The 54,261-nt window shown below is 55.6% G+C and carries 67 protein-coding genes and 2 pseudogenes (1 of these 69 cut by a window edge); 17 read left to right on the top strand and 52 right to left on the bottom strand.

Features of this window, described 5'->3' with window-relative positions; genetic code table 11:
* Positions 1-191: 191 nt before the first annotated feature.
* Positions 192-359, top strand: a pseudogene (locus HO274_RS13495) (slipin family protein); the annotation flags it as partial.
* A gap of 19 nt (positions 360-378) precedes the next feature.
* Positions 379-3,159 (top strand): AMP-binding protein, encoded by a 2,781-nt coding sequence (locus HO274_RS02815; RefSeq protein ID WP_273121310.1) that lies wholly within the window; start codon positions 379-381, stop codon positions 3,157-3,159.
* 306 nt (positions 3,160-3,465) lie between these two features.
* On the opposite strand, the gene HO274_RS02810 is transcribed toward HO274_RS02815, so the two are convergent.
* On the bottom strand, positions 3,466-4,725 hold the full coding sequence (locus HO274_RS02810) for an integrase catalytic domain-containing protein (protein ID WP_273121309.1): 1,260 nt from the start codon (positions 4,723-4,725) through the stop codon (positions 3,466-3,468).
* A 202-nt stretch (positions 4,726-4,927) separates the two neighbouring features.
* On the opposite strand from HO274_RS02810, the gene HO274_RS02805 reads away from it, so the two are divergent.
* Positions 4,928-6,082: an IS630 family transposase gene (locus tag HO274_RS02805; protein WP_273121306.1), complete on the top strand. Its 1,155-nt coding sequence runs from the start codon at positions 4,928-4,930 to the stop codon at positions 6,080-6,082.
* 101 nt (positions 6,083-6,183) lie between these two features.
* Positions 6,184-7,256, top strand: a pseudogene (locus HO274_RS02800) (IS630 family transposase).
* Here the strand turns inward: HO274_RS02800 and HO274_RS02795 are convergent.
* Positions 7,240-7,593, bottom strand: coding sequence for a hypothetical protein (locus HO274_RS02795; RefSeq protein WP_273121305.1), 354 nt, complete (start codon positions 7,591-7,593; stop codon positions 7,240-7,242). The pseudogene HO274_RS02800 and the gene HO274_RS02795 overlap by 17 nt on opposite strands.
* Positions 7,594-7,595: 2 nt before the next feature.
* Positions 7,596-8,027 carry a phage tail fiber protein gene (locus HO274_RS02790; protein ID WP_273121302.1) on the bottom strand — a complete coding sequence of 144 codons (432 nt, stop codon included), beginning with the start codon at positions 8,025-8,027 and terminating at the stop codon, positions 7,596-7,598.
* Between the two features lie 170 nt (positions 8,028-8,197).
* Between HO274_RS02790 and HO274_RS02785 the strand changes: the two genes are divergently transcribed.
* Complete coding sequence (locus tag HO274_RS02785) at positions 8,198-8,416, top strand: AbrB/MazE/SpoVT family DNA-binding domain-containing protein (protein ID WP_273121301.1); 219 nt, start codon at positions 8,198-8,200, stop codon at positions 8,414-8,416.
* Positions 8,416-8,811: a PIN domain-containing protein gene (locus HO274_RS02780; protein ID WP_273121299.1), complete on the top strand. Its 396-nt coding sequence runs from the start codon at positions 8,416-8,418 to the stop codon at positions 8,809-8,811. Before HO274_RS02785 ends, HO274_RS02780 begins: the two co-directional genes overlap by 1 nt.
* Positions 8,812-8,939: 128 nt before the next feature.
* Here HO274_RS02780 and HO274_RS02775 read toward each other — a convergent pair whose 3' ends face one another.
* Positions 8,940-9,773, bottom strand: coding sequence for a DUF2460 domain-containing protein (locus HO274_RS02775; protein WP_273121297.1), 834 nt, complete (start codon positions 9,771-9,773; stop codon positions 8,940-8,942).
* A gap of 3 nt (positions 9,774-9,776) precedes the next feature.
* Positions 9,777-11,330, bottom strand: coding sequence for a hypothetical protein (locus HO274_RS02770; protein WP_273121295.1), 1,554 nt, complete (start codon positions 11,328-11,330; stop codon positions 9,777-9,779).
* A gap of 78 nt (positions 11,331-11,408) precedes the next feature.
* Between HO274_RS02770 and HO274_RS02765 the strand changes: the two genes are divergently transcribed.
* Entirely contained in the window at positions 11,409-11,873 is a 465-nt protein-coding gene (locus HO274_RS02765) for a nuclear transport factor 2 family protein (RefSeq protein WP_273121292.1), read from the top strand.
* 76 nt (positions 11,874-11,949) lie between these two features.
* On the opposite strand, the gene HO274_RS02760 is transcribed toward HO274_RS02765, so the two are convergent.
* Positions 11,950-13,017, bottom strand: coding sequence for an IS1595 family transposase (locus HO274_RS02760; RefSeq protein ID WP_273121289.1), 1,068 nt, complete (start codon positions 13,015-13,017; stop codon positions 11,950-11,952).
* Between the two features lie 58 nt (positions 13,018-13,075).
* Here HO274_RS02760 and HO274_RS02755 point away from each other — a divergent pair, with 58 nt between their 5' ends.
* On the top strand, positions 13,076-13,702 hold the full coding sequence (locus tag HO274_RS02755) for a cysteine hydrolase family protein (RefSeq protein ID WP_273121286.1): 627 nt from the start codon (positions 13,076-13,078) through the stop codon (positions 13,700-13,702).
* 64 nt (positions 13,703-13,766) lie between these two features.
* Here HO274_RS02755 and HO274_RS02750 read toward each other — a convergent pair whose 3' ends face one another.
* From HO274_RS02750 to HO274_RS02710, 9 genes are all read right to left on the bottom strand, one after another.
* Positions 13,767-14,135, bottom strand: coding sequence for a hypothetical protein (locus HO274_RS02750; protein ID WP_273121283.1), 369 nt, complete (start codon positions 14,133-14,135; stop codon positions 13,767-13,769).
* Between the two features lie 64 nt (positions 14,136-14,199).
* Positions 14,200-14,949 (bottom strand): glycoside hydrolase family 73 protein, encoded by a 750-nt coding sequence (locus tag HO274_RS02745; RefSeq protein ID WP_273121280.1) that lies wholly within the window; start codon positions 14,947-14,949, stop codon positions 14,200-14,202.
* Positions 14,946-15,233 (bottom strand): hypothetical protein, encoded by a 288-nt coding sequence (locus tag HO274_RS02740; RefSeq protein ID WP_031597412.1) that lies wholly within the window; start codon positions 15,231-15,233, stop codon positions 14,946-14,948. Before HO274_RS02740 ends, HO274_RS02745 begins: the two co-directional genes overlap by 4 nt.
* A gap of 8 nt (positions 15,234-15,241) precedes the next feature.
* Positions 15,242-17,611 carry a phage tail tape measure protein gene (locus HO274_RS02735; RefSeq protein WP_273121277.1) on the bottom strand — a complete coding sequence of 790 codons (2,370 nt, stop codon included), beginning with the start codon at positions 17,609-17,611 and terminating at the stop codon, positions 15,242-15,244.
* A gap of 2 nt (positions 17,612-17,613) precedes the next feature.
* Positions 17,614-17,841, bottom strand: a complete 228-nt coding sequence (locus tag HO274_RS02730) for a hypothetical protein (protein WP_273121274.1) — start codon at positions 17,839-17,841, stop codon at positions 17,614-17,616.
* Positions 17,842-17,909: 68 nt separating this feature from the next.
* On the bottom strand, positions 17,910-18,206 hold the full coding sequence (locus tag HO274_RS02725) for a hypothetical protein (protein WP_273121271.1): 297 nt from the start codon (positions 18,204-18,206) through the stop codon (positions 17,910-17,912).
* Positions 18,207-18,214: 8 nt separating this feature from the next.
* Positions 18,215-18,559, bottom strand: a complete 345-nt coding sequence (locus HO274_RS02720; protein WP_273121268.1) for a hypothetical protein — start codon at positions 18,557-18,559, stop codon at positions 18,215-18,217.
* 5 nt (positions 18,560-18,564) lie between these two features.
* The gene (locus HO274_RS02715) at positions 18,565-19,602 is read right to left on the bottom strand and encodes an IS1595 family transposase (RefSeq protein WP_273119521.1); all 1,038 of its coding nucleotides are present in this window, start codon (positions 19,600-19,602) and stop codon (positions 18,565-18,567) included.
* Positions 19,577-20,044, bottom strand: coding sequence for a hypothetical protein (locus tag HO274_RS02710; RefSeq protein WP_273121265.1), 468 nt, complete (start codon positions 20,042-20,044; stop codon positions 19,577-19,579). Before HO274_RS02710 ends, HO274_RS02715 begins: the two co-directional genes overlap by 26 nt.
* A 113-nt stretch (positions 20,045-20,157) precedes the next feature.
* Between HO274_RS02710 and HO274_RS02705 the strand changes: the two genes are divergently transcribed.
* Both HO274_RS02705 and HO274_RS02700 read left to right on the top strand, forming a co-directional pair.
* Positions 20,158-20,415 (top strand): hypothetical protein, encoded by a 258-nt coding sequence (locus HO274_RS02705; RefSeq protein WP_273121262.1) that lies wholly within the window; start codon positions 20,158-20,160, stop codon positions 20,413-20,415.
* Positions 20,405-20,728: a type II toxin-antitoxin system HicB family antitoxin gene (locus tag HO274_RS02700; RefSeq protein ID WP_273121259.1), complete on the top strand. Its 324-nt coding sequence runs from the start codon at positions 20,405-20,407 to the stop codon at positions 20,726-20,728. Before HO274_RS02705 ends, HO274_RS02700 begins: the two co-directional genes overlap by 11 nt.
* A 9-nt stretch (positions 20,729-20,737) precedes the next feature.
* On the opposite strand, the gene gp17 is transcribed toward HO274_RS02700, so the two are convergent.
* From gp17 to HO274_RS02615, 18 genes are all read right to left on the bottom strand, one after another.
* The gene (gene gp17, locus HO274_RS02695; protein ID WP_273121256.1) at positions 20,738-21,130 is read right to left on the bottom strand and encodes a tail completion protein gp17; all 393 of its coding nucleotides are present in this window, start codon (positions 21,128-21,130) and stop codon (positions 20,738-20,740) included.
* Complete coding sequence (locus tag HO274_RS02690; RefSeq protein WP_273121253.1) at positions 21,127-21,615, bottom strand: HK97-gp10 family putative phage morphogenesis protein; 489 nt, start codon at positions 21,613-21,615, stop codon at positions 21,127-21,129. Before HO274_RS02690 ends, gp17 begins: the two co-directional genes overlap by 4 nt.
* Positions 21,608-21,937, bottom strand: coding sequence for a phage head closure protein (locus HO274_RS02685; RefSeq protein WP_273121250.1), 330 nt, complete (start codon positions 21,935-21,937; stop codon positions 21,608-21,610). The genes HO274_RS02690 and HO274_RS02685 overlap by 8 nt, the downstream gene beginning before the upstream one ends.
* On the bottom strand, positions 21,937-22,785 hold the full coding sequence (locus tag HO274_RS02680) for a head-tail connector protein (RefSeq protein ID WP_273121247.1): 849 nt from the start codon (positions 22,783-22,785) through the stop codon (positions 21,937-21,939). Before HO274_RS02680 ends, HO274_RS02685 begins: the two co-directional genes overlap by 1 nt.
* A 6-nt stretch (positions 22,786-22,791) precedes the next feature.
* Positions 22,792-23,241: a hypothetical protein gene (locus HO274_RS02675; protein WP_273121246.1), complete on the bottom strand. Its 450-nt coding sequence runs from the start codon at positions 23,239-23,241 to the stop codon at positions 22,792-22,794.
* Positions 23,242-23,267: 26 nt separating this feature from the next.
* The gene (locus tag HO274_RS02670; protein ID WP_273121243.1) at positions 23,268-24,569 is read right to left on the bottom strand and encodes a phage major capsid protein; all 1,302 of its coding nucleotides are present in this window, start codon (positions 24,567-24,569) and stop codon (positions 23,268-23,270) included.
* A 180-nt stretch (positions 24,570-24,749) separates the two neighbouring features.
* Positions 24,750-25,175, bottom strand: a complete 426-nt coding sequence (locus HO274_RS02665; protein ID WP_273121240.1) for a GNAT family N-acetyltransferase — start codon at positions 25,173-25,175, stop codon at positions 24,750-24,752.
* A 99-nt stretch (positions 25,176-25,274) separates the two neighbouring features.
* Positions 25,275-25,484, bottom strand: coding sequence for a YciI family protein (locus HO274_RS02660; RefSeq protein ID WP_273121237.1), 210 nt, complete (start codon positions 25,482-25,484; stop codon positions 25,275-25,277).
* A 100-nt stretch (positions 25,485-25,584) separates the two neighbouring features.
* Entirely contained in the window at positions 25,585-25,971 is a 387-nt protein-coding gene (locus HO274_RS02655; protein ID WP_062188377.1) for a nuclear transport factor 2 family protein, read from the bottom strand.
* Between the two features lie 89 nt (positions 25,972-26,060).
* A complete protein-coding gene (locus HO274_RS02650) occupies positions 26,061-26,492 on the bottom strand; it encodes a VOC family protein (protein ID WP_273121234.1) in 432 nt (143 codons plus the stop codon).
* Between the two features lie 130 nt (positions 26,493-26,622).
* Positions 26,623-27,039 carry a GFA family protein gene (locus HO274_RS13490; RefSeq protein ID WP_420537373.1) on the bottom strand — a complete coding sequence of 139 codons (417 nt, stop codon included), beginning with the start codon at positions 27,037-27,039 and terminating at the stop codon, positions 26,623-26,625.
* 34 nt (positions 27,040-27,073) lie between these two features.
* Positions 27,074-27,400, bottom strand: coding sequence for an antibiotic biosynthesis monooxygenase family protein (locus HO274_RS02645; RefSeq protein ID WP_273121232.1), 327 nt, complete (start codon positions 27,398-27,400; stop codon positions 27,074-27,076).
* A gap of 21 nt (positions 27,401-27,421) precedes the next feature.
* Entirely contained in the window at positions 27,422-27,817 is a 396-nt protein-coding gene (locus HO274_RS02640; RefSeq protein WP_062188373.1) for a tautomerase family protein, read from the bottom strand.
* Positions 27,818-27,948: 131 nt separating this feature from the next.
* A complete protein-coding gene (locus HO274_RS02635) occupies positions 27,949-28,863 on the bottom strand; it encodes a S49 family peptidase (protein WP_273121229.1) in 915 nt (304 codons plus the stop codon).
* Positions 28,838-30,133: a phage portal protein gene (locus HO274_RS02630; protein ID WP_273121227.1), complete on the bottom strand. Its 1,296-nt coding sequence runs from the start codon at positions 30,131-30,133 to the stop codon at positions 28,838-28,840. Before HO274_RS02630 ends, HO274_RS02635 begins: the two co-directional genes overlap by 26 nt.
* Complete coding sequence (locus HO274_RS02625; RefSeq protein WP_273121225.1) at positions 30,134-31,843, bottom strand: terminase large subunit; 1,710 nt, start codon at positions 31,841-31,843, stop codon at positions 30,134-30,136.
* Position 31,844: 1 nt separating this feature from the next.
* Positions 31,845-32,348, bottom strand: coding sequence for a P27 family phage terminase small subunit (locus tag HO274_RS02620; RefSeq protein ID WP_031597615.1), 504 nt, complete (start codon positions 32,346-32,348; stop codon positions 31,845-31,847).
* A gap of 293 nt (positions 32,349-32,641) precedes the next feature.
* Positions 32,642-33,046 carry an HNH endonuclease gene (locus tag HO274_RS02615; protein WP_273121223.1) on the bottom strand — a complete coding sequence of 135 codons (405 nt, stop codon included), beginning with the start codon at positions 33,044-33,046 and terminating at the stop codon, positions 32,642-32,644.
* Positions 33,047-33,148: 102 nt separating this feature from the next.
* Between HO274_RS02615 and HO274_RS02610 the strand changes: the two genes are divergently transcribed.
* The 3 genes from HO274_RS02610 to HO274_RS02600 all read left to right on the top strand — a co-directional run bounded on the left by HO274_RS02610 (position 33,149) and on the right by HO274_RS02600 (position 34,805).
* A complete protein-coding gene (locus HO274_RS02610; RefSeq protein WP_031597621.1) occupies positions 33,149-33,349 on the top strand; it encodes a hypothetical protein in 201 nt (66 codons plus the stop codon).
* A 24-nt stretch (positions 33,350-33,373) separates the two neighbouring features.
* A complete protein-coding gene (locus tag HO274_RS02605) occupies positions 33,374-33,874 on the top strand; it encodes a DUF3489 domain-containing protein (protein ID WP_420537383.1) in 501 nt (166 codons plus the stop codon).
* Between the two features lie 229 nt (positions 33,875-34,103).
* A complete protein-coding gene (locus HO274_RS02600; protein WP_273121218.1) occupies positions 34,104-34,805 on the top strand; it encodes a DUF3800 domain-containing protein in 702 nt (233 codons plus the stop codon).
* Here the strand turns inward: HO274_RS02600 and HO274_RS02595 are convergent.
* The 17 genes from HO274_RS02595 to HO274_RS02515 form a co-directional block, all read right to left on the bottom strand.
* Complete coding sequence (locus HO274_RS02595) at positions 34,790-36,046, bottom strand: site-specific DNA-methyltransferase (RefSeq protein ID WP_273121215.1); 1,257 nt, start codon at positions 36,044-36,046, stop codon at positions 34,790-34,792. The two genes, HO274_RS02600 and HO274_RS02595, sit on opposite strands and share 16 nt — an antisense overlap.
* Positions 36,039-37,430, bottom strand: a complete 1,392-nt coding sequence (locus HO274_RS02590) for a site-specific DNA-methyltransferase (protein WP_273121212.1) — start codon at positions 37,428-37,430, stop codon at positions 36,039-36,041. The genes HO274_RS02595 and HO274_RS02590 overlap by 8 nt, the downstream gene beginning before the upstream one ends.
* Positions 37,431-37,626: 196 nt before the next feature.
* Positions 37,627-38,034 (bottom strand): DUF6362 family protein, encoded by a 408-nt coding sequence (locus HO274_RS02585; RefSeq protein ID WP_273121210.1) that lies wholly within the window; start codon positions 38,032-38,034, stop codon positions 37,627-37,629.
* Positions 38,027-38,230 carry a hypothetical protein gene (locus HO274_RS02580; RefSeq protein WP_273121207.1) on the bottom strand — a complete coding sequence of 68 codons (204 nt, stop codon included), beginning with the start codon at positions 38,228-38,230 and terminating at the stop codon, positions 38,027-38,029. Before HO274_RS02580 ends, HO274_RS02585 begins: the two co-directional genes overlap by 8 nt.
* Positions 38,231-38,241: 11 nt before the next feature.
* Positions 38,242-38,832, bottom strand: a complete 591-nt coding sequence (locus HO274_RS02575; RefSeq protein ID WP_273121204.1) for an antA/AntB antirepressor family protein — start codon at positions 38,830-38,832, stop codon at positions 38,242-38,244.
* The gene (locus HO274_RS02570; RefSeq protein WP_273121202.1) at positions 38,829-39,299 is read right to left on the bottom strand and encodes a crossover junction endodeoxyribonuclease RuvC; all 471 of its coding nucleotides are present in this window, start codon (positions 39,297-39,299) and stop codon (positions 38,829-38,831) included. Before HO274_RS02570 ends, HO274_RS02575 begins: the two co-directional genes overlap by 4 nt.
* Positions 39,300-39,418: 119 nt before the next feature.
* The gene (locus HO274_RS02565; RefSeq protein WP_273121199.1) at positions 39,419-41,719 is read right to left on the bottom strand and encodes a phage/plasmid primase, P4 family; all 2,301 of its coding nucleotides are present in this window, start codon (positions 41,717-41,719) and stop codon (positions 39,419-39,421) included.
* Positions 41,716-41,952, bottom strand: a complete 237-nt coding sequence (locus HO274_RS02560) for a hypothetical protein (RefSeq protein ID WP_273121197.1) — start codon at positions 41,950-41,952, stop codon at positions 41,716-41,718. The genes HO274_RS02565 and HO274_RS02560 overlap by 4 nt, the downstream gene beginning before the upstream one ends.
* Positions 41,945-42,556 (bottom strand): hypothetical protein, encoded by a 612-nt coding sequence (locus HO274_RS02555; protein ID WP_273121195.1) that lies wholly within the window; start codon positions 42,554-42,556, stop codon positions 41,945-41,947. Before HO274_RS02555 ends, HO274_RS02560 begins: the two co-directional genes overlap by 8 nt.
* The gene (locus HO274_RS02550; protein ID WP_273121192.1) at positions 42,549-43,568 is read right to left on the bottom strand and encodes a ParB/RepB/Spo0J family partition protein; all 1,020 of its coding nucleotides are present in this window, start codon (positions 43,566-43,568) and stop codon (positions 42,549-42,551) included. The genes HO274_RS02555 and HO274_RS02550 overlap by 8 nt, the downstream gene beginning before the upstream one ends.
* Positions 43,565-43,909 (bottom strand): hypothetical protein, encoded by a 345-nt coding sequence (locus tag HO274_RS02545; protein ID WP_273121189.1) that lies wholly within the window; start codon positions 43,907-43,909, stop codon positions 43,565-43,567. The genes HO274_RS02550 and HO274_RS02545 overlap by 4 nt, the downstream gene beginning before the upstream one ends.
* 11 nt (positions 43,910-43,920) lie before the next feature.
* A complete protein-coding gene (locus HO274_RS02540) occupies positions 43,921-44,187 on the bottom strand; it encodes a helix-turn-helix transcriptional regulator (protein WP_273121187.1) in 267 nt (88 codons plus the stop codon).
* An 85-nt stretch (positions 44,188-44,272) separates the two neighbouring features.
* Positions 44,273-45,205 carry a hypothetical protein gene (locus HO274_RS02535; RefSeq protein ID WP_273121185.1) on the bottom strand — a complete coding sequence of 311 codons (933 nt, stop codon included), beginning with the start codon at positions 45,203-45,205 and terminating at the stop codon, positions 44,273-44,275.
* Between the two features lie 10 nt (positions 45,206-45,215).
* Positions 45,216-46,649 carry a hypothetical protein gene (locus HO274_RS02530; protein WP_273121182.1) on the bottom strand — a complete coding sequence of 478 codons (1,434 nt, stop codon included), beginning with the start codon at positions 46,647-46,649 and terminating at the stop codon, positions 45,216-45,218.
* Positions 46,650-46,751: 102 nt separating this feature from the next.
* A complete protein-coding gene (locus HO274_RS02525; protein WP_273121179.1) occupies positions 46,752-47,588 on the bottom strand; it encodes a hypothetical protein in 837 nt (278 codons plus the stop codon).
* On the bottom strand, positions 47,589-47,867 hold the full coding sequence (locus HO274_RS02520; protein WP_273121177.1) for a helix-turn-helix domain-containing protein: 279 nt from the start codon (positions 47,865-47,867) through the stop codon (positions 47,589-47,591).
* 154 nt (positions 47,868-48,021) lie between these two features.
* The gene (locus HO274_RS02515) at positions 48,022-48,213 is read right to left on the bottom strand and encodes a hypothetical protein (RefSeq protein WP_273121174.1); all 192 of its coding nucleotides are present in this window, start codon (positions 48,211-48,213) and stop codon (positions 48,022-48,024) included.
* A gap of 29 nt (positions 48,214-48,242) precedes the next feature.
* On the opposite strand from HO274_RS02515, the gene HO274_RS02510 reads away from it, so the two are divergent.
* From HO274_RS02510 to HO274_RS02495, 4 genes are read left to right on the top strand one after another with little or no spacing between them, the layout of a single operon-like run.
* Positions 48,243-48,692, top strand: coding sequence for a DUF2924 domain-containing protein (locus HO274_RS02510; RefSeq protein WP_273121171.1), 450 nt, complete (start codon positions 48,243-48,245; stop codon positions 48,690-48,692).
* Positions 48,689-50,083: a recombinase family protein gene (locus HO274_RS02505; protein ID WP_273121169.1), complete on the top strand. Its 1,395-nt coding sequence runs from the start codon at positions 48,689-48,691 to the stop codon at positions 50,081-50,083. The genes HO274_RS02510 and HO274_RS02505 overlap by 4 nt, the downstream gene beginning before the upstream one ends.
* Positions 50,080-50,451: a site-specific recombinase resolvase gene (locus tag HO274_RS02500; protein WP_273121167.1), complete on the top strand. Its 372-nt coding sequence runs from the start codon at positions 50,080-50,082 to the stop codon at positions 50,449-50,451. Before HO274_RS02505 ends, HO274_RS02500 begins: the two co-directional genes overlap by 4 nt.
* On the top strand, positions 50,448-50,924 hold the full coding sequence (locus HO274_RS02495) for a hypothetical protein (protein WP_273121164.1): 477 nt from the start codon (positions 50,448-50,450) through the stop codon (positions 50,922-50,924). Before HO274_RS02500 ends, HO274_RS02495 begins: the two co-directional genes overlap by 4 nt.
* 161 nt (positions 50,925-51,085) lie before the next feature.
* Here the strand turns inward: HO274_RS02495 and HO274_RS02490 are convergent, their stop codons facing one another.
* Together HO274_RS02490 and HO274_RS02485 are read right to left on the bottom strand one after the other, a co-directional pair.
* Positions 51,086-52,996 carry a UvrD-helicase domain-containing protein gene (locus HO274_RS02490; protein ID WP_273121160.1) on the bottom strand — a complete coding sequence of 637 codons (1,911 nt, stop codon included), beginning with the start codon at positions 52,994-52,996 and terminating at the stop codon, positions 51,086-51,088.
* On the bottom strand, positions 52,993-54,261 hold the 3' portion of the coding sequence (locus HO274_RS02485; RefSeq protein ID WP_273121159.1) for an AAA family ATPase. 1,071 nt of this gene lie beyond the right edge of the window; 1,269 of the gene's 2,340 nt are visible here — the last part of the coding sequence; its start codon lies beyond the right edge, outside the window; the stop codon is at positions 52,993-52,995. The genes HO274_RS02490 and HO274_RS02485 overlap by 4 nt, the downstream gene beginning before the upstream one ends.

Here is a 54,261-nt window from a genome sequence, read left to right as displayed (position 1 = left end):
GTAGCGCATGCCTCTGCCCTCGAAACGCTGTGGTCTGAACGAGGTTTCCGATTTCGACAATCAGATTCTCCACAGAAATCTCTACCACCCTAACTCATCATGCTGAAACTGAACTATGCATCAGATTCGACTATATCTCGCTGGGCGGCGGGCATATCGAGTGTTGCGATCACTGCGGTGTGCTGCGCTAGATCAAGGATGTGTTGATTCCCCCAGCCTTGGAGGATACCATGTCGATGCAAGCCCAAGCGGAAAGAGAACGACAGGTAGCGGAGAAGTTTGGGGAAGCGGCCAAGACCTATATCGACAATCCTGTCGCGCTTCATTTGAGGGCGATGAGTATGCTTTATGGGGGTTTAATGTGGAATTGCTGATCAGATGAACCCGGACGATCAGGCCAAGGCGCTGCTTGATATCGTACAGACGCTCATTGGCGAATTGCGTCCCGGCATGAGGGCGGTGGTGACACTCGACAGCATGCTGGATCGCGACCTCGGCTTCGACAGTCTGGCACGAGTGGAGTTGGGGCTACGCTGCGAGCGCTTCTTCAATGTGAGTTTGCTGGAACAGGCACTGGCGACGATTGAGACTCCACGCGATTTGCTGAGCGCTGTGTTGTCTGCCGGTGCCGCAACGCGGTCGTTTACAGCGGTGGAAATCAGGGAGATCGCCGTCGAAAAGGTGGCGGATATACCTGGCCACGCCGCCACCCTACTAGAGATGCTAGACTGGCATGTGGTCATCCATGGCGAGCGCACACACATTGTCCTCTCTGAAGAGACGGGAGAGGAGGTGCTCAGTTATCAGACACTGCGCCAGGGGGCGGAAGCGCTGGCTGCGGGACTGCAAGGCCATGATGTGCAGCCTGGCCAGACCGTGGCGATCATGCTCCCGACCAGTCGCGACTATTTTTACAGTTTTTATGGCGTGCTGCTGGCTGGTGGTATCCCTGTGCCCATCTATCCGCCCGCGCGCCTGTCGCAGATCGAGGATCATCTGCGCCGCCATGCGGGCATCCTGAACAATGCTGCGGCCACCCTGCTGATCACCGTGCCGGAAGCGAGGCCGCTGGCGCAACTGCTCAAGTCCCTTGTGGCAAGCCTGCGCACTGTCACGACGGCACAGGAACTTTCAACATCAAGGACAGGACTTGTCCGCCACGTCTGCAAGTCCGAAGATATTGCCCTGTTGCAGTACACTTCCGGCAGCACCGGCAACCCCAAGGGTGTGGTGCTGACCCATGCTAACTTGCTTGCTAACATCCGGGCGATGGGACAGGTGGCGCAGGCGGGTGCTTCGGACGTGTTCGTGAGCTGGCTGCCGCTCTACCACGACATGGGACTGATCGGTGCCTGGCTAGGCAGTCTATACCACGCCATTCCTCTCGTTGTCATGTCGCCACTCACCTTTCTGGCCCGGCCCGAGCGCTGGCTGTGGGCCATCCATCGCCACCGCGGCACCTTGTCGGCGGCACCCAACTTCGCCTATGAACTATGCCTGCGCAAGATCGACGACCATGTCATTGAAGGTCTGGACCTGAGCAGTTGGCGCATGGCCTTCAATGGCGCCGAACCTGTCAGCCCAGACACCATTTACAATTTTCAGCAGCGCTTTGGCTGCTATGGCTTGTGCCCGGAGACTCTCACTCCGGTCTACGGTCTCGCTGAGTCTGCGGTCGGTCTGGCCTTCCCGCCCCCCGGCCGCGTACCGATCATCGACCGGATCCAGCGTGAACCGTTCATACGCGGCGGTCTGGCTCTACCCGCCGCCGAGATTGAGCCGGACGCGCTGCGCTTCGTAGCCTGTGGCCAGCCGCTACCCGGTCACGCCATTCGCATCATCGATCCCGTCGGCCATGAATTGGGCGAGCGCGAGGAAGGGCGGTTGGAATTCCGTGGTCCTTCCGTCACCTCCGGCTATTTCCACAATTCAGAACAGACAGCCTGTCTGTTCCACGATGGGTGGCTTGATTCCGGTGACTTGGCCTACACCGTCGCCGGAGACATTTATCTCACCAGCCGTGTCAAGGACATCATCATCCGCGCTGGACGCAACATCTACCCCTACGAATTGGAAGAGGCAGCGGGTAATATCGCAGGTATACGCAAGGGCTGTGTCGCGGTATTTGGCAGTCCCGACCGAGTTAGCGGCACAGAGCGTCTGGTGGTGATGGCGGAAACGCGCGTAACCGAAACTGTGGCGTTGAATAAACTACGCGAGCAGATTAACGCCCTGGCAATGAGCCTGCTCGGAGAACCGCCGGATGACGTGGTGCTGACCCCGCCTCATAGCGTACTCAAGACCTCCAGCGGCAAGATCCGCCGCGCAGCCAGTCGCGAACTCTATGAAAAGGGCATGAGCAATGTGCCACCGCACGCGGTGTGGCAGCAATTCGTGCGTCTAGCTTGGACGGGGATAGTATTTCAACTGCGCCGCAAACTTTACGTGATAGTTGATGCTCTCTATGCAGTATATGTCTGGATACTGTTCTGTCTATTGGCACCACTCACTTGGCTAATCGCCTCTATCCTGCCACGCCACACGTGGAGCTGGGGCATGAGCGGTGTCATGGCGCGGCTGTTTGTGCGCTTATCAGGTATGCCGTTTCTGGTGCGGGGAGTGGAAAACCTGCCGACCGGGGCATGCGTACTGGCGGTCAATCACGCCAGTTATCTGGACGGAATACTCGTGGTCGCCGCACTGTCGCGGCAGTTCAGTTTCGTCGCCAAGAGCGAACTGAAGGATCAATTCATCCCCCGCATCTACCTGCAACACATTGGCACGGAATTCGTGGAGCGCTTTGAATTCGAACGAAGCGTGGAAGATGTGACACGGCTGCTTGAGATGGTGCGTGCCGGCCAGTCGCTGATCTTCTTTCCAGAAGGCACATTTTATCGTGCGCCAGGTCTGCTGCCGTTCCGCATGGGTGCATTTATCACTGCAGCACAGGCAGGTGTTCCAATTGTGCCAATGACCATCCGCGGCTCCCGCGTTGTTTTGCGCGACGGCCAATGGTTTCCGCGACGCGGCGCGATAAGCATCACCATTGGCGTACCGATCCTCCCCGAAGGAACGGCTTGGCCCGACGCCCTCAAACTGCGCAATGCCGTCCGCGCGGAAATTCTGCGCCACTGCGGAGAGCCAGACTTGGCAGGATGATGGAAAGTTATTCGAAATACCTGGTGGCAAGCCTCGGGTTCCTTTTGGCAATTCGTTGGAGTACTGGAATGGAACTATCTGGTAGTTGGAAAGCAGGCCATCCACTAGTAGTAAATATCATTAAAAGGTAGTATTTTCCAATTCAGGTATGAGCCTGAAGCAGTGACGGACTTGGTGATTTGATAGTGCGGGTTGGTCGGGTTTAAAAGTTAAGTTTAATGGAATTATGCTAATCGGTTTTGAGTTTATTTTCTAATGATTTTAGCCTCAAGAATTGGTGCTTTTTCGGTGTCGTTTTCCGATCAGTTACGCCCGGCGTTTTTGTTTTTGAAAGCTTGCAAATAATTCACTCTTGGCGCGTTGCATTTCCTGTGCCGCCGCCAAGTCTGTTTTGGACTTCGCCTGCGCCTGCAATGCGTCCAGAGTGATGCCCTCTTTGAGCGTGACTAAATCCTTCACACTTAACAGCACCAAGCATTCCAGCGGGGTCTTCACATCCTCGTCTTTATAGCGTTTGATGATCTTGCCCTTGGGGCTGATGATCTCGGTCGCAAACATGCACGGGCGGTGAAAATTGAGCCATGGATTAAACGTTTCCTGATAGAACGCATTGATGGGTTGAGCGTACTTTTGGGGGATATGTTCGAAGCCCATGTGCTTGCGCACCACACTGGCATTCTTGCTCTCGGCCAGCGCGTTATCGTTGCTGTGGCGCGAGCGTGATTTGGTTTGCTCGATCCGCAGTTTCTCAAGGATCGCAGCCACCGGGCCATTGATGTACTCAGAGCCGTTGTCCGAGTGGAACCCTCTAATTACAAAAGGAAACTGTTCGATGACCAGTTCCAGTACGGGTAACAAAAATGCCTCGCTAATACCCTGCACGCACGCCTCGACTTGCCATTGGCTCACAGAGTCAACGCAGGTGATGTGATACACGCCCTTGATGCCGTCAAGATCGCCCTGGTGGACGGTGTCGATACGCACAAAACCGACTCTCCCGTTGGGGCGTGGCACTTTGCGTACACCGATGTGATTGCACACCGGATTAGTCTTGGCGAAAACTACCCGCAAGGCTTGATAGCCCGTGCTTTTGCGCAGGTTGTACAGGTGCGAAACCGACAGGCCGACCAGCCGCTCATAGCGCGCGTCGCCATAGACGCCGTAAGCGCGCTGCAAGAGGTGCGCAATGGCCGGGCCGCACACGTCTTCATTGGCCTTGTCCATCTCGGCGAGCAGCGCGATATCGATAGCCGTGTATTTGCGCGCAAAGGGGGAAGCAGGCGCACGGTAGCGTTTGGACAGGGGTACGGTAGCCAAACGGTTTGTGTGCCACTGGGTGACCAAGCGGGTGACTTGCGCGCGGCTGTAGCCGCTGGTGACTTGCAGGTACTTCAGCAGCACACCTTTCTCTCGCTTACCCTGCCCGGGATAGTCAAAGCGCTTGAGCACGCGGCTGATGTGTTCATAGCGTTCGCTGTCGTCACCAGACTTGGTGAATTCAACCTGGAGGCAGCCACTGAGAAATTGCTCAATCTGCTCAATCGTGCAAAGCCGTGTTTCGTTCATGTTGATCATCATCCTTGCAATGATCAACCCACTTCTTCAATCGACCTCAGATTATTCGCTTCAGGCTCATTCCTCGTTGGAAATACAGCCATCCTTCAGGCTCATACCACATTGGATAAGGCTAAGGTTTACGTAATACAATTCCCTCCCGTACAATGATCAAGAGAAATTTTGGTCAGAACCATAAAGGACGGAGGGGATAATGGGACGAAAGACGGATCGAGCACCATTGGTATTAACGCCAAAAGAAAAGGAAAGTCTCACGAGACTCTCGCAATCCCGGACGGCTTCCAAGTGGGAGATTGAACGAGCGTGCATTTTATTGAAATATGCAGAAGGGATGTCTTTCTCGGAAATCCATCGGGAGGTCCGTCTGTCTCGCCCATCTGTTTACAAATGCATCGACAAGGCATTGGCCGCCGGAGTCTCTGTAGGACTCAAGGATAAATATCATCGGCCGAAAAACCCTGAGATCACGGAAGAGGCTAAAAGTTGGGTGGTGAGTCTGGCCTGCTGCAAGCCCAAGGACTATGGATTTGCGGCAGAATTGTGGACCTTATCGGCTTTGACGGCTTTTGTTCACGAGAGAGCGGAATCGGCGGGATTTCCAAGATTGGCCCGTGTTCCGAAGATGACGATATGGCGGATTCTGGATATAGCCAACATCAAGCCGCATCGAATCCGGTATTATCTGGAAAAGAAGGATCCAGATTTTGACCGGAAGATGAGGGAAGTCCTGATGGTCTATCAGGAGGTTAATCTTCAGAATGACCGGAAAAAATTACAGGACAAGCCAGTTCCTGAGGAGATCCGCCCGGTCATTACTGTCAGCGTGGACGAGAAACCGGGAGTCCAGGCAATCCAGAACACGGCCCCCGATTTGCCTCCCGTCCCCGGACGCCACGCCGAAGTCGGGCGCGACTACGAATATATCCGTCATGGGACGCTTTCGATTCTTGCGGCCCTGGATCTTCATACGGGTGAAGTGATCGCCAATGTCGAAGAGCGTCACCGGAGCCAGGAGTTTGTCGCTCTGTTGAAGCGACTGGACGAGCGTTACCCGAAAGAGGCGACCATTCGGGTTGTTTTGGACAACCACTCGGCCCACATTTCCAAGGAGACCTTCGCCTATCTGGCCGCGCATCCTAACCGGTTTGAGTATGTCCACACCCCCAAGCATGGATCCTGGCTCAATCTGGTGGAAACGGCGTTCTCGAAGATGGCCCGTACATTCTTGCGCCACATCCGGGTCTCCTCAAAAGAGGAACTGAAGGGCCGCATCGAAAAAGGGATTGCCGAATGGAACGAACACCCGGTTGTCTTCCGGTGGAGCAACTTCGATCTGGGTTTGGAATGATATGTAAGTTGTTTAGTGTTATGTTGTACTAGTGTTTAATTGCATTAATAAAAGATATTAATTAGAATATCACCTCCAGAGTGCATTGACGGAGGTACCCCATGTCTCGCGTTGCAGTAAAACTATCATGCACAAATGAGCAAGAGATGGCGTTGAATAAACTCGCACGCAGCCGCACAGAGCAGGCCAGATTGGTTGAGCGGGCGCAGATCGTTCTGGCTTGCTTGTCGGGCAAGCGCAACGATGAAATTGCTACCGAGATGAAGTTGCGCCCAAATACCGTAGGCATTTGGCGTAATCGCTTTGCAACGCATGGCTTGGCTGGCCTGTATGATCACGCGCGTTCCGGCAAACCCGCCACCTATGACCATCCGGCTTTACGCCAACGGATTCTGACGCAACTGGAAATGCCACCACCAGATGGCATGAGCACTTGGGATGGTGGCTTGCTTGCGGTGAGCTTGGGTGTTTCGCCTGATATTGTTTGGCGCATTTTGCGCAAAGAAGGTATTCAACTGCAACGCCATCGGTCTTGTGGTGCGTTAGTACTGACCCGGAGTTTGCCGCAAAGTCTGCCGACGTAATCGGGCTATATCTCGATCCACCCCACAATGCCTTGGTGCTCAGTATTGACGAGAAGCCATCAATTCAAGCCATTGAACGGACTTGTGGCTATGTTCACACCAGCAGCGGTAAGATCGTGCGTGCCATGAAGAGCACCTATAAACGTCACGGCACGTTGAATTTATTTGCCGCGCTGCAAGTTGCTACTGGACAGATACAGGGCAAAATCACTGCAACAAAAAAGCGCATAGACTTTCAAGCCTTTCTTGATGATGTGATCGCAGAGCAACCAGAGGAGCGAGAAATTCACATTGTGCTGGATAACCTATCGACCCACAAAGGAAACGCCGACTGGCTTGCTGCGCACCCAAACGTGACGCTCCACTTTACGCCCACCTCGGCGAGTTGGCTTAATCAGATTGAAATATGGTTTGGAATTTTGCAGCGCAAAGCCCTGCGGGGAGCGAGTTTTGAAAGTATCGAAAAACTTACGCAAGCCATTGAGGATTTTACGGCTGCGTACAATAAAAGCGCATCGCCGTTCGTTTGGCGAAAACGTGAAGTCAAAGGGGCTCAACTTAGAAATACTATTGTCAACTTGTGCAATTAAACACTAGGGCGCACTGGGCGCTCGTGGGGAACTGACCGGTACCCGTCCCTAACCCCGTAGGCGCTTCAAACCCGGTGAGATAGGCTTCCTCTGGAGTGGAACCTGACACCGTGGCTGAATCATCCACGAAGAGCGAATTGCCGGTGCCTGATGTGGTGGACATCTTGTAGACGCGCTGATTCGTTCCGGTATAGACAATGGTCCAACCGGCTCCGGCCTTGGTTCCGTAACCATTCATGAGGCAGGCATCGAGCAAGGCCACGAGCGAGCCCACAGCACCGGTGAGCACCGGGGCTGAAGCATCGGTGCTCTGATACAGGGTGACAGTGGTGGTCATGATCAGGATTCCGTGGCGGTGGAGGATGTGGTGAGTTCCGGCGTCACCCCGTTGGACACTACGATGCCGGGCGTAATGGCACCGGAATAGAGCAAAGTGCCTGCCCCGGTGGCAGCCACTCCAATGCCCCAGAAAGTTTCAGTCTCGGACCCCGCGGTGGCGGCGGGAAACACGAGGGTGGAGGCAGGACTGACACTGTTGCCGGTCACGGTCCAGCCCACGGCGGAACGTGCCACCGCCACCCGCGCATAACCGGTATAGGCGGCTTCGTTGGTATTCTGGGCACCAGCTACCCCCGGATCCGCCGTGTGCAGGCTGATGTAGAGGTTGGTGAGGGGTGCTGTGGCTGCATTGTCTGCAATATTGGCAACGGGCACGGCCTGAAACAAGAGTTTCAACAGGTCGTTGGCCCAAGTGGTGGTTTTACCAGCCATGGGGTTCTCCTTGGAGGGCTACGGGTTTGTTGATCTGGAATTGACGGCAGAATGACTGCAGTCAAGGAAAATTTTTTCTAAAAAATGTGCAAAATTAGTGATCGGTGCGATTGCCTTTTTTCCGATCCATTACTAAAATACAAAATGTAAGGAAATAAGGGGGAATCATCATGGCAACCGATGCCACACTGACCAGCAAAGGTCAAACGACCATTCCGAAGGAAATCCGGGACAGTCTCGGCATGAAGCCGGGCGATCGCATGACTTTTACCTTGATGCCTGATGGCACCGTGGTTCTGCGTGTCAAAGCCAGAAGCATCACCCAATTGGCCGGAAAGTTGCATAAAAAAGGTCGAAAAGTTGTTCCCATCGAGCACCTGTCGCGCTGATGCTGGGTCTGGACACCAATGTCCTCGTTCGATTTCTGGTACGGGATGATGAGGCGCAGTTCGAGAAGGCACATAAATTGATCCGTTGTGAACTCGCGTCGGGTCGTCGCGTGTTCGTCAACCAGTTGGTATTGTTGGAAACAGAGTGGGTTTTGCGAAGCCGATATGGCGTGCCAAAAGTTCAGTTCATTGAGATCGTTTCAGGCTTGTTGGATGCAATGGATATTCAGTTTGAGGAGGAATCTGTCATCGAAGAAACCCTTTTCACCTGGAGGGAATCCCAAGCCGATTTTGCGGATTGTTTCATTGTTGCAAAAAACAGACGCTCAGGATGTAGGGCCACAGCCACCTTTGATGCGAAAGCTTCTCGTTTGCCGGGATTTATAACCGTCTGATCATTCGGGTCGTTCCAATATTTTCAGGTTCACGATTTCACCATCTCCAAGGTGAGTTTTTTCAACTCCCAGAGTTGATACATAAAATTGTTGTAGTCCTGGACATCCTCGCCAAAGCGCACCCGGTATTACCAAGTGTAACCAGCGCTCACCACAGATCCTTTGGCCGGAGGCACTGGAAAACTCAGCGTATTGGGCGTGATCAGATTCCAGACGGCAGGCGAGTAGACCTGAACCCCACCCACGAACACCTGCAAGGTGGTGACGTCCACATAGCCCACCGGTTCGATGAATCCCCCGTAGGATTTGGTCAGGGGATATTCGGTGGTGAAGCCATCGCCCACGCCCAGTTCATAGTTCGTGGCCATGTTGGATTCCGCCGGGTCCGCGAACAGGAAGGTATCGAAACTGCCTGTCCGCGCCAGAAAAAATCCGCACAAGACCTGCAGCTCCGCAAATCCCTGGGTCTCGCGCAGCAATTCATAGGACATTTCCCATTTCCACAGGGGATACGCGGTGTTGGACACCCGGGTTTCCCGCCCGGAGGTGTGCTTGACGATGGTGGTGTGGAACTGAGGCGACTTCACAATGTTCCACTGCAGGCCAGGAAGCGTCGGAAACAGCAGGTTGCTCATGGTGAACTCCGCAAAAGGCGACAGGGGGTAGTCATAGAGGATTTCAAAGACGAGTTGTGAGGCGTGGGCGGGCGGGTCGTCATCCACCAGGATTTCGGTGCCCATCTGGGACACCCGAGCGTGTACAAACTCGTAGAGAATCTCCACCGAGAATTGGGAGGTCCGAACCTGGGGATCATCATCAGCCAGGATTTCTGCCAGTAATTGACTGAGGGTGGCAGCGGGATTATCGTCTGCAAGAACTTCAGCCGCGAGAGTACTGATGCGAGCGGCCGGGATCCCTGCCTCCAGTACCTCGGTGGTCAGTTGGGTGATGCGATTGGCCATGGCTCAACTGATGATTTCGTAGCCGATCTCGAGGGCATTCACATCGGTGGTCACCCAACTGGCCCCGGTCGCCGGATTCACTGCAAACACATCCGAGAGGTACTGGTAACTGGTCCCCACATTCTGGATTGCACCCGCCGACTGGACCGTGCCGGTTTTGACCAGATTGGCGATCTGGCGGGTACCGGCATCGTCCTTGCGATAGGCTCCCACCACGCGCACTCCATATACCGTGGCACCGGGGGGCAAGCCGGCTACTGTGCTGAAAAGATCAGCAGCACCAATGGTCGCGCTGCTGTTGTAGGTCTGATCCCCATCCAGTCCGTCCTCGGACACAGCAGCATAGTTGGTCAGGGTGTAGGTGTAGCCGATGTTGAGTTTGCCGTTGGTGATGGCAGGGCCTGAGGGCAAAGGTCCGGGAATGGCGGGAGGGGAGGCATAGGTCAGTGGATAGATCGCGGCCAGGGGATTGCCATAGGCGTAGACGCTGAAGGTATCAAAAGCAAAACTGGTGTCGGTGATAAACCCCAGAGCATAGGGGGTGTCCTTGGTGACGGCTGCCGTGACCGCCGAGAAGGTGAGGGTGTTCTGTCCGGTGACGAGCCCGATTTTCTCATCACCTACATAGAGAATCCCAATCGGCATGCCATTGAGCGGATTGATTTGGGCGATGACCGGGCGGATTTTGAGGGCAGGGTAATTGGTCTGGGCATACAGGGTCAACGCTGTAATGGTGCAATCATGCGCCATGCGCGGGGCCACTCCCGTGAGGGGATCATCCATGCTTCCAGGGTTGACCCCCGGCAGATTGGTGCTCGGGTTGTCAGGAAGTGTCAGAATCAGGTTGTTGGCAGAGAGCGTCTGCCAGTTACCTCCGTTACCCATGGCCAACTGCCCCGCTGTGACGGGGTTCGAGGGTGTAAAGGCCGTGCTCACATTGGCAGAGGGATAGACCGTGCGGGTGCGCTTGTCGCCCAGGAAGGTGTTGCAAGGGTGAGCGCCCGGACCCGTGGTGTTATCACAGAAGTAGAGGTCATCGACCAGCATGGCCCCATTGAACTGGATGTTATTGATGCTGGCATTGGCACTGTTCTGGATGTTGATCCCCGAAACATTGAGTACCACATTGCCGTTGATGCGTACGGTCAACTGACCTGCGGTGCCTACCGTTCCCCCGATTTCCAGGAAATACCAGCCAGCGCTGGGCATGACGCCCGCAAGGGACTGTGCCAGCAGATTGTTGGTGGGGGCGCTACGGCCCACCTGTACCACCGAATTGACTGCATACACCCAGAACTGGTTGGTGTTCACATCGTTGAATACGATCTGGAATGCGCCGTTGACGGCGATCCCCATATAGAAGGTGGAGAAATTCCCCGGAAGATTCCGGATCAATGGAGAACCCCACGCACCCAGAAAGTAGGCCTTGCCGGGCAGCCCGAAACGACCCGGAACCAGCGCTGTATTGTTGCCACTACCCCCTCCCGACCAACCGTCATAGTTGACATCGGAGGCCTGGCCGTATTTGTCGAATCCGTCCCAGAGAATGAGTGCCATGATTGTGTGTGAACTGTAAAAAAAGTTATAGTGGTCAGATGCTGGCTCTGTGCCAGTATTGGAGGGCGTGGATTGGTTATGAAAAACATATGCTCAGCAAGTGCAGCACCAACCATCGAAGAAATTTACAACCAATGGCACGACTTTGCGCGCACTGGCAATGTCGATGCGTTACTTTCTCTTTATGCTACCGATGCCGTCTTTGAAAGTCCGTTGGTTCCGGCCATACTCGATTGCAATTCGGGCCTTCTTCAAGGTCATTCTGAAATTCGCCGCTTCTTTGAAGAAGGAACCAAGCGTCGTCCCAATGATTTGGTTCGATGGTACAGAAACGGAAAGTACTTTACAGATGGCCACTCTCTGGTGTGGGAATACCCTCGTCAAACGCCAGATGGCGAGCAAGTGGATATTTTTGAGGTCATGGAAATAAACGCCGGAAAAATCCAGAAACACAGAATCTATTGGGGTTGGTTCGGCTACAAACTTCTCCTTGGTACTGCTGTCGCAAAAGCGACAAGTACCGTGGGGCAGAGTTCGGGATAACCTGCATTCGAGGGGACTGTGCAAAACGCGCACCCCCCTACTTTTACATTGTGGGGTATTCAGCTTAGTGCTGTGCCTAGCTTCTCCATGGGTGCGAAGGCACAGAAATATCCAGCGAAGCTGGCGCTTTATGGCGAAGCTTGGCTGACACCGCGAACTCATGCGCCACAACTTTTGGCTTGGGATTAGCTACAAGCTCACGGAAGGACATAGGATGCATGGAAATGCACTGTTCGATCAACCTGTAGAAGAGCATGCCCCGATGCGTGGACTTGCGGCGGTTGAACCGAAACGCGAATTCGTCGAGATAGGCCTGCAGGTGTTCCTCCTCGAAGGATCCTTGGTGCGTGCCCATCAGCCAGCGCTTAACCAGCGCGGCGATGCGGTGTACACCCGGCAAGACCTCGTTGGCATCTTTGCCGGAGCCTTTGACGGACGTTCCATGGTGGAGGTATTCGTCTTTGGTTGCGCCTGGGTAGGATGTCAGCCCGTCGGTGTAGATGGTCGAGCCCGGTTTGATATGCTTCTGAATAAACGTCTTGAGCGCTTCGGTTTCGGCGTTGGGGATGATTTGCAACCGGCAACGCCCGAAACCCTTGGGGGAAAGAAACTCCACGGCGATGGCGACCAGCACCTTGCCTCCGGCACCGCGCCCGCGCTTGCCGTGCCTGACGCCACCAAAGACAGTCTCATCCACTTCGACATGTCCGGACAGCATGTCGTGCCCCGCATGGCTGATTGCGCACCGGAAACGGTGCAGCATCGCCCAAGCGGTAGGGTAGGAGCCGAAACCAAGGATCCGATGCAGTGTCATGGCGGAAACGCCATTCTTGGCGAAGGTAAAATGCCAGGCAGCGGCAAACCAGACGGTAAGCGGCGTTCTGGTGCGGTGAAAGATTGTCCCCGCCGTGCCGGATATACGGGTAGAGCATCCCTTGCACCACCACCGACCGCATTTCATGCGCCACGCCGTGGAGCCTCCACAATCCGGGCAAACAAAGCCGTGTGGCCAGCGAATCCAATCGAGATAGTCGAGGCAGGCGGCATCATCTGGGAACCACGCCTTAAATTCTGCGTAGTTGCGTGGGTAGTCGACCCCGGCGCGGGGCGCGACGGATCGAACTTGCGGAGTTTTTGATTCCATTGCATAATTCTAACATCACAGCACTAAGCTGAATACCCCACTTTACATTAGGCGAAAAGTGAAACCTGCTCTCCTCATAATTGATATGCAGAATGATTTCGTTCTACCGAGTGCCCCAGCGGTGGTCCATGGTGCGCTTGCGACAGTCCCTCGAATCAAAGCGGTGCTAGAGTGGTTCCGAGCAAAGTGTTATCCGGTTTTTCATATTGTGCGCGAGTATCGAGTCGACGGAAGTGATATTGAGATTTCACGAAGGGAAGCGTTTCTCGCTGGACCGCCTTATGCTGTTCCAGGAACAAAAGGGGTGGAAATTATTGATGTGCTCTCTCCAATAACCGGGGAATATCGCGTGGTGAAGCCCCGTTTTTCCGCGTTTTTTGGCACGGAGTTGGAGTTGATCTTAAGAAGATTAGGGGTCGATAGCGTTGTAGTCTGCGGTACGCAATACCCAAACTGCATTAGGGCGACTGCGTTTGATGCGCTCTCATATGGCTACCCTACTACTGTAATCACAGACGCGACCTCGGCATCGGCCTTGGCTGTGGCTAAATCCAATATCCGTGATATGGAGGGCATCGGTATTCGGTGTGTTTCTTTCGATGAATTTGAGAAATCGCCTTATTTTGCATTCGAGAGGGACTGCGCAAAGGCGAACCCCTCAAATGCTTGTATGCTAACGCCGTAGAAAAAATGGATTGCAGAGAGTTTCTGAAAGGAAACCCCCTGCAAAGAGCGCATTCCGCCAGGAATTAGGCGGTTTTGATAGTGTTCACGCCATTGACCACGGTGGTGGCCAGGGTGGCGATGGTTTTTTCCGAGATGGCTCGGCCCAGGGTGGTGAAGGCCGCACGGGCCGCATCGATGCCCGCCGTGATGGCGGCTCCCGAACCACTGCCCGCCGCCGTGCTCTTCAAGACCGCAATCCCGACCTGTTTTACGGCATTCTCGAGATCCGTCACCGCCACCGTATTCAGTTCGGCTGCCGCCGCTTTGAACTCGGCCACGATCTGGGCTCCGATGGGGTTTTGCGACAACCAGCTCTCGAACACTGCAAAATCGGTTTTCAAGGAATCCAGGGCGGATTTGGCATCACTTTCCAAGGTATCGATCAGACTCATTATGTTTCTCCTGAAATTTCATTTCGCGCTGAGGAGTAAAGGGCAGCGCGTTCCCTTGTACGACTTACTTCAGTCCCATGTCCTTGTTGGCAACCAGGTGCACCACGATGTTGGTGGCCGCCACAATGCCCCCGGCCAGCATCCCGGCCTGCTGGTCAGAAATTGAAATGGCCCACCCCAAGGCATGGAACAGATCCTCGAGTTTCAGGATCAGGGGCGAGAGCAGGGTCACCGTGATGGCACCGGTTTTCCAGAGCGCGGGGTCGGCGACCGATTCGCCAACCTTGAATACGCTCCACAGAGCGAGAAGTTTTTGCATGGAATTCTCCTGGGGTGGTGAAAGAACATTGACAGGTTCAGACATTGCATCGAGGCTCTCCAGCCCATGGGTATGGATCACCCGGGCAATCTTGGTGCCGTAGTTGGAATCCGTGGCATAGCCCGCGCTTGCGATGGCGTAACCAAAGGTGATGCCACTGCCGGTCTTGAAGGCCCCCGCATAACGCGCGCCTTTCAGAAACCGGGCGTGATCCAGGATCGACTCCTGCCAGTTGGCGTATTGGCGAAACCAGGCATTTATGGTTTCTTTTTGCCCTGCCACATACTCGGCGGTGGCAATCCGGTAGCGCTCGCCCGTCCAACTGGCATCGGCCTTGATGCCGAAAAGGTTGTTGGCGGCTCTGGTCAACTGGGACTCCCCCCAGGCGGATTCGAGGGCCGCCTGCGCAATAGTAAAACTCGCAGGAATCCCTTCCTCCTTCTGACAGGCCAGGGCCGCTCCCTTGATCGTGCTGATAAAATCTTCCGGACTCATTTCCAGTGCTCCTTGAGGGTGGTGAAGAGTTGATAGGCAACTGTGCCGATGCCGCCCAAAACGGTGATCACGAGCCAGCCCAGCACGCTCGTCTTGACGCGCTCGTTGCGCTGCTGGCGCAGGGCAGTGTTTTCTAATTCCTTCTTGATAAATTCGTGATGGTCACGGTGCACCTCCAGCGGTACCCCGAAACTCTCCAGTTCGGCACGCACCGCCTCGGTAATGCTGGCCACCAATAGCTCACGCATTTCCTCGGTCAGGGGAACTTGTCGACGCTCGATCATTTAGGGACCTACCCGAAGTTTCTGAGGTGATTCTTGAGGGCCGAGGCAATTGCCGCGCCATTGTTTTTGAACAAACGCTCCACGCTCTGGGCGTCGGTGGCGTGAATGTGCACATGGGTGGTTGAACTGCTCCCTCCCTTTTCCACCATGGAGCGCAGTCCTCCGGCAATCCCTGCCGGCAGAATGGTCTCGTTCCGGTGCACGAACTGCAGCCGGTCCACGGGGATGTTCCACTCTCCACCGGTGCTCGAGGCCACTGATCCCGCCACCGCCGCCACGGCCCCCATTCCAACTGCTGCCGGAGCCGCCGCATAAGGCCCCATGGTGGGGGCCAGAAACCCGAAGATCCCGGCAAAGGTTTCTGACGCACTGTTCATGATGGATTTGATGATGGTGAGTGCACTGGTGGAAAGACTGGCGGTGCTGGCCATCTGACTGGAGGCCATGCGTACCTCGTCCTGCGTGGTGGTGGCCAGGGTCATCGCCAACTGCTGCGAGGCCCAGGTGCTCACCATCTTGATGCCGGTGTCGATGAACGAGGAGAGGATGGAGGTGAGGCTGCGCTGCCACGCCTGCTGCCAGGTCTGGGTACCCATGATGACTCCCTTGATGGAAGTATCAAAGGCCGAGGTCAGGGGAGCGAACATCTGCTGGTAAGATTTCTGGTTATCGAGCACCGCCGTCTGAGTGGCCCGGGTCAGTTGAGCCTCCCGATTTGCATTGAGTTTGACGATCTGATCATCGATCTTGGCCCGTTCTTTCGCATCGGTTTTATAAAGTTCCAGCTTCTTGGCCAGCAGATCCAGAGAAATCGCATATTCCTGAGCCGCTACCTCCTGATCCCGCGCCAACTTCTGGTCCTGGGTGATTTTGCCGATTTGCAGCAGGAACTGATTGCCCTGGGTCACCGTTTTGAGGTGATTGCGTTCGAGATTGGCCTCTGAGTTCAACTGCTGTAACTTGAGCGACAGCTCTTCCTGGCTGGCCTTCTGGGCCGACGAGACCTGCGCCCGATAGATCTGGCGTTGCAGGGTCACCACCTGATGCAGCACCGCGTTGTAATCTGCCGAACCTTTTCTGGCCAGGGCAAGTTTCTGTTGCCAGAACGCGAGTTCATCCTGTTTGGAGAGTTCGTGATAAGCCCCCTCCAGATCCTGCTTCTGGGTGAGTTCAGCACGCCACTCACTCATTTGCCCGTGGGAGCCGTGACCAGAATGAGCGACTCCCGGCAGGGCTATTTGACCCAGGGGTGATGATTTATTGCCGGAAGATTCACCAGTCGAGGCGAGTTCTCCCTTGAAGGCAAGGATCGTGTGCATCATGGAGCCCACCTGCTGGTCCACCGCGAGTTTGGTTTCAGTGAGCCCCCGATTCCAGGCGGCCTTGATGCCGTTCCAGTCGAGATGCAGGGCCGAATTGATCACTCCGGCCACCGTTACGATGGCGCCTGCCATGGCGGCAGTGACCACCTCCAGTGATTGCCAGGCCAACTGCAACCCCATCACCAGATACTTGACGGCATCCGCCAGTGCCTTCAAGGTGTCTGCGAGAAACCCACCGGGTTTCAAACTATCGGATAAAGCCCCCGTCAACCCCTGGATCGCCGGGGTCAGATCCGAGCCAAATCCCACCGCCGCCATCTTGAGTTGGGACCCCAACTGTTTGAGGCTCTCGTTGAACTCGGCATCCTTGGCAATCGCCTGATCACCCAGCACCAGCCCCAATTGCTGTGCCTTCTGGGTCATGGCATCGATGTTCTGCGAGCCCTGATCCAGAAACGGAATCAGATCTGCCCCGGCGCGCCCAAAGAGTTGCATCGCAACCGCTGTCTTGGCGGCTCCATTCTGGCTCTTGGCAAAAGCATCGCTCACCCGTGAAAGCACATCCTCGATACGCATATTCTTGAGGGAGGCCGCACTCAAGCCGACACTTTGAAAGGCTCCGGCCACCTGTTTATTGCCTTGTCCCACGGAGGCCATGGCCCGCGAAAGCCGGAACAAACCCTGCTGCAACTGGGTAAACGACACATCGCTCTGCCCGGCAGCGTATTTGAGCCCCTGCAGCGCATCCGTAGAAATCCCGGTTTTCTGCGAGGCGTGCTCGATTTCATCGCCATACTCGGCGGCAGACTTGCCCAGTTCCAGCAATTTGGCCCCGATCTCCGTGATCCCGCCCAGTTCGGTCAGGACCTTGAAGACCTCGAGGGATTTTTTGACGCCTTCCATATGCTCGCGGATATTCTTCTGCATCTCAGCAACATGGCCCTGAATCCCCCGGGTGGATTTCTGAACCTCATTGCGCGCCGCCTGCATGTCCTGCGACAGGCGGGCAATGTTGGCCTTGATGTCGATCTCGAGCGATCCGATTTTGGATGCCATGGTTATCCTCGCCGCCCACCCGCCGCCTGAAACATCTCGATGAAGGCTTTCATGTCCGCTTCAGTGTTTTGGGAGCACGTAGTGCTGGGTTTGTTGGAACTGGATGGGGTGGATTGTGGGATTACTGACTTTGATTCGATCTTTATGCCCAGATAGGCTTGCACCATCTCGCGCAAGGGCGGGTGCTGTGCCCAGTAGCGCCTCAGTGCATACAACCGGGGAATGTCCATGGAATGATCGATGTACTCCCAGCTCCAACCGGTACGGTCGATGATCTGGCAGTAAATCTCACCCCACTCTATGACTTCCCCGCCGCTGCTTCCCCCGGCTCAGTGTCCTGGGGCTGATTGACCGAAAGACACACCCGAAACGCTTCACGGAAGTTGGCGATGTCCAGGTTCTGGAACTCGAACTCCTCCTGTTTCAATTCCGGATAATTACGCCTGTGGCTGGTGAACAGGATGTCGGCCATCTGGTTCAGGCTCGCATCTGATTTCCCGGTAAAAATGTCTTCATACTTGCGCACGCAGGCAAAGGGCGCAGGCGGGCAGAGGAAGGAGGCATCGCCCAGTTTGATTTCTGTCCCATCAATCATGATTTACCTCAGTCTGCAAAAGAGATCCAACCCAGAGTATTGGAAGAATCCACCATGATGCTGAAGTCCATTTCGGGGATCGCGTAGTCCTCGAGTTTGGTGGCAAAGGAGAGCTTGGTGGAGGTGCACTGGTTGAGTTTCAGGGTTGCCACCTTGGGTCCCACATGAGCGGTGAAGATAGCCATGAAGGTGGGGGTGGTGCCCATGATCTGGTTGGTGAGGGCAATGCGGGTACCCCCGGTGGCCGTGGCGTAGAGATAATCGATCAGCACCGGAATTCCCGCATCTCCGGCAGAGAAGGTATAGACCCCACTGGCCTCGGTGTACTGGCCGGTGGCCGGATTGGAAATCACCTTGCCTATCCGGTTGTTTCCCCGCCACGTTCATTAGCACCAGGATGAGTCCAAACACCGGAATAAAGTTCGGCGTATGTAGGAGCAGCAACCTCTCTGGCGATGCCCATCAGGGAGCGGAAAGCGTTGAACGGGTAGAAGCGCCGGTTGAACCGAAACGTGAATTCATTGAGGTACGCTTGTAAATGCTGATCACTTACCCCGTGGTGAATGCCGTTAATCCAGGACTTCAAGTTAGCGAAGGCGGTGTGGATCATCGGAAGGAACTCATCGGCAACCTGCGGGTCGCCGCGCTCGGCGACGTGCATGTGCTTGTACCCTCTGTTGGGGAGATCGTAATAGCTTTTCCAGTCATCGGTAACAATAAGCGTGCCCGGCATAACCGACCTTTCGACGAAGCCGCAAAGCGACTTGGTGGTGCGGTCCGGCACGACAGCGAGCCGTATTCGCCCCGCGTACCTGCCGTTCTTCCGCTTGTCGAGTTTGCCGCCCGGTTTGCGCTGATGCACCTCAACAGCACAAGCGACAAGGCTCATGTCGTGGACGCCACTGCCTTTGCCGCGCGTCCTGCCGCCAACATAGGTCTCGTCGACCTCTACGTGTTCATGGGCCTTGCCGCCGATCCTGTCCTGGTCGGGGCGCACCATGCCTGCCCGGAGCTTGTGGAGAATCTGGAATGCCGTCTCATACCTGGGCAGTCCAAGTTGCCGCTGGAACTGCACGGCAGACATGCCGGGCGTCTGGCTGGTAACCAGATAGGCAGCCCAGAACCAGATGTTAAGCGGCGTATGCGACCCCTCCATCACGGTTCCGGCTTTCAAGCTGGTATCCCTGCGACACTCGCGGCACCGAAACACGTTTGGACGGTTCGCAAACCGAAGTGGCTCACCGCCTGCCTCGCAATGCGGGCAAACAAAACCGTCCGGCCAACGCAACTTCTCCAGGTAAGCAGCACACGCCCCAACATCTGGAAAAAGCCGCTGGAATTCCGGCAGCGAGTGCGGGAACGGCAGATCGTCACGTTGATGGATGTCCATTGTCATGGGTAAAAATCATAGCATCATCCAGCGTGGGAAACAACCGGATAGGCAAGGAAATCACCTTGGTGAAGGGCAGCCCAGTGGCGGCGTAGACCACCCCCAGGTCGGTGTCGAAGGTGGCGGCGTTGACCACCGTCACCGTATAAGGGGTTGCCGCCGGAATGTTGCCCAACTCTCCGATGACAGAGAGAATCAAACCGGGAGTGGCATTCTGGCCGAAGAAGATGTCGTTTACCAGTCCGCCGCTGATGTTGGCGAACTTGGCTTTGCCGGTGAACTTGCCTTCTCCCCGACGCACATCCACTGCAAAACTCTGCTGGCCGTAGAGTTCCTTGGTGGTGAAGGTGAAATCAAAGGTGACATCCTGCAGGGTGCCGAATTTGCGCGGCGTCGAGTTTGTGGCTGAGCTGATGCCGTAGAGGTATCCGGAGCCAAAGTTAATCATGTGGGGTTCTCCATAAAAAAGGCCGCTTGAGCGGTCACCAAGGGGGTGGTTCCGTGTTGACTGAGTTAGTGGATTGACTTGAAATACGGTGCCAATATTGATACCATTTGCTCATGATGGTTTCCCGAAAAATTCTCGAGCAAATGCGGCGTGAGCCTGCCAGTGTCCGGTTTGGCGATCTCAAGAAAGTCTGCGAGGAATATTTCGGCAAGCCACGCCAATCAGGTACCAGCCACGTGATCTTCAAAACGCCCTGGGTCGGAGATCCGCGGATCAATATCCAGGATGACAAAGGCAAAGCCAAGGCATACCAGGTACGCCAGGTGTTGCTTGCAATCGAGAAACTGGAGGATTTACGCCATGAGAGTTGATCACTACACATACCGCGTCACCTGGTCTCCCGAAGATCAGGAGTCGGTTGGACTGTGCGCCGAATTTCCATCTTTATCCTGGCTTTCCCGGACTCCTGAAGCCGCCCTCAAGGGCATCCGTCAACTTGTGGCGGATACCGTTGTGGATATGCAATCCAACGGTGAGGAGGTTCCGATGCCCCTTGCCGAAAAGCACTACAGCGGCGAATTTCGTGTGCGCATTCCGCCCGAAGTGCATCGCTCCCTGGCACTGCAGGCCGCCGAGCAAGGCATTAGTCTGAACCGGTTGGCAAGCGCCAAACTGGCAGGCTGAGCACACCTGTCAGCGCAGGTAATGCACCATGAAATCCATGGGCTTCACATAAATATTGACGAGTTCATCGTAGGAATCGGTGCCAGCGCCGGACTGAATACAAGCCAGCACCGTCACGCCAGCAAAGGTGCCCGACTGGTTGTGGCAGGCGATCTTGACGGCTTCGCGCACAGTCGCCGCATCCTCGGCCATCTGTCCCAGACAGTTGACCTGGAGTCGTGCCTTGGCCGTTTCAAACTCTCCCACCCGGGTGTTGTCCTGTTTGTCGCTCACCAGTTCGTACACCACGGCAGGCAAGGGATCTGCCTCGGGTCGGGTGTCGAGATAGATCCGCGACCCCACCAGCATCGCCAAGGCGGGCGAGGCGTTGAGCAGGGCATACAAGGCCATCTCGGCTTTCATTTGGTGACCTCGGTGTCCAGACGGTTTCTGACATATTCGGCAAAGGTGCTGATGGCCTCATCCACCTTGGAATCCAGCGCCGGGCGCATGAAGGGTTTCTTCTGGGCTCCGGGGTGATCGATGACTTCCTTGAACAGCCCGGCAATAAACAGGCTCTTGCGATTCCTGGGTTTGATCAGGTGGTGCGCCGTGCCGTACTCCACCATATGGGCGTAGTAGACATTGTTCTTGCCTCCAGCCTTGATGCTGGCTGTGATGGTGCCGTGTTTCGAGGACATCGAGACCCGGATGGAGTCGCGCAGTGCTCCGGATTTATGTCCCCTGGGCAGGTTCTCGCCCACCGGGCACAGACGCCGGGCCTCATCGCGGATCACCTTGGCGGCTGCCCGCAATCCTCCACGCACCACATTGGCCTCGATCCGTGCAGGAAGTTCATCCAGCAGCTTCTGCAATTCTGAGAGCCCCTTCACCTCTATATCAGTCATCGAGCCTCAAGCAGTAAAGTTCCAGTCGTTCTTTGCGCGTGACATGCCGGATCCACTCGATTCGGGCGAGTGAGCCATCGGAGAAGAGAATGCGCTGGCTGGCACGAACATCAGTGCGAAACCGGATGGTGATCAGCACCGTGGCCGCACTGCCCATGGCCTTTGCCTGGAAAATCTCGCGCCCGGTCATGTCCATCATCTGCGCCCAGACGGTGGCCAAGGGGGACCAGGTCTCGTCGTGTCCTCCCAAAGCGCCACGCACCACCGTCAATGTCTGAATCGTGATGCGCTGGTCGAGAAACCCTGCCGCGACGAGACTCATCAGAACACCACCATATAGGGATCGAGCAGTCGGTCCATGAAGGGCAAGGGCATCACCTTGCCTGTTTTGTCAAAAGCGGCCATCTCCTCCCGGTGCTGGTACAAGGAGCCCACCCGAATCTTGATCCAGGCGCGAATTCCCTCTGGTACCGTCCCCACCAGATTCGTGCCTGACCCCGTATCAGTCAGCGTGATGGCTGGTCCGCCCGGAGTGGCCGATAAACCGAACCAGTCCGGCACCGGCATCGACACAATCCAGTAGTTGGTGGCCGGTTGCAAAGGTGAGGGGAGGGCACCCCCTGAATTGGAGAGCACAAAGGGTTGTGTTGGAAACCACGGACCCTGAATCGAGAGGGTGCCATTGGCCGCGTCAGCCACAAATGGCTCGGCATATCCTGCCGAGAAATCCACTTCCACTGCCCCGATCTGAGGCATCGGAATCGGCCAGATCTGCCCGAACACTGGCGTGATGCGGCAGGGCTCCGAGGTTAAATCCACGGTGTAATTGGCCGCAGGCATCACCTGAATCACCCCACTCATGTCCAGATACTGGATCGCGGTGACCACCCGGACTTGAGATTTCTCCAGGATGATGGCGTGACCCGGCAAGGTAAACGGCTTGCCCCAGGGAATGCCGATCAGGGTGGGGCCCGGAAAAGAATCCAGCACCAGTTTCCACGACTGGGCGATCAGCGCCCGCCGGGTCACGGTTTCTGCATGCATTCGGGCGGCAACGATCAGCGCAGAGATCAGTGCATCATCATCCGAGATGTCCACCCGCAGGTGGGCCTTGGCCTCGAGCAGCGAGACCGGCTCCACCACGGGGCCGCTGATCAGTTGCAGGGGCATGAAGAATCAGCCGACGATCTGGGTCACGCCCGCCTGATTGAAGGCAGAGGCCGGTTCATAACGGGCGGAGGCCCCGAGAAGAAACCCGGCAGTCTCAGAGGCGGCTATTCCCACGGTGAGAGACAACTCCACAAACTGATACCCATTGTTGACATCCAGTTCATGGTCCTGCAGGTTGATCAGCGCCTGAGTGTTGTTGCCCGTGGCGGCTACTATCGTGGCAATGGCCTTGCCGGCGATGGCTTTGGCCCCGGTGCCGAGAGCATCCAGTGCTTGCTGCAGATTGGCATCCACCGTGGCCAGGGCTCCCAGGGTGCCAGTGGAGATTAGCGCCAGGATCGTGCGCACATTGGCCAGGGAGATCCAGCCGGTGGTCAAGGTTCCCACTGCCTGGGCAGAAGGGTTGATGGAGCCCAGGAGGGCCAGAAACTCGGAGGCTTTGGTATTCATGTCCATGATTTATGTTCCTTGAGAGAGGGGGATTAGCGGGCGCCCAGTTGCACGAAGGGCGAGAGTGCGGCGCTGCCCTTGGCCGGCAAGATAGGGGCTGCAATCTTCGGTTGGCCATCCATGCGGAAGATGGTGCGAAACGCCGTGGCATCGGCATCGAAGTACAGATGCATGGAGGTGGCGGTCTCCATCCCCCCCACCTTGGTGATGGTCTGGTAGTAGGTCAAATCCACCAGCAGCACATCCCCCTGGGAGGAGAAGGCACTGGCGTGTTGAGACACATAGACCGGACGGCCCAACAAGGTTCCGTAGGGCGAGCCCTTGAAAGCGGCCACGCCCCCGCCCAGGGGCAGGTAGATTGGGTAATTGCCCAGAGTGAGGGTGAAGAGCGATGGCAGCACGCTGTTGTTCACGATCCACACTGCCTTCTTGAAACTCCCCGGCGGCAAGGCCGCGATCATGTTGGCAAGATTGGTGGGGGTGAGTGTATTGGTGGCCTGCCCCGAGTCCTTGGCAATGGTGACGAGCGCCTTTCCGCTCAAGGCCCCTTGAGGGATCCCTGAGCCGTTGCCAAAAAGAATGCTCTCGTTGATCTTCCACTGCATGCGGCTCGCCACCTTCTTGGGCGTGTAGGAGGTCAGGGCATCGGTGTCGGAGAGTAGTTCATCGGTGATGGGCACCAGCGCCATGAGTTTCTTGAGGCGTAGCGAGGCGGTGCCGAACTTGGGCTTGGACGCGTTGGCGGGCGTGCCTTCCCCCTGCCAGGCCACGGTGATGCCATCTGTCCCCCAAGGGGTGGTTTCATCCTTTGGCAGGACCAGGGAATTACCCGAGATCTCGATATTGTCGGTCAAGGGCAGGAACGCCTCGTCATCGAGGGAGAGCATGAAGATGTCCTTGGCAAACTGCGGGGGGATCAGAAATCCCCCATCGGCACCGGCACTCTCGTTCCCATACACCCCAGGTACTGCCGCATTGCGCAGCATGGACAGACGGTTATCCACGGGATTACCGGGCAAGCCTGCCTGGTGTACCGCATAGGCATATTCCCCGAAGTTCTTGAAGCCCCACTTGGGATCCGCCGTCATATTCTCCGTGACGGTCATGGAAGGGAGTGCCGATTCGATTCCCAGTTGCGATTCCTCCGCGATCAAGGTCTGTTCGCGTTCGATGGCAGCGTTGAGCGCATCGATGCGTCCCTTCAGGCTATCAAAAGCCGTGATCTCCTCATTGCTCAGATCACGCCCTTCGGTGGCGGCGCCATCGGTCAGGGCTCGGGCGGATTTGACCAGTTCGGTCTTCTTGACCTGCATTTCTCGCAACTTCTTGCTCATTTGGGTTCTCCAAAAACAAAACCCCGCTCAGGGCGGGATTGATGGGCACAAAAAAACCGCCCGGAGGCGGTGGTGGACTTGGTGCTGATGAGTCGTATCAGTTTGCGACGAGACTCAGTTGCACAAAGGTCTAATGTTCAAATTGAAGGGCGCGCCGCTTTTGGCGCGTCTCTCTCAATGTCAGGTAACTTGGCCGAACTGCAATGCCAAATGATGACAGTTAAATTGTAGACCTTTACGCAAATATAACCGATGAGCATCATGGCGAGCATAGCCAGTATCAAGATGTAACCCGTCACATTTTTGGCTTTGTGCATGTGTGATAAGCCAATCAAGTAATTGCCCAGCATAACCACGTTTTTTCTCCTCCGGCAAGGTAACGAGGTCGTCAATATAAAGCACCTTTCCCCATGCAAGAAACTCAGTGAAGCGGAAACCTGCCGCACTTTTAACAACACCATCGCATTTGAGTGCAAGGACTTGGAAACCCTGTGCTTGCTGCCGCCGAACTTGAGGAAGGAATGTTTCTTCACTCAAGTGAGGTCGAAGCACTTTAAAAACGGGAAAACACTCTTGTATTTCCCGGTCAGATTCGGCAATAAACATTTCAGTAGTCATAAAGTTACAGTGTAACCTACCTGACAGGAAAGTAAGGGGCTGCGCGCTTTTGCGCAGTCTCACCTGAGCGTTGGATTGGCAGGTCTATCATTTTGCATTCCATTCGTAAACTGTGACTATTGAGGATTGGGATGTATGCACCGGATCACTAAAGGCCAATGCTCTGGCCTCTTCCATATCAGCAGCCTTAGTTAGGTAAGCACCACCAGACTTATCCGTAAACGGGCCAGCCAGTTCAATCTTCCCCTGCTGTCTCAACCGATCTAGAAAAGCATAGTGCTCGTCAATGATGGACATTTGAAATTGCGGTGTGCGAAATGTTGTAACCAAATATCGAAACATCAATTTCCCTTTGGTATGGTTGATGGCCTAACATGGAATGATGGGGTGGTCTCTTTCACGACATTGCATCCCACATGGATTTTGTGTCGGCGAACATGCGGAACCTGCAGACTTTTCCACCACGAAGGTCGTATACATGAGCCGCCGCCGCTTGCATTTGCTTCTTTGTCGAATGGTGAATCCCGGCATAACTGCCGATGACAACAATTGTTGATCCTGCGTCGAGAAACTGCGAGATGTCGTAAGAGAAATCTTCCCATTCTCTCATATTGCCCTTGAACACGGTTTCTATCACAGCTTCGGCACCTTTTCGACACCTGCCATATGGGAAACCTAGGTTTTGAATCCATTCGAGATCATCGCTGCAAATAGCACGAAAACCATCATCATCTTTCTCGCGAAAACATCTATAGAGTTCTTGGATTATCTCAATATTCGTCACACTCACTCCTTGATGCCCAATTTGGAAGTGACCGGCGCTGCGCGGCTTTATTATGCAGCGTCCGGTGAAATGATTCGTTAGCCCTGCTTTTACCAATGGTCATGGCGCTCTCGGCGCTCCAGCCTGTAGTTTGTGACCTCAAGGCGGATGCCATCGGGGTCAATGAAGAACGTTGCCCAATAGTCAGAAGCGTACTCAGGATAGAGCTTTGCCTCAGAAGCCTCAATGCCAGCGCCACGAAGTTGAGTGGCTACGGCTGCGACTTCGACCGCCGAATCAACGCGGAGGCAGAAGTGGTGTAACCCAGGCGCGTAGGAGTCGTGTGCGGCTTGGGTACGTGAAGGGCGAAGGACATAACCAAAGTGGCGGTTGAAGTATTGAATGTGAGGATCGCCGCCCAGTGTGAACTTATTCTTGCGAAAGCCCAGAGTCCCCAACAAGACCCGGTCGTAGAAAACCTCCGAGCGTTCAAGATCGGAAACTGCGATATAGATATGATCGATTCCAATAACTTCGGTCATGGCATAGCGCTGCGAGTGGAAGGGCTAATGTTCAAATGATGAGCGCGCCGCTTTTGGCACATCCCTCTCGAATGCAATGTTGGGCGTCCGTGGACGATGCTCATGATTTTGACCTCGCCGAGATGCACAACTACCAATCGACCATCTCATCGGAACCGCCGAACTTGGCTGGAAACGCTTTGAAATTAGGCAATTTGTCTTTGACTGGAAGGACTGCGTACTGGCATTGAACATGAAACTGCGGCTTAAACTCCTCCCGAGGCAGGAGGGATGCGCTGAGGCTTCGGAGGCCAAAGTTCGTTAGTTCGGAAAACAGGAATGTACCGCAAGTTGGGCAGCGCATTCGTGGTGTTGTTCGTAATACGGTTTCAGTTGGAACCCCTTTAATGACTTCGATTGCTTGCGCGGGATAAAGGGCTACTGGGACATAAGCCGCTGCATGGACGGCTTGACAATCGTCACAATGACAGTAGAACTGAGCGATGGGCCCTCCGCTGAGCCTGATCTTAATGGCTCCACAGTGACATTGAATCTCGGATATCTTCAAGTTAATTCTCCTTTAAGGGCTTTTGCATCGAAATTCAAATGCGAGGGTGATCATAAGGGGCACTTTTCTCAGACTGATCTGAAGCAACTTTCTGTCCGAAAAAACTACTATAGCCATCTTCGACCAGATGAATCATTTCCTTAGCAATGGCGGTGGTCAAAAAATCTTTCAAGCCAATTTGAGCGAATTCTTGGTTTTCCCAAGCAATTCGGTCAGACCAAAACTCTGAGCCTTCATACAATTCGTAGGCAATGAACCCACTCTTGTTTTTGAGCCAAGCAATCATTTGTTCCGTTAGATCAAGAAATGACTCACGGGATGTATCTGGCCTGAGTTTAAATTTTACGATTTGTACGAACATGGTTCATTGTTAGAGCGCAAACTACACCTCGACCTTGAAACCAAGTTCAACATCACAACCTGCCTGACCACCTCGAATGCCCCAATTTTCCTTTGGAATTTCTCTGAGGAGAATTTTTACATGGTCCTTTGGAATACCGAGCGGCTCAAGATTATTGACGACGGCTTTGTAAAGGTTGCGCTTTGCATCAAGAGATCGGCCAGCAAATGCGTCAATGCTGATGTGAGTATAAAAATCTGGCTTTTCTCTGGCGGGAGGATATGCAAAGCGGTGGGGTTCATGCACGATGAGACGAATATTTTTGTCACCTGGGACGATTTTGAAAGCTTCACGCAAGGCCATGTGAACTGCCTCCATGAGAGCAACCTCTTGTTCTTGCGTGTATTGTCGTCGTACCTCAATTAAGACGCTTGGCATTTCGGTTCCTATTGTGCTCGTTTGAGTTGGGCGTCTTTGAATAGATTGTGCGTTTTCAGACCCCACTTTTTTGACTGCGAGCAAGCATGACATAATAAACACGGAAGTTTTCCTATACCAAAATCCCATCATCATATCAGCGCCAAGGAGTTCCTGGCCTGAGACAAGCGAGATGCCTTTGGTTTCACCCGCGACTGCATCAGGCTGACCACCTGATCAAAAGCCATCACACCATCCACCATTCCCAGAGATACGGCTGTGGTAGCACTCACCACGCGCCCCTGACCCATGCCCTGGATGACCGCATCCGAAGTGACCCCACGGGCTGTCGCGACCGATTCCACAAAGACGCTGTAGTATTCATCCACGCGCGATTGCAGAAAGGCTGTCGCCTCCTCTGTGAGAGGTTCATAGGGGTTGCCCTCCACCTTGTATTTTCCAGCAGAGATCAAGGTGACATCGATTCCCTCATATAGCAGGGCACCGGAGATATCTTCGTGGGCCTGCCATACGCCGATGCTTCCCACCTCGCCACCCGGAGTGCAGTAGAACTCGGTGGCCGCCGAACCAACCCAGTAGGCCGCCGAGGCTGCGAGGCTATTGGCGATGGCCACGACTGGTTTCTGAGATCGGGCGTTCAGAATCTCCGAGGCCAGTTCTGCCACCCCATACACACTTCCACCGGGAGAGTCGATGTCGATCAGGATCTGACCCACAGTCTCATCCGCCAGGGCATCCTGCAAGGCGGCGGTGAACATCTGGGTGGAGGTGCTCCCCGGACCACTCAGGGCATCCACCATGTTTCCGCGCTGAGTCAGTACCCCATACAAGGGCAGTACGGCAATGCCGCCCCCACTGGTCTTTTGTGTCGCCTGCGCTCGTGCGGCCCGCACCGATTGGTCTGTCTGAATGGTGGTCAGGGTCGTGTCAGACATGGCCATCCCTCTCTGCCAGCGATGCAGTACCCCTGCAAAGACGCGTAAGGATTCAGGCCGCATGGCCCAAGGCGTCGACAGGAATTCAGACATCAAGAGCGCGTGTTTCATGACTTTCCTCGGATTTGTTTTTCAGGGGTGGAACAGGTTTGTCTGAATTGTCAGAAGTTGGCGGCTGCGGGAAGTCCGGCCCATCATTCTGTTCCTCGGCCATATTCAGCGGCCTCAGGGGCCGATCGAGTCCGGGCAGAGGATTGAGGTTTTCGCTCAGGCGCGCTTCATTGCGAGTGAGCCAGCCCCCGTTGATCCCCAGGTTGTAATACTGAGCGCGAGCCGCCGAGTCCCCGCGCAGGAGTTGTGAGAACAGGAACTCCGCTTCCAGGCCATCATCGTCAAACAGGAGTTCTGCTTCGATGCTGGCTTCCCAGCGCTCGGCCATGGGCCCCAGACACTCCTGCACGAATTCCTGCGCCTGCTGCTCGATGTTGTTGTTGGTGCTCCGCTCCAGATCGCCGATCTTGTGGGGCGGCACGCCGAACCAGCGGGCGATGTCGTTTACCTGAAACTTCCGGGTCTCCAGAAACTGGGCGTCCTCGTTGGTGAGCCCCAACTGGTGATACTTCATCCCGAACTCGAACACGGCGATCTTGCCCCGGTTGGCCCCGGTTTGGGATTCCTGCAGTGACTCCCGAAACTGCTCCCGTGCCATCTTGTCTTTGAAAGAGCCGGGATACTCGATATACCCACTCAGGGGCTTGGCGTCATTGGCAAAGAACCGGGAGCCATAGTTCTGGGCGGCCATGGCTCCACCGATGGCGTTGCGGGCCAGCGCGATGGGAGAGAGTCCTATGATGCCATCCAGGGATAGCCCTCTGAGGTGCCAGATCTGGCCTCGGGGGAAGATCTGTTCGCTCCCGGTCAGCGTGGTGTACTTGTAGCGGTAATCTCCATTGGGCAACAGATCGATGGTGACCCGGTCCGGATGCAGAGGAACCAACGCTGTGATCTCTCCCTGGCGGTTTGCCACGATCTGGTTGAAGGCGTTGCCGCGCAACACCAGGTGCCCCGCCAGCATCTCGCGCCACTCGAAGGCATTCTGGTAAGGATTCGGGCGTCGGGCCAGCAACGGATACAAGGGGTGATCGGTCACCCGTTTCTTGCCACCATCGCGCCGGGTGCGATAGAGCACAAAGGGGAGACTCGCAAACTGGCTGGAAATGATGCGCACGCAGGCGAATACAGCCGAGAGCTGCAGGGCATTGTCCGCAGTGACCCGCATTCCAGCCATGGTCTGTACGCCCACCGGCTCGAACCAAAAACTTCCCCAGGGCGAGCGGTCTGAATTGGCCTTGAAACTCGAGAGCCAGGAGCGAATCCCCATTTACACCACCATCAACTGATAATCAGAGTCCAGAACGGGCGTTTGGTCATCACTCGGAGCCATCTGGCGTCCCAGAGCCATGATCAGCGCCACCACCCCGTCGATCTTGTTCTCCTCGCGCTCTTTTCTGGGGTAGATGTTGTCCTTCTGGTCGCGGTGGCAGACCACGTTGGAGATCATCCAACTCAAAATCGGGTCGCCGTTGTGTACAAATCGCTTCTGCAACACCAGCGCCTCCAGTTGTTTCATGGGTTCCGAGAAATTGAGCACGGTGGGGCGCATCTCCACCATCGGCAGACCCTCAGCCAGCATGTGACTGGAGAGTTGGGTGGCCTGAAACGGGTCAAAGGGTACCTCGATGATCTGAAACCGACTGGCATCTGCCACCAGTTCCGCTTCGATCTGATCAAAATCTGTCACATTGCCCGGGGTGAGGGTCAATAATCCTTGCCGTGCCCAGCCGGAATACTGGCTGTTGCGCCCATCCTCAGCAGCCGATTCCGGCAGGTAGTAGGTGAGAAACGCGTAAAACTTGCCATCGCGTTGAAACAGTTTGGCTTTGGCCGCGATATCCACTTTGCTCGCCAGATCCAGCGCTACATAGCACTCCTCACCGATAAACTCATCCTCATTGAGGGTGGGATCCGCACAGGCCTCCCACGAGCGCATGTCCATCCAGGCCGTATCGGCGTTGACCCACTCGTTCAGGTGTTTGGTCTTGAAGTTGTTGATGGCACTGGGCATCTGCATCGCCTTGGCCTGAAGGGGCAAGAGCACTTCCGGCCTGACTGAAATGCCCCAGTTGGGATTGGCCTTGATCAGGGCCGCTTCCGTGGTCCAGTCATCGGTCTCATCCAGTCCGTAGATGATCCCGAACTGGGAGTCATCCTCGAACAATCCCTCAAGCAGTTTGGTCACGAAGGTGCGCGACTCATAACAAATTCCTGCACGGTTCGATCCGGCGGTGGTGATGACCCACAGGAGCGAGTTGTCCCGTTTGCCGGTGCCGGTTTCCACCACGTCGTAGACGGTTCGGGTTTTATGCGCGTGCAGTTCATCCACGCAGCCGAAATGGATGTTCAGGCCATCCAGGGTGGAGCCCTCGGCAGAGAGCGCCTCGAACTTGGAACCGGTGCGCGCGATGCTGATGTTGTGGGCATTGACTTCGGTGCCGAAGGCCTCGCGCAAAGCACGATCACGCCGAACCATGGTTTGGGCATCGCCAAATACAATCCGCGCCTGGTCGCGGGTGGTGGCCAGTGAATACACTTCGGCACCTCCCTCACCATCCGCGGCCAGCATGTAGAGCGCCACGGCGGACGACAGCGTCGACTTGGCATTGCCGCGCGGCACCTCGATGTAGGAACGGCGAAAACGCCGTTTTCCATCAACTTTGACCCAGCCGAACACCGTGGTGAGGATGAACACCTGCCAGGGTTCCGGCTTGATCGCATCCCCTGCCAGCGGCCCCTTGACATGGCAGAGTCGCTCCACAAAAGCGCAGGCCCGGTCCGCCGGGCGATAGCGCAAACCGCTGGCATCCGTCAGGACGGGATTGAACCGGTAGGGGCTCGACCTTCCCTTGAAGCGGGCGAGATCGTCGATCTGGCGCTGACAGGCGAGCCGTACCCAGCGGCAGGCCGGAATGCGCCCCGCGAGGACGGCGCGTGTGTACTGTCGGGCAATCCCAGCGTAATCCTGACCTGACATGTCAGGCACGCCCCAGATGAAGCCATGGGTTTTCCGGTTCTGATCCGGTTTCCAGCGCCCCGAGTCGTGCGCGCGAGGTCGGCGTGAAGCCCAGTTCGCTGGCCAGTAGCGTCATGTCCTTGAGATACGACCGCGCCGCCGCAGAAAACGGATTGTGCATGATCGGTCGGTCTTTGGCGTCCAGCCCAGCCAGTTTTGCACCCCGTACCGGAATCACATCCGACTTGGCCGCAAGCCGCATGTTGTGTTCATAGCGCGCGGCGGCGTTGCACCACGCGGCCAGGAGATAGACATCAAGTTTCTTGAGCAGACTGCGGGGCGCGTGAAGGATCGCGTAATCCCAATAAGACTGAGCCTCTTCCAGCAGCATGGCTGGCGGATTATCGGTGAGGGCCGCCTCTGTCTGCTGAACCACTTGTGCGTTTGCCTTGAGTGGGCGTTTGCCGGGATTACCACGCAACAGTTTCAGTTCAATCGGGGTTGGTTTGCGGCCTCGGGTCGCCATGGTTTGGTTCCTGATTCATTTGCCCAGACAGCATTGCCGTCAGGTCGTCTTCGCTGAGACGCAACTGCCTCAGGTTCTCTTCAGTGATCGCCATTCTGGCAAGGTCTTCTGCTGTCACCGCGAGGTTTTTAACTCCTCGTCGCATAGGGGCTGCCGCATGAAATTATCCGGTCGTGTTCCCATAAATATCCTTATCTATCAAGGTCGCCGATAGGGGGTCATGAATTTCGCGGAAACAAAAATTTGGGCAGGCGCGCGGTCTGGCACCGGGCGGCCCGAAGGAAATGCCCCCCCTACCGGTTGGTTTTTTGCGCCGAGGTTGTGCCTGGCGGCGGCGATCGGCCAAAACCTCCGTCCTCTTTGACCGTCTTGCGGTCGTGGCAGGACTTGCACAGGCTTTGCCAGTTATCCATGTCCCAAAACGATTCCTGATTGCCTCGGTGCGGCTGGATGTGATCCACCACGGAGGCCGGTGTGACCCGGCCCTGACGATTACACTCGGCACAAAGCGGGTGGTAAGACAAAAATACCGCACGAGCCCTTTGCCACCGCGAGCCATAACCGCGCGCCGAGGCGTTGCCTCGACGGCTATCCCATTGTTTACGAACTTGTCGCAGGTGTTGCTCGCAATAGCCCGGTTTCACAACCAATTTACGGCAGTTCGGGTAACGACAAGGAGTCGGAGCGCGCTGTGCCATGAGTGTTCAGAAAGAACGAAAAATGATGCTGATTGTGCTTGGCTTTGATGTGGAACAGAGCGTAAATGTCATTACCGTCAATCAACACAGGAAGCCACGAAAATGAAAACCCAACCCGACGCCCTCGCCACCTACATCACCAAATCGACCGCCATCCAGGCCAAGATCGAACAACTCAAGCAAATGGCAGACGACCATTTTGGCAACGACCCCGATGCCATCCATTGGGGTCATGTGGGCGACCTGGACCGGGTGCAAACACTTTTAGACGAACTGCTCACCACATTCGGCAGCAACGAATAACCGATAACTCTCACACAGGAGATCATCATGAAAACCGAACTTACCGCCGCCCAACATGCCATCCTGGCCTACGCCATTCACAGCACCGATGGCAAGATCGCCTGGTTTCCCGACAACATCAAGGGCGGAGCGCGCAAAAAGGTGCTTGAAGGATTGTTCAACCGCGCCCTTATCACTCCGCTGGGCAGTGACTGGTTCGTGGCCGCAGAAGGCTACGATGCCCTCGGAGTTCCGCGTCCAGGGCCAATTACGGTCGAAGTCCTCGATGAAATCATCAAATCGGCTGAGGTGACGGATGAATCTCAAACACCGGTTCGTCGTACCCGCGACAACAGCAAGCAGGCCACTGTAATTGGCATGCTCAAGCGACCCGAGGGTGCGACCATCCCGCAGATCTGCGAGGTTACTGGCTGGTTGAAACACACGGCACGAGGTACATTTGCTGGTGTTTTCAAAAAGAAACTCGGCCTAGACATCGTCTCGGACAAGGCACAAGGCAGCGAACGGGTATATCGAATAGAATGACGATAGCCTAATGGATCCACTCATTCCTTTCAGGTCGACTGGAAGATCGTGAGAAATCGATGTGGGCGTGCTAACACCTTCTATTGTCACAAAAACATATGTGACGTATAATCGGCTCTGAGTCGGGTTCGGTGCTGACCATTTTGCGGCACCAAGGAGTTATCTCCGCCTGGCTTACCCTTTTCAGCGGGCTGCATTCATGCAGCCCGTTTTTACATGGAAAACCCAGATGCACCTGCTTTATATCGACGAATCCGGTTCCGTTGCAGATCCCAAGCAAAATTATTTTGTGCTTGCCGGCATATCAGTATTTGAAAGAAAAACACATTGGGTCGAGCAGCCACTCAACTCCATTGCCGCCAGATTTAATGCGCTCAACCCTTGGGAAGTAGAGTTGCATGGGTCACCAATGCGTTCAGGTAGAGATGGATGGAAGTCCCACAAGTTGGTCGACCGTATTCAAGCCATGGAAGACATATTGCAACAGGCTGTGGTAGATCATTTCAATAAAGGGGTAAGGCTTTTTGGAGCAGTAGTCAAAAAATCAAGCCTTGCAGGAATCGATCCCGTAGAACATGCATTCGAGCAAATTACCAGCCGTTTTGATTTCTTCCTGAAACGAATGTACATTAAGCACCATGACCGTCAACGTGGCCTTATGTTACTCGACAAGTCGTCAACAGAACAGCGCATTCAAAATCTGGCGAGAGAGTTTAAGTACATAGGGCATTCTTGGGGAATGACCAAAAATTATGCGGAAGTTCCGGTTTTCCTGGATTCAAAAGCATCGCGGTTAATCCAACTGGCGGACATGGTGGCCTACGCCCTGTTTCGTTTTTACGAACATAACGACAACCGCTTCTACGATATCATCAAACACTGCTTTGACAGCGAGGGAGGTGTTGACCATGGTCTTTACGTTCGGGAGTGAGCCAGATCCTCAAAAATCATTCCGTCATTTGCGCGAGCGACCTGCTGACCGGTGAAGTGCTGCCAGCGTCGAACGATCACATCCACATATTTCGGATCGAGTTCAATCAACCGGGCCCGACGCCCTGATTTCTCGCAGGCAATCAGGGTCGATCCTGAGCCACCAAAGGGATCCAGCACCAGATCGCGGGTCTTGCTGCTGTTCCTCACCGCACGTTCGACCAGTTCGACGGGTTTCATGGTGGGGTGCAGGTCGTTTTTTTGGGGTTTCTTGATCTGCCACACATCGCCCTGATCACGGGCACCACACCAGTAGTGATCAGCACCATTCTTCCAGCCATACAAAATCGGTTCATATTGGCGTTGATAATCGGCGCGCCCCAGAGTGAAGGTATTTTTGGCCCAGATCACGAAGGTGGACCATTTCCCCCCGGCTGATCGGAATGCCGACTGCAGGGTATCGAGTTCCGAAGAACTCATGGCGATGTAGACCGCGCCTTTGGTGACATTCAGGATGTTCTGGCAGGCAGACTCCAGAAAGCCCTGGAAATTCTCGCCCAGATTATCGTTCAGGATAGGGCGATTCTTGCCGCGCATCTTGTCTTTGGCCGTATTTGCGTAATTCACATTGTAGGGCGGGTCGGTGAAGGTCATATCCACCAACTCGTCACCGAGCAATGCCTTGTAGTCCTCAGCCTTGGTGGCGTCTCCACAGAGTACCTTGTGCTCGCCCAGAATCCAGATATCTCCTGATTTTGAGATCGGATTTTCCGTGACTTCGGGAACCGCATCTTCGTCGGTCAGTCCTTCTTTGGTGGATTCTTCCCCATTGATGAGCGCATCCCACTCTTCTGCCGAGAATCCGGTGAGTTCCAGATCAACATCAGCATCCTTGAGTTCGGCCAGTTCCAGACCGAGCAATTCATTGTCCCAAGTGGAATTCTCGCCGATTTTGTTGTCGGCCAGAATCAATGCCTTGCGCTGGATGTCGGTCAAGTGTGTCATGGGCACCACGGGAACTTCGGTCAGTCCAAGTTTACGAGCCGCCAGAAGCCTTCCGTGGCCTGCGATCACATTATTGTGCCCATCCACCAGAATCGGTGCTCCCCAACCGAACTCGCGGATACTGGCAGCAATTTGGGCGACCTGTGCGTCCGAGTGTTGTCTGGCATTCCTGATATACGGAATGAGTGCTGCGACGGAGCGCAGTTCGATTTTGAGATCGGCTACAGGGTTAAGCATGGGCCATTTCCTCAATGCCCAGTCGTTCAACGGCGACATCTTCAAACGACTGATCCGTGCCATGGAGCGTGATGGCCATGTCGGGAAAATTCTGCTGGAAGCGGCGAATTGCCACATCCACATATTCGGGGGCGATTTCCACGCTGTAGCATTTCCGACCTGCGCGCTGTGCGGCGAGAAGCGAGGTACCGGAACCATTGAAAGGCTCGAACACCACATCGCCTTTCTGCGAATAGGCTTGCAAGATGAATTCAGGCAGCGCCACCGGAAAAACCGCCGGGTGATCGATGTCCTGTCCGATTTTGCCCTTGTGGCGCATGATGCGGATCACACTGTCTGGAATACGGGTGTCTTGGGTGGGCGTGCCCGCATGGGACCAGCCATCCACTTCCCCATTTTTCTTGCGCATCGAGGTGGATGAGCCATCGGCCCGCAGATGGGATTCCTGACCGGCGAGTTTGCATTCCACAATTTTGTTGGGACGAACCGATTTGCGGTTGAAGTGGAAGATGAACTCGAAACTCGGCGCCAGACGCCCACTCCAGTCACCCGGCATTCCCGGACCCTGATCCCAGACATACCAGGCAAAGCGCCGCCAGTTCTGGGATTGCATCCAGGTGAGCCAGCCATTCCAATAGGGGATGAATTCGTTGTCGCGGTGGATCAAACCAAGATTCACGAGGACCTGACCATCGGCCGCCATGGGCAGTTGGGCAAAGACACCATGCATCAAACCGTCCCAATCCTTGATGCCCTCGGTGTAATCGCGCTGGTTGCCATAGGGAGGGCTGGTAAAACACAGGACAGCATGTTCATCGCCCACCAGCGCCTTGATAACAGCAGGATCAGATGCATCCCCACAAATCAGTCGGTGATTTCCCAACTGCCAGATATCACCTGGGTGAGATACCGGAATTGCCGGAGCCTCGGGCACCTCATCAGCACCATCATCCTCTGTCTCAGATTCGGTTTCGTTCTGGGCGTCGAGCAACGAGCGGATTTCGCTGTCATCAAAGCCCGTGAGATCCAGATCAAATCCAGCCGCTTCCAGATCTGCCAGTTCCAGGGACAAGAGTTCTTGATCCCACCCGGCCCGTTCTGCCAGTTTATTCTCGGCCAGAATGAAGGCGCGTTTCTGAATTTCGGTCAGGTGAGAGAGTTCGATCACCGGCAGGGTTTCTATTTCCAGTTTGCGGGCAGCAAGAATCCTGCCGTGGCCAGAGATGACTCCGTGCTTGCCATCCACCAGAATCGGGCTGTTGAACCCGAATTCCCGAATGCTCGCTGCGATCTGGCTGATCTGCTCCTCGCTATGAGTGCGGGCATTTCGGGCAAATGGGATCAACGACGCCAGTGGCCGGTATTCAATCTGCAGAGAGGTCATGGAATTCCAGAATAAAAAACCCGCCGAAGCTCAAGTCTTGGGCGGGTAGGGGGTAGAGATTTTCAAGCGATCTGTTTTGCTCGCAACTCTGTCCAGAGTGTAGCGAAATTTTATGCTAAAACTGCCCAAAGTGTTGCACGCGGTTTGGCTCTCAAAAAGGACATTCGCAGTAAAAATATGACATTCATGGGAACCATTACCCTGCGTGACCTTTCTGTTTGGAAGTTTTTTCACTGTTCAGTTGAAGGGTAACCTGATTGATGACGTTTTTCCAGCGTCGCCAGGCGGTGGTTCTGCAACAACCGAAGCGCTTGGCAATGTCCTGCCAGTCATATTGCCTGGCTCGCATCCAGACCAGGTGCCGCTGTTCCACCTCGAGCCACAGCATCCAGTGCATGGTTTCCAGCATCCGATCGATGGCGGCGGGACTGGGGGGCAGGCATCGGTATTCAGGTTCTTCCATTGCAAAGGTTTCCCGCAGATCGCGGGCAAAGGCTGGCCAGACATTGAAATAGCCCTGCACACGAGCCGGTGGAAGTCGTCGGCCCATTTCAGCGGCTTCGGCAAAGCGTGCGGCCACATCGTCGATGTCCCATTCATCCATGGCGCTTCCCTCCATAGAGCCGATTGCCAAGGCGACGGATGAACTCCCGTTCCACGAAATCGAGGCGATTATCGTTTTCGGAAACCACCAGGATGTGCTGTTCCTGCCAGCCATCCCTCTTGGTGGCTTCGATATCCATGGGTTTCGGCTGATAACGCCCAAGTGGCGATGAATAACGGTGAGGATGGATTTTCATGAGGGGCTCCTTCATTTTGCCCAATCAGGCCGGAAATCGTCAGGTAACGAGATGGGACCGGATGCTTTGGATTGGCTACATTGGCGCAGAAGTGCCTCACGACGCGCGTAGAATTTGGCTTGGGCATCCCCTGCAACATCGGCCCAAGCCTGCCGGTTGATGGCCTGTCTCTCGGTACGGTTTAATGCAATCGGTACCGTAGTCCGTAAATGGGCAATTCCCTGATGCAGTTGGCGCAACTGTCGTTCACAGTCGATGAAATAGCGTCGCACTTCTCTTCCTCGAGCCGTGCGTTCCACCATGGCCAGTTCCTTGGCCATATCCAGAGTGAGGAAGTAATCTACTGAGGGTCGGCCGCCGCGACCCTTCCCCAAAACGGGAGAAAAATCCTCGCCTGAAACGAAGGGGAGGTTTTCGCCCGTTTTGGCGAGCAGGTAGTCCTGGTTTTCAACAAATCCGTATTCCTGAATGCGCCCCTTGATCCAGTTCGAGAAGTCACGCCCCACGCCAAGGAAATCGTGCAGGTGCCTGGCATCCACCAGTTGGACGGATTGACCATTGAGCGTCCCGGTCAGGACAGGAATCAGTCTTGGTGTCGTCATTCTCCTTCTCCTTGCAGTTGAACGGCCCAGTGCAGCAGCGCCAGGGCATCGGCCTCGTTGTCGTCAGTGACCGGATGACCCTTGGCCTGCATGGCGGCGATCACCTCGTCTTTGCCAGCATTGCCACGCCCTGTGGCATGACGCTTGATGGCACCCACCGGCACGCCCTGGTACGGGATGTTGTGGTGTTCGCACCAAGCGGTGAGCGTGGCCATCAATCCGCCATAGATGTGCGCGGCATCGACCCCGGCGTGTCGGCGCACTTCCTCGAAGTACAGTGCGTGAATATCGCCAGCAATGCCCTTGATTTCAGTCAGCCAGCGCTTGAACCTGAGGTAGCGCATGCCCCCGCCCTCGAAGCGTTGCGGCCTGAACGAGGTATAGCCGTGGGAGATTTGTCCTTCACGATCTCGTAACGCCCATCCGGTGGTGGTACCCAGATCCAGCGCCAGAATGGTCGTTTTCATGGTCGTTCTCCTGTATTTTTTGCTCTGGTGACAGATGGTGACAGGCCTACCGATTAACTCTAGACACCCGCACGTGTAGGCGTAAATCAGTAAGCCTGTCACCATCTGTCACCATGGATTTAATCAAGTCCGTCGGTGTCATGACGGTTTTCAGGATTTTCCTGCAACATCAATCCCTTGAAAGCACGGGTGCCGCCGTGCAACCGGGTGCTCGTAAATCCGCGGGCAATCAGTAGTTCCGCGAAACGCTTGATCGATCCGGTGTACTCACCGGCCCGCTCACTCCACTCGCGCCAGTCAGCAAACAGGTCGGCGGAGGTCTCTTTTGCTTCCAGATGGATCTGGGTCCGCTCCCCGATCCATTGACCAAGGGCATCTTCCGCCTCGAAATATTCCTCAGTGGCCGATACCACGCACTCAGGGGGGCGCAATCCAGCGCACTGCCAGGCAAGGCATCCTTCAATGGCCCAAGCCAGAATGCCGTCCCGTTCTGCAAGCAGTTTCTCGGTCAATTTTCCGTCGCGCCGTTCAGGTGGAATGGTGACCGTGAAGGGAATCAGGTGAAGCCGCCGTTTCATGGCCTCATCGACATTTCGTATCGACGGCTTATGGTTACCGACGATGATGGGTTTGAATTGTGGGGTGTACTCAAAGAAGTCCTGACGCATGAATCGGGCAGAAATTTTGTCGCCCCCCGTGATGGCCTTGACTTTGGATTCGTTCCAGCGGCGTCCCTGCTCGGTTTCGATGGCCGTCACAAAACGCGCCCCGCGCAGGCCCGCCAGATCAGTGGGGTGTCGATCTCCCCGGGTTTCCACAAAGGTATCCATTGGCGCAGTCGATGAATAATCTCCCAGGATGCTGGTCAGCGTGTTGACGAACACTGACTTGCCATTGGCACCGGTGCCATAGAGGAAGAAAAGTGCATGGGCGCTGGTGGAACCCGTCAAGCAGTACCCAACCATGCGTTGCAAGTAGCCCTGCAGATCCTTGTCTCCGTTCGTGACATCGTTCAGAAAGGATAGCCACTGGGAACAGGGACCGCGCGGCGTTGCTGTGGCGATCTTGGTCATCCGGTCGTGCCGATCGTGGGGGCGGATTCGTCCGGTGCGCAGATCCACCACCCCTCCAGTGGCGTTGAGAAGCCAGATGTCGGCATCCCACTCGTCCGTAGTGGCAGCGTGGCGCCGATCGGAGCGGGCGAGGCGTTCCACCCCGCTGATGGTGCTTGAACCCGCGAGTTTGGTGGCTACCTTGGGGTTGTCTGCCTTCAAGGAAGCGTGTCGACATACATGGCGGATCAGATCGGTCGACGCCAGGGTGTCCTCGGTGCGCCAACGCTGACCATCCCAGACGAGCCATTTCCCCCACACTGACACATAACGCCAATCCGGGTGATAACGCCGGGTAAATGCCAGCGCCAGGGCATCTTCCGTACCCCACACGGTTTGTTCGGAATCTCCGAGGCTGGTGCCAGCGCCAGCCTCGTTATTCACTGAAGCCTCGTCTGGAAGATGGATCTGCATCCGTGGACCCTGGGTCAGAAACCCCGCAACATCAAATCCGTCAGCAAGCGCATCCGCCGCGTCCCATCCTTCCGGGTGATCCTCGGGCGGATAGAGAATGTGACAACTGATAGCGCCCGCAGCCAGAATGGCCTGAGAGGCGCGATCGGCATATTCCCAACCGGGTTTATCATTGTCGGGCCAGATCAGCACGGCTTTGCCGAACAGGGGCGACCAGTCGGTTTTGTCCGTTGGTGCATTGGCCCCATGCATGGCAGTGGTGGCCACAACCCCTGAGTCGATCAGGGCTTGAGCACATTTCTCGCCCTCTACCAGAACGGCTTTGTCTGAGGCAGCAAGCCTCGGCTGGTTGTACAGGGGGCGTGGACTGGGGGGAGCCATCTTGCGGCGTTTGGCATCCCAGGGTCGAAACTCCTTCTTGCCACCCGGGGGGTCGTAACGGTACACCACGGCAATCAGGCTGCCCTGAGCATCCCGGTAGTCCCATTTGGCCGTGGCAGGGCCGAGGTCAGCCACCGAGTTTCCTCCTCTTCCGGATATTCTGATAGCAGGAGCGCACCCCGCCAATTCAGAGGATCGTTGCAATAGCCGTGGAAAGTTGCTGTGCACATCAATGCCGTAGTGGCCGCCGATCAAGGAGAAGATGTCTCCGCCGGAATTGTCGGCACGATCGATCCACAGTCCTGCCTTCTCGCCTTCGAGCACGATCTCCAGACTGTCGCCGGGGCTGCCCAGAATGTCCCCGATGAGAAACTTCCCACGGCGCATCTTCCCTGCGGGAAACAAGGTGAAGAGCACCGACTCCAGATTGGCCATCAGCGCCACACGGATTTCATCGCGTTTGCCGTTATTGTTCTGACCGATCAATTTGTCTGGTTCATTGAAGTCAATCATTTTTCGTCCTTTGCTGAGGATCCGGTCAAGTTTTTGCCTTGCGTTGCTGAACATTGGGAGGCCCAGGCGGAGAGCTCCGAGAGTCGAAATCTGACAAGACGGCCCATCAGGTAATGCGGGATTCGATACCGCGCCCGCATTTGATGATCGGCAAACCAGTAATAGGGCAGACGAAGTGCGGCGGCAGCCTGCTTGTTATCGATCATTGGTTCGGCTTCTATTGGGTTATTCATGTCGTTCCCCGGCAGCGCTCTGCCCATGCGCAGAATTTGCATTCAAAGTGGGTGGAACAGGTAAATGATCGAGGGCGCAGTTCGCTAACTCAGCCAGAGTGGATTTGGTTGCCCCGATGGTTCGCAGTACACCGCTATCACGGGTTGCACCCGCAGCGAGCGCGAGATCGCGCAACTCCTTCAATGCCCGGTGGCGATGCGTATCAGCGGCAATCTGGGTCGAGAGTAGTGTCAGGTGCGCCTCGAGTTCGGCGAGCGTGGCCTGAACCAGCGGCTTATAAATCACTCCCTCGTCATCGCCATCCGCGCCAGCGGGAATGCTGATGGCGGGTGGCAACTGGCTGGCCAGCGCTTCAGGCACGCCGGGTAGCGTCATTTGCGAAGGCGACTCGCGCTGTTGACAGTTGTGCTTGAGTTCACGCCGGGCGAGGTCAGTCAGGGCATCCTCTGCCAGACGCCCACCGAGCGCGGAGATGTTTTCCGGGTGGTCGGCACAGACCTGCCGGGCAATGTCGCGGGGCCTGGCAAAGCCCACGGATTTGAAGGCCTGTGCAATTTCGGCGCGCACGGCTTCCCGCAACCGGGTGAGATCAGGATTACGCATGACTTTGGCTCCAGAGTTGGTTCAGTTGATTGAGGAAAGGCACTGCGTGAGCCAGCCAGACGCTGACATTCTGTTGTTGATAGGCAGGGATCGAGGCAAAAGCCTCGGCAGGTGGGAAAGGCAGGGTGCCAAGATGCTCAAGCCCTTCGCGCAATACGAGCCAGCGTTCGAAGCGTGCGTTCTCCTCTGGGTCCCCCGGTGCCGTGTGGTAGCGGCCATCGGAAGCCAGCACCATCAACCCTGGATCACCCGAGATGGCGATGCGGCGTGCCTCGGAGGGCGTGGGGAGATCGGGAGTGTCAGCCTTGATGGCATAGACCACGGCACACTGTTCGATACCGGTGAGTTTCTGCTCTTGGGCGACCCTGTCAAAGATACGCACCGCCGAAGGGCCTGTGACCCCCGCTTCGTGGATACGAGTTTTAAGGTCGCGGGCGATAGTGCGGATTTCATCAGGGGTGCGACGCACGATTTCTTGCTGTGTCGGTTCCGGTAGACGCGCGACAGCGGCTGCGGCCGAGACGGAGATATCGCCTTGCTCTACGGCGCTGGCGAGTTCTGGAATCCCGCTGGCCTGAACTGTTCGCGCATGACGTAAACTACGTTCCGAAACATTGAGCAGATCAGCCGCAGCGCCTTGCCGGAGCGTTGGTATCGGCAAATTTGCCGATACCACATGCTGGTTCCCATGAAAGTGACCTCGTTCAATACTTGCCAGTTTGGCGGCGACCATCGCCCGTTGACTCTCGGACAGATGTCGACGACGCAAATTAAGGCTGATCACGAGGGCGTTCAGATCAGCGTTTTCAGAGACCTGTACGAACTGCGGCTCGATTCCAGCAACAAGACAGGCGCGGTAGCGATGCCGACCATCGATGATGGCTTTGCCCATCACATGAATCGATTCCCGTAAGCCGTTCTGCGCAATGTCGGCCACCAGCGCATCAAACTCGTTTTCTGGTAGTTCCGGGAAAAGTGCGCCCACTGGATGAAATTCCATTTCGTTCATCATGCATCCTCCCCTATGAGCGCGAGCCGAAAGGACGCTTTGATGGGTTTGATAGGGCGGGTCTGAGCGAACTGTTCCTCGGGCACCTCGTAAGTCACGCGAAGCGGACCATCGGAAAAATGAACCACGCCGAAGTCGCGGTTGGATTCCCTGAGAACTTCACGACCTTTTTCTCCAAACCGTTGCTCCAGGGCGGCATCAAGGGTTTCATGGGCGCGTTCGACCCAGGTCGTCAGTTCGGCCAGAGAAACATGGAGTTCCTGCAAGTGATGATGAGATAAACTGGCGATCTGTTCGACAGACAGATCCTGCATTTTCAGGTGGGGAATCACGATTTCGATCATGGTCTTCTCCCTCACGCGCAGGCACGGGCTGAGGTGGAGAATCGCGAGACGCGCCTTTCGAACGCTTCCACTTCTGTGATCAGATAAGTGACCCGGGCACCCAACTTGCAGAAAACGGGGCCGAGTTGTTCCTGTCGCCAACGGCGCAGGGTTTTGACCGACAACCCCCAACGGGATGCGAGTTCGTTTTCGTCGAGGGCGATGCGTTGAGTACCACTCTGGGCGATCGGCAGGTGAGGGTGCCGACCGGATTGTTTTGAAGGGATTTGGTTTTGCATTTCGATGTGCCTCCTTTATGAAATGGGCACATCTAATTCTCCACATGGATTTATGGGTTGTGTCTGGTTCCGTTTATGGGTGGATTTATGGGTTGCGTCGCACTCGGTAGCGTGCTCGGTCAGTTTTTTCAATTATTTCACCACGAGCTTTAGAGCCTCCAAAAGCATCGTCGAATGATTGATAACCGGTATTGGCTAGCCTGTTGACATTCGCCCACGACATTTCCGGTGGAGCCTTACCTGTGGTTCCCCACATGACCTTGATGATCTTTGCGCGCTCTGAAGAAAGTTCACGTGATGCGAGGAAATTCGGTAGTTTCAGACGATTTTTCTGAAAGAATTGATCAGGCTCGGATTCGCCGCTAGCCACCACAAACCCGCGCAGTACCCGGTCAAATGCGTTCGCATCGAAAATGTCCTGCCCGTCTTCCACACGAATGAAATCGCTCAGGCTGCGCATCACATGGTCGTGGAGCAGGTTTTCCGTGCTCGATCGATGCCGAAGCACCACCCCACCGCGCTGCCAGACCGGGTCGCACAGCGCTGGCGTCGTTTCTGAGGCCGGTGCGCGCTCCCATAAACGCCCGACAAACACCGGTGCAAAATCGTGGGTGCCAGCGATTCGCGCATTACCGAGGTGCCACAGGTGGTCTGGTACACGGGTACGCTGTTGCGATAAATGTCGTGGCTCTATGCCGATCAGACCACATAAATCCGCGAGCCATGTCTCAATGCGTAATGCGTAAAGCACGATGTCAGAGAGTGGGCGCGTGATGATTCGAGAACGCTGTTGTGGGCTTCGGTACCGAAATAAACCCGCATCCTCATCAATATCGACTTCGACCTCTTCCTCGGAATCAAGGAAAGGCACCATCACACGAGTCAGGTAACCATTCTCCGCCACCCACCGACGCCGAACGAACTCGGCGCGGTGGCGACTGAGCGTGGTGGCCATCACGCGCGGCCCGATGCTGCGCACGCGCTCAATGGTGGTGAAATATTCCAGGTACGCGGACATGTCGTGTTTCTCAGAATTCGCGCAAAACACCGAGGCGGGCCAATTGCTTGATTACGCGCTTGCGGTCATCCTCAGCCTTGCTCCTGTCGTTCAAACCGTTGGGAGATGTGATCTGGACGACCACATTGTGCGCTTTGCGATGAGGTTGCTTTCCCATCCGGAAAACCAGTTTCACCTGTGACAAGGAATAACCGGTCAGATCATCCAGTCCGTAGTCGTCATAGGCGACTTGGTAAATGTGACGGGCATCGCGGCGATCCCTGCCAATCATCAATGTGCTCGACAGGTACTGGACAATGTCCCGCCCGTTGGCTTCGTCGATGGTGTTCTGCTCGAAGGGGCGTGCAATCTTCACTTGCAAGATCGAGATTTTCTCCACGCCGTCGACGAGATTCTGTTCAAGGCACTTGAGCATGGCGTGCGTTGAAAAACTCAGCAGGTCAAACTCACGCATTGGCATATCGTTAATCGCTCCATCACAAGCCAGAACGACATCACGGAAGAGGGCGGCCAGATCACGACGCGACTCCTTGTCCTCGCAGAACACGCCAAGAGCGCCAGTTTCAGGTTCCCAGGAAAAGATGGCCGACATGGCGGCAGGTTCTTCGTGGTCAACCACTTCTCCGTCTGTGACTTGCTTGAAATGCGCTGTCGAGCCATTGAAGGTTGCCGTGAGCGTATGTAGCAGCACCGGTGCCGAATCGTCTGTGTCCACACCTCTGCAGCGATCTGCGTGAGCCAGGTCACGCCGCGTGAACTGCTCAATCAGAATCTGGTCGGCGGCCACCTTCGGGTAGAGAACTGCAATCCGGGTACACAGCATATCCTTTACATCGGCGTCGACCTTGGGCTCGATACCTTTTGGCCCGAGGTAGTGGCTGGAGAAGTTTTCGCTTTTCCATTGCCGATGCATCAGTTGCAGGCGCTCGGCGTACTCGAAACGATGTTCGGCCTTGACCCCGGGCGAAGGAAATTCCTGGAGAAGATGCAAGTACAGTGCGCGACTGTAGCGGTCTGTCGGTGCAAGGAGTACCGTCTCGTCCCCGGCATTTTTTTCATCAAGCAGGGATTGGACGGCCTGCGCACCATACTCGTCGTCAAGCAACACAACCTGTTCAGCGGCTCGCTCGATACGCTGCTGTTTATCGGGCATGAGTTTGGCCACGATGTGGAACAGTGCGTTGCGCGCAGGTATTGGCAGCACACCATTTGCAGCCATGACCAGCGCCACAATTTCAGGCAGCGTGGTGTCGGCAGAACGCTCGACCAATGTCAAGATGAGCGCCGGTCGTTTCGCCTTGCGAGACAGAGTGACAAAGTGCTCCATGCAGGGAAGGACATCGGGGCCGTCATCCGATTGTCGGTTGCGAGATTTCCTCGATGCATGCTGACCGGCAGGTGATTCTTGTTTTTCTGTGATGTTGTTTTGTTCGACTGCCGTCATTATGAAGTTCCTTGTCTGAATGAAGTGCGCGATTGCGCGAACCGTTAATTTCTAGTTTCAAAAAATGCCGACACGAAGTCGGCGGCTTGGTGGGATCAGGAATCAAGGGATGCCTGCTCCTGATGTCAGAAGGTTGTAACGTTCCATTCGAACCTGGATGAATCTCCGGTGAACGCCGAAGCGCTTTGCCAGCGCCTTTTGCAAACATTCCGTATTGAAGAAGTTGCCCTCGGCTGTCAGCCGTTGCGTGGTGCTGGGCAACTCGGGATCGAGGGATGGGCTACGGTGGATCGTCACACCATGCTTCGGTGCCAACTCCTCAATGGCCAGGTTCAATCGCTGGCGAGGCACCAGCAATGAGCCCATGAATTCGTTGGCACGCAACTCGGCAAAATAGACATTGCACTCAAGTTCACTGTTACGCGCTACGCTCAACTCTGGCGCGACGGGACGCTTGGCCAAGTGTTCGGCATCACGAGTCGTGGTGCGGTAGGCCTTGCGCGCCAGCTCCGTGAAATCGTCGAACAGGCCAGGGCCTTTGGTGGCGGCGACAATCCAGTTCGGGGCATCAAAAATGGCGTGACCGAGTTCGTGGGCAAAGGTACTGAGCACCAATTCCTCGGAGGTTGTTTCGCCGACCGGGGAAACAGACAGCAAGGTGGCATCGGGTGACGCCTCAGGATCAAACTCACAAACACCCAGCACCGGATTTCCCTGCTCGTCGTTGATGGTGTGCTCGGTGTCGACCCACAAGTCGAACTGAATGCCGTTGATTTTCAGGCTGGTGATATCACGCAATATCGATAACGGAATGGCATCAGTAACTTCATCGACCAGTTGCAGGCGTGCCAGTGCTGCGATTTCTTCGACTTCAGAGTGTTTGATGTAGCGTGGAAGCATCCGGTTGCAACACCGGTAGGCGAGAGTCAATTCCGGCATTCATTTTTCTCCCGTCGCACGCTTGCGATACATCCGGACGATGTCGCCCATATCCTCCCGCATATCCGGCGGAAGGCGACTGGCTTCGATGAATGCCTCATCGGGGTTTTCACCAAGAATGTTTGCGGCTTTGCGGATCAGTTCGTCCTTTGGCGGCTTTTCCATTTCGCGTTCAATGCGTGACCAATAGGCTGGAGATATCTCGAGTTGGCGTGCAAAGTCATTCATTGCAATGCCCTTCGCGTCTCGTTTTTGTCTGATGTAGGTTCCGAAACCCATAGTGTGACTCGGTTGCGTAATCGGCTAATCGTAGCGGCACCAGACACATCCGTCAACTGTTTTGTTAACGCGCAATAAGCGAATCACCATGACTGCGAAAATGGCCGTCGATTACTCTCCTTTGCCATCCTGTTCGGAAAATCAGGTTCACTATTCATGACAGTTGCAATTCCATGGAGCCGTCATGAAAAATATCGAACTCACGAACCCGTCCAGGATGTCTGGGGCCACCAGAGTTGGCGAAATTACCGCCATCCTTGCGGCGGCCATTATTCGCACCATCACGGGAGAAGATCAAAAACAGAGAGAGATTGGCCTTGGCTTTATGCCCGACCAGCGCGTTCATACAACCTCCTATCAACCGGAGAATTTGTCATGAACAATCAACAAGAGTCCGTCGCGGCCCGTATATCAGCCCTGTCCAGAATGCCGATTGCGGAACTTTGGACGATCTGGGACCGGTATTTCAAAAGTCGCCCGGCAAATCCCAACCGGGTATTCATTGAATCCCGGGTTGCCTATAAATTGCAGGAAGAAGTCTTGGGGGGATTATCCCCGGCCACGCGCCAGCGGCTCGAAGCCATCGGGGCAAAGCACTCGAAAATAAAACTGCGCGCCAGCCCGCGAGAACTCAATTTTGCTCCGGGGACTTTATTGCTACGAGAGTGGGGTGAACGGGAGCATAAGGTCCTGGTTACTGCTGAAGGACTGTTTGAGTACGAGGGGAGGCCCTTCAGGAGTCTGACCGCCGTGGCTCGGCAGATTACCGGTACGCACTGGTCAGGGCCCTTGTTCTTCGGATTGGGCAACGGGGGTGCCAAATGAACGAGCCAATGCAAACCGTCAACAGCAAGCCACGCAAACGCTGTGCGGTCTACTGCCGGGTGTCCTCGGACGAACGGCTGGACCAGGAGTTCAACTCCATCGATGCACAGAAGGAGGCGGGGCAGGCCTATGTCGCCAGTCAGCGGTCTGAGGGGTGGATTCCTGTCGCAGATGATTATGACGACCCGGGCTACTCTGGGGGAAATATCGAGCGTCCCGCATTAAAACGCCTGATGGCCGACATCGAGCGCGGACTGGTCGACATTGTGGTGGTCTACAAAATCGACCGCCTGACGCGCAGTCTGGCTGACTTTTCCAAGATGGTCGAGGTGTTCGAGCGCCATGGGGTATCTTTCGTGTCGGTTACCCAGCAGTTCAATACCACCACCTCCATGGGGCGGTTGATGCTCAATGTGCTGCTGTCCTTCGCCCAGTTTGAACGCGAGGTCACGGGTGAACGCATCCGAGACAAGATTGCGGCCGCCAAACGAAAGGGCATGTGGATGGGAGGCGTGCCGCCCCTGGGCTACGATGTCGACAATCGTCTGCTGATCGTCAACGAAACCGAAGCAGAGGTGGTCAGAAGAATCTTTGAGGAAATGCTGACCATCGGCTCACCGACCAAAATCGCGACCAACCTGACCGCCGAGGGCACCACCACCAAGGCGTGGACAACGCAGGAAGGGCAGACCCGGCCAGGGGCCAGGATCGACAAGAAGTACCTTCATAAGTTGCTGCGCAACCGGATTTACCTCGGGGAACTGTCGCACAAGGGGAACTGGTACCCCGGCGTGCATCCCGCGATCATAGAACCCGGTTTGTGGGGGAGGGTACACGAGGTGCTGTCCAGGGATGGCCATGTTCGGTCGGTGGAGACCAAGACCCGGTCGCGCACCGATGCGTTGCTCCGTGGTCTGTTGTACTCGCCCTCGGGCGAACGGATGTATCCGACCTATTCCAGAAAAAATGGGCGCAAGTACCACTACTATGTGTCCAAGTCGGAGAGCCGGTTCGGCGCGTCGGAGAAAACTTATGAGCGCCTGCCCGCGCCAGAAATTGAGGAAGCAATTGTCGCCCAAATCCGAACGGTGCTGACCAGTCCGGAATCCGTGGCATCGGTGGTTCGTCACATCCAGCGCCACGGAGTCCAGATCGATGAAGCATCCACCGTAATGGCCATGGGACGCATCAACAGGGTATGGGATCAGTTGTTCCCGGTGGAACGCCACCGGATCGCCAATTTGATGATCGAACGGATTGATCTGGTCCGCGCCGGTGAGGTCCAGGGTATCAAGGTGAAATGGCGGGAATTGGGCTGGAAGGATCTGATTGGGGAGTTCATGCCCGACAGTATCGGCACAGAACTGATCGAAATGGAGGGGATGGCATGAAAGGTGGCCTGGGAATCTTTATTCCCATGGTATTGCGTCGTCGGGGTGTCCAGCGGATCACTGATGATAAACGCCATGTACACGATGTGACTCTGCTCGAAGGGTTGGCACGAGCCTTTTACTGGCAACATCTGCTGGACATCGGAGCGATGAAAACTGGATCGTCCATTGCGCGTGCTGAAAAACTGCATCCTTCTGTGGTCAATGAACTGCTACGTCTTACGATTCTCGCCCCCGACATCATTGAGGGAATCATGGCTGGAAAACAACCGCGCTGCCTGACTCTGATGTGGTTCCAGCGGAATCGACTACCGGTGGACTGGCAGGTCCAGCGAGAAATTATGGGTACTTTTGAGGGGGATCTATGAGCCGGAAGCATCAAGGGAAAATCAAAGGCAATCCTGTTACTTATCAGATACCATCGCCAGCAGGCGGTGTTCAGATGGAAACCTTCGTGCCCTGGACGCTGGTAAAACGAGGAAACAAAAAGCAGGTCATCATCCCGTTGGATGCACCACAAGAGTTCCTTGAAGAAGCACGCCAGAAACAGGATGCACGCGAATCAGCGCAGGATACCCCCCTGATGCGGGCCCTCGGACTGGCGCATCATTGGCAACGATTACTGGACGAAGGAAAGTACCGGACGATGACCGAGATCGCCGTCGCCGAAGGAATCGACCTTGGCCAAGCCAGTCGAATTGGTCGGCTGACGCAATTGGCTCCCGACATCGTCGAGGCATGCATGGCGTGTGAGGGGAAGGGGCTGGTTCTGGATTATCTGAATCGTCGAGTCATACCGGTGGAATGGTGCGAGCAACGAGAAAGGTTGCTCACATCCTGAGAATGACAACCCTTTGCTGCCGGTCGTCGATTCCGTAGATCAGCCATTTGAGTGGCAACTTCACCCAGAAACCGGCCTGACGACCTACGCGTACAACTCGGCCATTGCTGCCGTTGGACTAAGTCGCAGAATTCGTCAGCAGTCCGTCGCTTACCTGCCGTTCAGTCTTGGGCTGACATCCACTTTGACCCAATTTCAAGTAGGCCCCCCTCGTCGACCACCTCGTCCTCACTGAACCATCCCTCCTCAAGGGCGAAACGTCGCACACGTTCTGGAGAAGACGAATATGCAACCAGAGCGAGGCTCTCCTTGGCACGGCTTGCCGTCACATAGAACAACCGCCTCGTACTCTCGACCGTCTTGTCACCGGCCCCCTTGCCTCCAAACAAGTCCTCATACTTGAACGTAAACCCTCTGGCTTCCGCGTCATCCATGATGACCATAACGCGGTCGAACTCCAGTCCCTTGACTCCCTGGTGAGTATCGAAATGCGCCTTCCCGGAGAGGTATTCGGCCATCGGCTCGATCTGGGAGAACGGGGCCTTGAGAAAGCCCTGAATGGCTAGATCCCGCTCCATCTGCGGATCTTCCCGTTCATCCTCTTCTGACGACTCCGCAGCTGCCTTCTCTATCGCCCCTGAAGCATTGGCCTTCAAGGGGTCCGGGATCTCAAACAGATCGTGTTTGGCGACGCATTGCAGTACCTGCAAGAGCGCAGGATCGGCACCGTCCTTCCAGAGCTCCATGAGCATGTCTATGGCCGCATTCACGTCATCCAGATGCTTCTTCGTGTCGGAAGACTGGCGAAGCGCCGCTTGCGAAAGACGCGGAGAGTAGGCTTTGATAATGCGAGCTACTGCAAAGCGGTCATTGGCCCGCTTCGCCTTCACCAGCGAGAGTATTTGCTCAGAAAAGAGTCGCGAGACAGACAACGAGCCGTCAAGGAAACTAGTTCGCCAACTCTCGTAGCCATACAGTGGCGCAAATGCTTCGAGAAATCCCATCCGGAACGCCGCCATGCGGTGCTCAAGGGTCAAGGTCTTGACCAACTTCGGCTCATTCCACTTCTCATCGCCCGTGAGTTTGCGCATGTGCCGCGCAATCGCCAGCTCTGCGGCCGGTTTCCCATCGAGGTCACTTGGCAAGATGAAGAACCTGAGGATGCCGCTCTTCGCTGAATCGCTGGGCTCCTGATGCTGCTGGTCCGTAGCGCTGCGAACCTTGTTGATGAGGTCAATGATGCGCCTGGGGCAACGATAGTTCAGCTTCTTTCCAGGAGTCGCCCAATGTTCCGGCAGCCCTTCGCCGAGCCCTTCTTTCCCATCAGAGTAGATGCGCTGCATCATGTCGCCGAGAAGCCCAAGCAGGAACTTCCCTTTGAGTTTGGCTTCAACTTCAAAGAGCGCATCGATGAGATGCTTGTTGGTGTCCTGGCTCTCATCAATGAGCAGGATTGGGTGCCGGCCCGCCAGAATGCTCTGCATCGCCGGCTTGGTTCTCAAGAAGTGTGCCGCAAACTGCAAGACCTCTGAGTGATTCAGCGCATCGCGCCCTCGATTATCGCCTGTTGGGCTATACGTAAAGACCTTGATGCTTGGCAGATTGCCGAGGCGCCTAGTTTTTGATTCAATCTTGCTCAGCCGCGTCGCGGATGCCTTTGTCCCCTTACGGCCCTTCGCCTCTTCCACCTTTAACTGCTCAATGTCGTTCGTCAGATCGACCCGCAGACAATTGCGGATATCATGATTGAGACCTTCGATCAGCGACCATGCGAAGCTGTGAATAGTCCGAACGTCAATCAGGGGATCAAATAGCAGCCGCCTCTTGATCTCGTCGCTTGCGGCGTTCGTAAAAGTAATCACCGCAACCCGCTGCCCCTTAACCCTGAGCCGGTCACTCATAGTCGCCTGGATATGCTTAAGTGCGGTAACGAGCGACCGCGTCTTTCCCGAGCCAGCGCCCGCAAAGAGAAAGAAGCTCCTGGGTGAGTCAAGATTCAGGCAAGTTGCAATCTCTTCATCAACATGGGCATCCGCTTGGCCGGCGACTAAAGCCCCAGCAACTTGGCTCATGCTGCCTCCTTTGCCTCTGCGCCTTCGGCGTCTACGCCCTCCGGTTCCACCGGGGACTTTCCCGAGATGCCATCTTCTTTGCGCTTAAGCTGATCGGCCAGCCAGACCAGACCTTGATCAATGTACGCAGGAACGGTCATCTGGTCGATCTTGTCACTGTAGAGAAGTTCCATGGCAAGTTCCGCCTTGCCTCCGTTCGCCAGATCGGCGGTTAGCTTCGCTGCGAGATCTCCAAGACCGCTTGCTGCATCGAGAGACTTGCGGATACGCCCCAACAGGCCCGTGCCATCCATCAACCTGAACAGCGTGATGTTTTCATACACTAGAGCGTCTTCGAAGGTGTTTGCCAACGCCTCGGCCGGATTGCCAGCCAAGAGCTCGGCCTGAATGGGCTGCTGGTAGGCAACCCGAACGCCGAAGCCCGTCTTGTCGGACAAAACAAGATCCGCCGGCTTTATGTCAAGCAGAGTGTCGAGTGTTTCCTCTTTGGGAACCCACGTCTTCAACGTATGGTTCCGCGCCTTGAGTGCTGCGCCGCGCTCGGGAAGAACAGCCTTGCCTGCCACATCCTTTGCATCGATGTCGGTGATGATCAAGGTATTCAGTCCAAGATGCTCTATCAAGGATCTCAATCTGTGTGCGTGGCTGCCGCCAATTTCAAGCCATGTGATGTAGCAGCGCTTCAGGAAATCGTATTTGGGGCGCGTGCGGACAAAGTGAGGCACAAGGATGCGCTCGGCCGGCCCCTCGACCAGCACCGCCCCGTCCGCGAAAAACAAATCACAATGCGTAGCCTTGAGATATCGCTTGGCGAAACGGGCCGTCTCGTCTTCGCTTCCGAAGATCTCGGAAAGATTGACCACGCAGGAGACAGGCACGGCGCCATCAATTGCTTTAACAGGGAGGCGGCGGAAGTACCGCAGCGATTCAAAGTCGGATTCATGGGCGATGTGACTGGAATGCGTGCTGACGACGAGTTGCGTGCGGAGATCCTTGGCCCCTTTGAGTTTGTCGTGCTTGCGCAGAACGTCATAGGCCTGCTTAATAAAGACCTGTTGAACCTGCGCATGCAAGTGAGCTTCCGGTTCCTCTACCAGCACTAGGTGAAGCGGAGGAATCAAAGCGTCCTCGGCATCGCCGGCCTTAGCGGCCTTGCCAACCTTCATCCATTTGTCGCGGAAACCCATCAGGGCAAAGACGATCGACACCAGGTTCTGATAGCCAAGCCCGTTCGAGTCCTCCGGAAGTCGATGCGCGAATCCGCC

This window comes from Ferrovum myxofaciens (assembly GCF_013181415.1).
In the GTDB taxonomy this organism is placed as follows: Bacteria; Pseudomonadota; Gammaproteobacteria; order Burkholderiales; family Ferrovaceae; genus Ferrovum; species Ferrovum myxofaciens.
This window is presented reverse-complemented; position numbering and strand designations above follow the sequence as displayed.

Coding starts and splice junctions, on each gene's coding strand:
- HO274_RS02815 (WP_273121310.1), top strand. CDS start 379: ATGAACCCGGACGATCAGGCCAAGGCGCTGCTTGATATCGTACAGACG.
- HO274_RS02810 (WP_273121309.1), bottom strand. CDS start 4,725: ATGAACGAAACACGGCTTTGCACGATTGAGCAGATTGAGCAATTTCTC.
- HO274_RS02805 (WP_273121306.1), top strand. CDS start 4,928: ATGGGACGAAAGACGGATCGAGCACCATTGGTATTAACGCCAAAAGAA.
- HO274_RS02795 (WP_273121305.1), bottom strand. CDS start 7,593: ATGACCACCACTGTCACCCTGTATCAGAGCACCGATGCTTCAGCCCCG.
- HO274_RS02790 (WP_273121302.1), bottom strand. CDS start 8,027: ATGGCTGGTAAAACCACCACTTGGGCCAACGACCTGTTGAAACTCTTG.
- HO274_RS02785 (WP_273121301.1), top strand. CDS start 8,198: ATGGCAACCGATGCCACACTGACCAGCAAAGGTCAAACGACCATTCCG.
- HO274_RS02780 (WP_273121299.1), top strand. CDS start 8,416: ATGCTGGGTCTGGACACCAATGTCCTCGTTCGATTTCTGGTACGGGAT.
- HO274_RS02775 (WP_273121297.1), bottom strand. CDS start 9,773: ATGGCCAATCGCATCACCCAACTGACCACCGAGGTACTGGAGGCAGGG.
- HO274_RS02770 (WP_273121295.1), bottom strand. CDS start 11,330: ATGGCACTCATTCTCTGGGACGGATTCGACAAATACGGCCAGGCCTCC.
- HO274_RS02765 (WP_273121292.1), top strand. CDS start 11,409: ATGAAAAACATATGCTCAGCAAGTGCAGCACCAACCATCGAAGAAATT.
- HO274_RS02760 (WP_273121289.1), bottom strand. CDS start 13,017: ATGGAATCAAAAACTCCGCAAGTTCGATCCGTCGCGCCCCGCGCCGGG.
- HO274_RS02750 (WP_273121283.1), bottom strand. CDS start 14,135: ATGAGTCTGATCGATACCTTGGAAAGTGATGCCAAATCCGCCCTGGAT.
- HO274_RS02745 (WP_273121280.1), bottom strand. CDS start 14,949: ATGAGTCCGGAAGATTTTATCAGCACGATCAAGGGAGCGGCCCTGGCC.
- HO274_RS02740 (WP_031597412.1), bottom strand. CDS start 15,233: ATGATCGAGCGTCGACAAGTTCCCCTGACCGAGGAAATGCGTGAGCTA.
- HO274_RS02735 (WP_273121277.1), bottom strand. CDS start 17,611: ATGGCATCCAAAATCGGATCGCTCGAGATCGACATCAAGGCCAACATT.
- HO274_RS02730 (WP_273121274.1), bottom strand. CDS start 17,841: ATGGACATTCCCCGGTTGTATGCACTGAGGCGCTACTGGGCACAGCAC.
- HO274_RS02725 (WP_273121271.1), bottom strand. CDS start 18,206: ATGATTGATGGGACAGAAATCAAACTGGGCGATGCCTCCTTCCTCTGC.
- HO274_RS02715 (WP_273119521.1), bottom strand. CDS start 19,602: ATGACAATGGACATCCATCAACGTGACGATCTGCCGTTCCCGCACTCG.
- HO274_RS02710 (WP_273121265.1), bottom strand. CDS start 20,044: ATGATTAACTTTGGCTCCGGATACCTCTACGGCATCAGCTCAGCCACA.
- HO274_RS02705 (WP_273121262.1), top strand. CDS start 20,158: ATGATGGTTTCCCGAAAAATTCTCGAGCAAATGCGGCGTGAGCCTGCC.
- HO274_RS02700 (WP_273121259.1), top strand. CDS start 20,405: ATGAGAGTTGATCACTACACATACCGCGTCACCTGGTCTCCCGAAGAT.
- gp17 (WP_273121256.1), bottom strand. CDS start 21,130: ATGAAAGCCGAGATGGCCTTGTATGCCCTGCTCAACGCCTCGCCCGCC.
- HO274_RS02690 (WP_273121253.1), bottom strand. CDS start 21,615: ATGACTGATATAGAGGTGAAGGGGCTCTCAGAATTGCAGAAGCTGCTG.
- HO274_RS02685 (WP_273121250.1), bottom strand. CDS start 21,937: ATGAGTCTCGTCGCGGCAGGGTTTCTCGACCAGCGCATCACGATTCAG.
- HO274_RS02680 (WP_273121247.1), bottom strand. CDS start 22,785: ATGCCCCTGCAACTGATCAGCGGCCCCGTGGTGGAGCCGGTCTCGCTG.
- HO274_RS02675 (WP_273121246.1), bottom strand. CDS start 23,241: ATGGACATGAATACCAAAGCCTCCGAGTTTCTGGCCCTCCTGGGCTCC.
- HO274_RS02670 (WP_273121243.1), bottom strand. CDS start 24,569: ATGAGCAAGAAGTTGCGAGAAATGCAGGTCAAGAAGACCGAACTGGTC.
- HO274_RS02665 (WP_273121240.1), bottom strand. CDS start 25,175: ATGTTTATTGCCGAATCTGACCGGGAAATACAAGAGTGTTTTCCCGTT.
- HO274_RS02660 (WP_273121237.1), bottom strand. CDS start 25,484: ATGTCCATCATTGACGAGCACTATGCTTTTCTAGATCGGTTGAGACAG.
- HO274_RS02650 (WP_273121234.1), bottom strand. CDS start 26,492: ATGACCGAAGTTATTGGAATCGATCATATCTATATCGCAGTTTCCGAT.
- HO274_RS02645 (WP_273121232.1), bottom strand. CDS start 27,400: ATGTTCGTACAAATCGTAAAATTTAAACTCAGGCCAGATACATCCCGT.
- HO274_RS02640 (WP_062188373.1), bottom strand. CDS start 27,817: ATGCCAAGCGTCTTAATTGAGGTACGACGACAATACACGCAAGAACAA.
- HO274_RS02635 (WP_273121229.1), bottom strand. CDS start 28,863: ATGAAACACGCGCTCTTGATGTCTGAATTCCTGTCGACGCCTTGGGCC.
- HO274_RS02630 (WP_273121227.1), bottom strand. CDS start 30,133: ATGGGGATTCGCTCCTGGCTCTCGAGTTTCAAGGCCAATTCAGACCGC.
- HO274_RS02625 (WP_273121225.1), bottom strand. CDS start 31,843: ATGTCAGGTCAGGATTACGCTGGGATTGCCCGACAGTACACACGCGCC.
- HO274_RS02620 (WP_031597615.1), bottom strand. CDS start 32,348: ATGGCGACCCGAGGCCGCAAACCAACCCCGATTGAACTGAAACTGTTG.
- HO274_RS02615 (WP_273121223.1), bottom strand. CDS start 33,046: ATGGCACAGCGCGCTCCGACTCCTTGTCGTTACCCGAACTGCCGTAAA.
- HO274_RS02610 (WP_031597621.1), top strand. CDS start 33,149: ATGAAAACCCAACCCGACGCCCTCGCCACCTACATCACCAAATCGACC.
- HO274_RS02600 (WP_273121218.1), top strand. CDS start 34,104: ATGCACCTGCTTTATATCGACGAATCCGGTTCCGTTGCAGATCCCAAG.
- HO274_RS02595 (WP_273121215.1), bottom strand. CDS start 36,046: ATGCTTAACCCTGTAGCCGATCTCAAAATCGAACTGCGCTCCGTCGCA.
- HO274_RS02590 (WP_273121212.1), bottom strand. CDS start 37,430: ATGACCTCTCTGCAGATTGAATACCGGCCACTGGCGTCGTTGATCCCA.
- HO274_RS02585 (WP_273121210.1), bottom strand. CDS start 38,034: ATGGATGAATGGGACATCGACGATGTGGCCGCACGCTTTGCCGAAGCC.
- HO274_RS02580 (WP_273121207.1), bottom strand. CDS start 38,230: ATGAAAATCCATCCTCACCGTTATTCATCGCCACTTGGGCGTTATCAG.
- HO274_RS02575 (WP_273121204.1), bottom strand. CDS start 38,832: ATGACGACACCAAGACTGATTCCTGTCCTGACCGGGACGCTCAATGGT.
- HO274_RS02570 (WP_273121202.1), bottom strand. CDS start 39,299: ATGAAAACGACCATTCTGGCGCTGGATCTGGGTACCACCACCGGATGG.
- HO274_RS02565 (WP_273121199.1), bottom strand. CDS start 41,719: ATGATTGACTTCAATGAACCAGACAAATTGATCGGTCAGAACAATAAC.
- HO274_RS02560 (WP_273121197.1), bottom strand. CDS start 41,952: ATGAATAACCCAATAGAAGCCGAACCAATGATCGATAACAAGCAGGCT.
- HO274_RS02555 (WP_273121195.1), bottom strand. CDS start 42,556: ATGCGTAATCCTGATCTCACCCGGTTGCGGGAAGCCGTGCGCGCCGAA.
- HO274_RS02550 (WP_273121192.1), bottom strand. CDS start 43,568: ATGATGAACGAAATGGAATTTCATCCAGTGGGCGCACTTTTCCCGGAA.
- HO274_RS02545 (WP_273121189.1), bottom strand. CDS start 43,909: ATGATCGAAATCGTGATTCCCCACCTGAAAATGCAGGATCTGTCTGTC.
- HO274_RS02540 (WP_273121187.1), bottom strand. CDS start 44,187: ATGCAAAACCAAATCCCTTCAAAACAATCCGGTCGGCACCCTCACCTG.
- HO274_RS02535 (WP_273121185.1), bottom strand. CDS start 45,205: ATGTCCGCGTACCTGGAATATTTCACCACCATTGAGCGCGTGCGCAGC.
- HO274_RS02530 (WP_273121182.1), bottom strand. CDS start 46,649: ATGACGGCAGTCGAACAAAACAACATCACAGAAAAACAAGAATCACCT.
- HO274_RS02525 (WP_273121179.1), bottom strand. CDS start 47,588: ATGCCGGAATTGACTCTCGCCTACCGGTGTTGCAACCGGATGCTTCCA.
- HO274_RS02520 (WP_273121177.1), bottom strand. CDS start 47,867: ATGGGTTTCGGAACCTACATCAGACAAAAACGAGACGCGAAGGGCATT.
- HO274_RS02515 (WP_273121174.1), bottom strand. CDS start 48,213: ATGAACGCGCTGGTCGGGCATAAAGCCAAGGCCAATCTCTCTCTGTTT.
- HO274_RS02510 (WP_273121171.1), top strand. CDS start 48,243: ATGAACAATCAACAAGAGTCCGTCGCGGCCCGTATATCAGCCCTGTCC.
- HO274_RS02505 (WP_273121169.1), top strand. CDS start 48,689: ATGAACGAGCCAATGCAAACCGTCAACAGCAAGCCACGCAAACGCTGT.
- HO274_RS02500 (WP_273121167.1), top strand. CDS start 50,080: ATGAAAGGTGGCCTGGGAATCTTTATTCCCATGGTATTGCGTCGTCGG.
- HO274_RS02495 (WP_273121164.1), top strand. CDS start 50,448: ATGAGCCGGAAGCATCAAGGGAAAATCAAAGGCAATCCTGTTACTTAT.
- HO274_RS02490 (WP_273121160.1), bottom strand. CDS start 52,996: ATGAGCCAAGTTGCTGGGGCTTTAGTCGCCGGCCAAGCGGATGCCCAT.